Origin of the sequence: Marinobacter sp. R17 (assembly GCF_003789045.1) — a bacterium.
Lineage (GTDB): Bacteria > Pseudomonadota > Gammaproteobacteria > Pseudomonadales > Oleiphilaceae > Marinobacter_A > Marinobacter_A mangrovi.
Window position 1 is genome coordinate 1 of the sequence record NZ_RHGZ01000007.1, and the last position, 56,095, is coordinate 56,095.

General features: G+C 58.0%; 59 protein-coding genes, 5 tRNA genes and 1 rRNA gene (1 of these 65 cut by a window edge). 58 read left to right on the forward strand and 7 right to left on the reverse strand.

Features of this window, described 5'->3' with window-relative positions; genetic code table 11:
• The 54 genes from rrf to rplQ form a co-directional block, all read left to right on the forward strand.
• Positions 1-102 (forward strand): 5S ribosomal RNA (gene rrf / locus EB809_RS06840); the annotation flags it as partial.
• Between the two features lie 401 nt (positions 103-503).
• Complete coding sequence (locus EB809_RS06845; RefSeq protein WP_123634083.1) at positions 504-1,694, forward strand: DUF6160 family protein; 1,191 nt, start codon at positions 504-506, stop codon at positions 1,692-1,694.
• 25 nt (positions 1,695-1,719) lie between these two features.
• Positions 1,720-2,766 (forward strand): hypothetical protein, encoded by a 1,047-nt coding sequence (locus EB809_RS06850; protein ID WP_223807855.1) that lies wholly within the window; start codon positions 1,720-1,722, stop codon positions 2,764-2,766.
• Between the two features lie 2 nt (positions 2,767-2,768).
• On the forward strand, positions 2,769-3,332 hold the full coding sequence (locus EB809_RS06855) for a hypothetical protein (protein ID WP_190294849.1): 564 nt from the start codon (positions 2,769-2,771) through the stop codon (positions 3,330-3,332).
• Positions 3,333-3,343: 11 nt separating this feature from the next.
• Positions 3,344-5,740 (forward strand): DUF6160 family protein, encoded by a 2,397-nt coding sequence (locus tag EB809_RS06860; RefSeq protein WP_123634084.1) that lies wholly within the window; start codon positions 3,344-3,346, stop codon positions 5,738-5,740.
• Positions 5,741-5,838: 98 nt separating this feature from the next.
• Positions 5,839-6,807 carry a biotin--[acetyl-CoA-carboxylase] ligase gene (locus tag EB809_RS06865; RefSeq protein ID WP_123634085.1) on the forward strand — a complete coding sequence of 323 codons (969 nt, stop codon included), beginning with the start codon at positions 5,839-5,841 and terminating at the stop codon, positions 6,805-6,807.
• The gene (locus EB809_RS06870; RefSeq protein ID WP_123634086.1) at positions 6,804-7,535 is read left to right on the forward strand and encodes a type III pantothenate kinase; all 732 of its coding nucleotides are present in this window, start codon (positions 6,804-6,806) and stop codon (positions 7,533-7,535) included. Before EB809_RS06865 ends, EB809_RS06870 begins: the two co-directional genes overlap by 4 nt.
• The gene (locus EB809_RS06875; protein ID WP_123634087.1) at positions 7,532-8,263 is read left to right on the forward strand and encodes an SPOR domain-containing protein; all 732 of its coding nucleotides are present in this window, start codon (positions 7,532-7,534) and stop codon (positions 8,261-8,263) included. Before EB809_RS06870 ends, EB809_RS06875 begins: the two co-directional genes overlap by 4 nt.
• A gap of 31 nt (positions 8,264-8,294) precedes the next feature.
• Positions 8,295-8,370, forward strand: a tRNA-Thr gene (locus tag EB809_RS06880).
• Positions 8,371-8,408: 38 nt separating this feature from the next.
• Positions 8,409-8,492: transfer RNA gene (locus EB809_RS06885), tRNA-Tyr, on the forward strand.
• A gap of 11 nt (positions 8,493-8,503) precedes the next feature.
• A tRNA-Gly gene (locus EB809_RS06890) sits at positions 8,504-8,578 on the forward strand.
• Between the two features lie 22 nt (positions 8,579-8,600).
• A tRNA-Thr gene (locus tag EB809_RS06895) sits at positions 8,601-8,676 on the forward strand.
• Positions 8,677-8,729: 53 nt separating this feature from the next.
• Positions 8,730-9,926 (forward strand): elongation factor Tu, encoded by a 1,197-nt coding sequence (gene tuf / locus EB809_RS06900; RefSeq protein WP_123634088.1) that lies wholly within the window; start codon positions 8,730-8,732, stop codon positions 9,924-9,926.
• A 21-nt stretch (positions 9,927-9,947) separates the two neighbouring features.
• A tRNA-Trp gene (locus EB809_RS06905) sits at positions 9,948-10,023 on the forward strand.
• 33 nt (positions 10,024-10,056) lie between these two features.
• Positions 10,057-10,425, forward strand: coding sequence for a preprotein translocase subunit SecE (gene secE / locus EB809_RS06910; RefSeq protein WP_123634089.1), 369 nt, complete (start codon positions 10,057-10,059; stop codon positions 10,423-10,425).
• Between the two features lie 13 nt (positions 10,426-10,438).
• The gene (gene nusG / locus EB809_RS06915) at positions 10,439-10,972 is read left to right on the forward strand and encodes a transcription termination/antitermination protein NusG (RefSeq protein ID WP_123634090.1); all 534 of its coding nucleotides are present in this window, start codon (positions 10,439-10,441) and stop codon (positions 10,970-10,972) included.
• A 101-nt stretch (positions 10,973-11,073) separates the two neighbouring features.
• Positions 11,074-11,505: a 50S ribosomal protein L11 gene (gene rplK, locus EB809_RS06920; protein ID WP_123634091.1), complete on the forward strand. Its 432-nt coding sequence runs from the start codon at positions 11,074-11,076 to the stop codon at positions 11,503-11,505.
• A 1-nt stretch (position 11,506) separates the two neighbouring features.
• Positions 11,507-12,205: a 50S ribosomal protein L1 gene (gene rplA, locus EB809_RS06925; RefSeq protein WP_123634092.1), complete on the forward strand. Its 699-nt coding sequence runs from the start codon at positions 11,507-11,509 to the stop codon at positions 12,203-12,205.
• A 245-nt stretch (positions 12,206-12,450) separates the two neighbouring features.
• Complete coding sequence (rplJ, locus tag EB809_RS06930; protein WP_123634093.1) at positions 12,451-12,981, forward strand: 50S ribosomal protein L10; 531 nt, start codon at positions 12,451-12,453, stop codon at positions 12,979-12,981.
• A 39-nt stretch (positions 12,982-13,020) separates the two neighbouring features.
• Complete coding sequence (gene rplL, locus EB809_RS06935; protein WP_123634094.1) at positions 13,021-13,398, forward strand: 50S ribosomal protein L7/L12; 378 nt, start codon at positions 13,021-13,023, stop codon at positions 13,396-13,398.
• A 202-nt stretch (positions 13,399-13,600) separates the two neighbouring features.
• Positions 13,601-17,677: a DNA-directed RNA polymerase subunit beta gene (gene rpoB, locus EB809_RS06940; RefSeq protein ID WP_123634095.1), complete on the forward strand. Its 4,077-nt coding sequence runs from the start codon at positions 13,601-13,603 to the stop codon at positions 17,675-17,677.
• A gap of 78 nt (positions 17,678-17,755) precedes the next feature.
• On the forward strand, positions 17,756-21,970 hold the full coding sequence (rpoC, locus tag EB809_RS06945) for a DNA-directed RNA polymerase subunit beta' (RefSeq protein ID WP_123634096.1): 4,215 nt from the start codon (positions 17,756-17,758) through the stop codon (positions 21,968-21,970).
• Between the two features lie 139 nt (positions 21,971-22,109).
• Entirely contained in the window at positions 22,110-22,484 is a 375-nt protein-coding gene (gene rpsL / locus EB809_RS06950) for a 30S ribosomal protein S12 (protein ID WP_123634097.1), read from the forward strand.
• Between the two features lie 110 nt (positions 22,485-22,594).
• The gene (rpsG, locus tag EB809_RS06955) at positions 22,595-23,065 is read left to right on the forward strand and encodes a 30S ribosomal protein S7 (protein WP_111498316.1); all 471 of its coding nucleotides are present in this window, start codon (positions 22,595-22,597) and stop codon (positions 23,063-23,065) included.
• 18 nt (positions 23,066-23,083) lie between these two features.
• Entirely contained in the window at positions 23,084-25,189 is a 2,106-nt protein-coding gene (gene fusA / locus EB809_RS06960; RefSeq protein ID WP_123634098.1) for an elongation factor G, read from the forward strand.
• Positions 25,190-25,223: 34 nt separating this feature from the next.
• Complete coding sequence (gene tuf, locus EB809_RS06965; protein WP_123634088.1) at positions 25,224-26,420, forward strand: elongation factor Tu; 1,197 nt, start codon at positions 25,224-25,226, stop codon at positions 26,418-26,420.
• Between the two features lie 188 nt (positions 26,421-26,608).
• The gene (gene rpsJ / locus EB809_RS06970; RefSeq protein WP_004580743.1) at positions 26,609-26,920 is read left to right on the forward strand and encodes a 30S ribosomal protein S10; all 312 of its coding nucleotides are present in this window, start codon (positions 26,609-26,611) and stop codon (positions 26,918-26,920) included.
• Between the two features lie 76 nt (positions 26,921-26,996).
• Entirely contained in the window at positions 26,997-27,635 is a 639-nt protein-coding gene (rplC, locus tag EB809_RS06975; protein ID WP_123634099.1) for a 50S ribosomal protein L3, read from the forward strand.
• 11 nt (positions 27,636-27,646) lie between these two features.
• Positions 27,647-28,252 (forward strand): 50S ribosomal protein L4, encoded by a 606-nt coding sequence (rplD, locus tag EB809_RS06980; RefSeq protein WP_123634100.1) that lies wholly within the window; start codon positions 27,647-27,649, stop codon positions 28,250-28,252.
• Positions 28,249-28,542 carry a 50S ribosomal protein L23 gene (gene rplW / locus EB809_RS06985; RefSeq protein WP_111498311.1) on the forward strand — a complete coding sequence of 98 codons (294 nt, stop codon included), beginning with the start codon at positions 28,249-28,251 and terminating at the stop codon, positions 28,540-28,542. Before rplD ends, rplW begins: the two co-directional genes overlap by 4 nt.
• Positions 28,543-28,559: 17 nt before the next feature.
• On the forward strand, positions 28,560-29,387 hold the full coding sequence (gene rplB / locus EB809_RS06990) for a 50S ribosomal protein L2 (protein WP_123634101.1): 828 nt from the start codon (positions 28,560-28,562) through the stop codon (positions 29,385-29,387).
• 23 nt (positions 29,388-29,410) lie between these two features.
• Positions 29,411-29,686 (forward strand): 30S ribosomal protein S19, encoded by a 276-nt coding sequence (gene rpsS, locus EB809_RS06995; RefSeq protein WP_123634102.1) that lies wholly within the window; start codon positions 29,411-29,413, stop codon positions 29,684-29,686.
• Positions 29,687-29,702: 16 nt separating this feature from the next.
• Entirely contained in the window at positions 29,703-30,035 is a 333-nt protein-coding gene (gene rplV / locus EB809_RS07000; protein ID WP_123634103.1) for a 50S ribosomal protein L22, read from the forward strand.
• Between the two features lie 11 nt (positions 30,036-30,046).
• The gene (gene rpsC, locus EB809_RS07005) at positions 30,047-30,730 is read left to right on the forward strand and encodes a 30S ribosomal protein S3 (protein ID WP_123634104.1); all 684 of its coding nucleotides are present in this window, start codon (positions 30,047-30,049) and stop codon (positions 30,728-30,730) included.
• A 12-nt stretch (positions 30,731-30,742) separates the two neighbouring features.
• Positions 30,743-31,156 (forward strand): 50S ribosomal protein L16, encoded by a 414-nt coding sequence (gene rplP / locus EB809_RS07010; RefSeq protein ID WP_092025516.1) that lies wholly within the window; start codon positions 30,743-30,745, stop codon positions 31,154-31,156.
• A complete protein-coding gene (gene rpmC, locus EB809_RS07015; RefSeq protein WP_123634224.1) occupies positions 31,156-31,347 on the forward strand; it encodes a 50S ribosomal protein L29 in 192 nt (63 codons plus the stop codon). The genes rplP and rpmC overlap by 1 nt, the downstream gene beginning before the upstream one ends.
• A gap of 1 nt (position 31,348) precedes the next feature.
• Complete coding sequence (gene rpsQ, locus EB809_RS07020; protein ID WP_123634105.1) at positions 31,349-31,615, forward strand: 30S ribosomal protein S17; 267 nt, start codon at positions 31,349-31,351, stop codon at positions 31,613-31,615.
• 58 nt (positions 31,616-31,673) lie between these two features.
• Entirely contained in the window at positions 31,674-32,042 is a 369-nt protein-coding gene (gene rplN / locus EB809_RS07025; protein ID WP_123634106.1) for a 50S ribosomal protein L14, read from the forward strand.
• 16 nt (positions 32,043-32,058) lie between these two features.
• Complete coding sequence (rplX, locus tag EB809_RS07030) at positions 32,059-32,379, forward strand: 50S ribosomal protein L24 (protein WP_123634107.1); 321 nt, start codon at positions 32,059-32,061, stop codon at positions 32,377-32,379.
• Positions 32,380-32,394: 15 nt separating this feature from the next.
• Positions 32,395-32,934 (forward strand): 50S ribosomal protein L5, encoded by a 540-nt coding sequence (gene rplE / locus EB809_RS07035; RefSeq protein ID WP_123634108.1) that lies wholly within the window; start codon positions 32,395-32,397, stop codon positions 32,932-32,934.
• Positions 32,935-32,946: 12 nt separating this feature from the next.
• On the forward strand, positions 32,947-33,252 hold the full coding sequence (gene rpsN, locus EB809_RS07040) for a 30S ribosomal protein S14 (protein ID WP_123634109.1): 306 nt from the start codon (positions 32,947-32,949) through the stop codon (positions 33,250-33,252).
• 78 nt (positions 33,253-33,330) lie between these two features.
• Positions 33,331-33,723, forward strand: coding sequence for a 30S ribosomal protein S8 (gene rpsH, locus EB809_RS07045; RefSeq protein ID WP_123634110.1), 393 nt, complete (start codon positions 33,331-33,333; stop codon positions 33,721-33,723).
• Positions 33,724-33,732: 9 nt separating this feature from the next.
• Positions 33,733-34,266, forward strand: coding sequence for a 50S ribosomal protein L6 (rplF, locus tag EB809_RS07050; RefSeq protein ID WP_123634111.1), 534 nt, complete (start codon positions 33,733-33,735; stop codon positions 34,264-34,266).
• A gap of 9 nt (positions 34,267-34,275) precedes the next feature.
• Complete coding sequence (gene rplR, locus EB809_RS07055; protein WP_123634112.1) at positions 34,276-34,623, forward strand: 50S ribosomal protein L18; 348 nt, start codon at positions 34,276-34,278, stop codon at positions 34,621-34,623.
• Positions 34,624-34,635: 12 nt separating this feature from the next.
• Positions 34,636-35,136, forward strand: a complete 501-nt coding sequence (rpsE, locus tag EB809_RS07060; protein ID WP_123634113.1) for a 30S ribosomal protein S5 — start codon at positions 34,636-34,638, stop codon at positions 35,134-35,136.
• 4 nt (positions 35,137-35,140) lie between these two features.
• Positions 35,141-35,326, forward strand: coding sequence for a 50S ribosomal protein L30 (rpmD, locus tag EB809_RS07065; RefSeq protein ID WP_123634114.1), 186 nt, complete (start codon positions 35,141-35,143; stop codon positions 35,324-35,326).
• A gap of 1 nt (position 35,327) precedes the next feature.
• Positions 35,328-35,762, forward strand: a complete 435-nt coding sequence (gene rplO / locus EB809_RS07070) for a 50S ribosomal protein L15 (RefSeq protein WP_123634115.1) — start codon at positions 35,328-35,330, stop codon at positions 35,760-35,762.
• Positions 35,763-35,779: 17 nt separating this feature from the next.
• On the forward strand, positions 35,780-37,099 hold the full coding sequence (secY, locus tag EB809_RS07075; RefSeq protein WP_123634116.1) for a preprotein translocase subunit SecY: 1,320 nt from the start codon (positions 35,780-35,782) through the stop codon (positions 37,097-37,099).
• A 36-nt stretch (positions 37,100-37,135) separates the two neighbouring features.
• On the forward strand, positions 37,136-37,249 hold the full coding sequence (gene rpmJ / locus EB809_RS07080) for a 50S ribosomal protein L36 (protein WP_004580765.1): 114 nt from the start codon (positions 37,136-37,138) through the stop codon (positions 37,247-37,249).
• Between the two features lie 139 nt (positions 37,250-37,388).
• Positions 37,389-37,745 (forward strand): 30S ribosomal protein S13, encoded by a 357-nt coding sequence (rpsM, locus tag EB809_RS07085; RefSeq protein WP_123634117.1) that lies wholly within the window; start codon positions 37,389-37,391, stop codon positions 37,743-37,745.
• Positions 37,746-37,758: 13 nt separating this feature from the next.
• Positions 37,759-38,148 (forward strand): 30S ribosomal protein S11, encoded by a 390-nt coding sequence (gene rpsK / locus EB809_RS07090; protein WP_007153992.1) that lies wholly within the window; start codon positions 37,759-37,761, stop codon positions 38,146-38,148.
• A gap of 18 nt (positions 38,149-38,166) precedes the next feature.
• Positions 38,167-38,787 (forward strand): 30S ribosomal protein S4, encoded by a 621-nt coding sequence (rpsD, locus tag EB809_RS07095; protein ID WP_123634118.1) that lies wholly within the window; start codon positions 38,167-38,169, stop codon positions 38,785-38,787.
• Positions 38,788-38,823: 36 nt separating this feature from the next.
• Entirely contained in the window at positions 38,824-39,828 is a 1,005-nt protein-coding gene (locus EB809_RS07100; RefSeq protein ID WP_123634119.1) for a DNA-directed RNA polymerase subunit alpha, read from the forward strand.
• A gap of 37 nt (positions 39,829-39,865) precedes the next feature.
• Positions 39,866-40,261 (forward strand): 50S ribosomal protein L17, encoded by a 396-nt coding sequence (rplQ, locus tag EB809_RS07105; protein ID WP_123634120.1) that lies wholly within the window; start codon positions 39,866-39,868, stop codon positions 40,259-40,261.
• A gap of 96 nt (positions 40,262-40,357) precedes the next feature.
• On the opposite strand, the gene uvrA is transcribed toward rplQ, so the two are convergent.
• From uvrA to pomA, 3 genes are all read right to left on the reverse strand, one after another.
• On the reverse strand, positions 40,358-43,225 hold the full coding sequence (uvrA, locus tag EB809_RS07110; protein WP_123634121.1) for an excinuclease ABC subunit UvrA: 2,868 nt from the start codon (positions 43,223-43,225) through the stop codon (positions 40,358-40,360).
• Positions 43,226-43,349: 124 nt separating this feature from the next.
• The gene (locus tag EB809_RS07115) at positions 43,350-44,258 is read right to left on the reverse strand and encodes a flagellar motor protein MotB (RefSeq protein WP_123634122.1); all 909 of its coding nucleotides are present in this window, start codon (positions 44,256-44,258) and stop codon (positions 43,350-43,352) included.
• 13 nt (positions 44,259-44,271) lie between these two features.
• Positions 44,272-45,045 (reverse strand): flagellar motor protein PomA, encoded by a 774-nt coding sequence (pomA, locus tag EB809_RS07120; protein ID WP_123634123.1) that lies wholly within the window; start codon positions 45,043-45,045, stop codon positions 44,272-44,274.
• Positions 45,046-45,553: 508 nt separating this feature from the next.
• On the opposite strand from pomA, the gene EB809_RS07125 reads away from it, so the two are divergent.
• Positions 45,554-46,999 carry an MFS transporter gene (locus EB809_RS07125; RefSeq protein WP_123634124.1) on the forward strand — a complete coding sequence of 482 codons (1,446 nt, stop codon included), beginning with the start codon at positions 45,554-45,556 and terminating at the stop codon, positions 46,997-46,999.
• 68 nt (positions 47,000-47,067) lie between these two features.
• Positions 47,068-47,598, forward strand: coding sequence for a single-stranded DNA-binding protein (gene ssb, locus EB809_RS07130; RefSeq protein WP_123634125.1), 531 nt, complete (start codon positions 47,068-47,070; stop codon positions 47,596-47,598).
• A gap of 63 nt (positions 47,599-47,661) precedes the next feature.
• Here the strand turns inward: ssb and glnG are convergent, their stop codons facing one another.
• The 4 genes from glnG to glnA form a co-directional block, all read right to left on the reverse strand.
• A complete protein-coding gene (glnG, locus tag EB809_RS07135; RefSeq protein ID WP_123634126.1) occupies positions 47,662-49,095 on the reverse strand; it encodes a nitrogen regulation protein NR(I) in 1,434 nt (477 codons plus the stop codon).
• Entirely contained in the window at positions 49,092-50,162 is a 1,071-nt protein-coding gene (gene glnL / locus EB809_RS07140; protein ID WP_123634127.1) for a nitrogen regulation protein NR(II), read from the reverse strand. The genes glnG and glnL overlap by 4 nt, the downstream gene beginning before the upstream one ends.
• Before the next feature lie 418 nt (positions 50,163-50,580).
• Entirely contained in the window at positions 50,581-51,114 is a 534-nt protein-coding gene (locus EB809_RS07145) for a DUF4124 domain-containing protein (protein WP_123634128.1), read from the reverse strand.
• Positions 51,115-51,305: 191 nt separating this feature from the next.
• The gene (gene glnA, locus EB809_RS07150; RefSeq protein WP_123634129.1) at positions 51,306-52,709 is read right to left on the reverse strand and encodes a glutamate--ammonia ligase; all 1,404 of its coding nucleotides are present in this window, start codon (positions 52,707-52,709) and stop codon (positions 51,306-51,308) included.
• A 560-nt stretch (positions 52,710-53,269) separates the two neighbouring features.
• Between glnA and typA the strand changes: the two genes are divergently transcribed.
• The gene (gene typA / locus EB809_RS07155; RefSeq protein WP_123634225.1) at positions 53,270-55,081 is read left to right on the forward strand and encodes a translational GTPase TypA; all 1,812 of its coding nucleotides are present in this window, start codon (positions 53,270-53,272) and stop codon (positions 55,079-55,081) included.
• A gap of 105 nt (positions 55,082-55,186) precedes the next feature.
• Positions 55,187-56,095: the 5' portion of a prolyl aminopeptidase gene (pip, locus tag EB809_RS07160; RefSeq protein WP_123634130.1), read on the forward strand. It continues 63 nt past the right edge of the window; 909 of the gene's 972 nt are visible here — the first part of the coding sequence; it begins with the start codon at positions 55,187-55,189; the stop codon falls past the right edge of the window.

Sequence of the window (56,095 nt, forward strand, 5' to 3'; positions counted from 1 at the left end):
CGGTTCGGAACCACCTGATCCCATCCCGAACTCAGTAGTGAAACGAACCAGCGCCGATGGTAGTGTGGCATCTGCCCATGCGAGAGTAGGTCATCGTCAGGCTCCTAAATCCGAAACCCCAGCACGGCAACGTGTTGGGGTTTTTTATTGGCCATACAAAAGTGACCTGCGGCGCCGGCCTGAGGGCGGCCACTACCGGCCCCCTTACCAGGCCCCGCCGGGGTCTCGCACCTGCCGAACCAAAAACCGCCCCGGCTAGCAACGAATCTCGAAAGCACTCAACATCCGCCAGTCATCCCTCATCCAGCTCCCGAAAACCATTGTCAGACAATCCCCTGAAATTCCCATTCTATGACGCCGCGCACAGTGGCTCCTTCTAATTCCCACTACCATTGCTCAAGAACTAGTCAAAAAATAATAAGACGATTCAGAGACACTCATGCTTATCACACGATTTTTCCGGCGCCTGACAATAACAAGACGCCGAGGGATGAGATGTCAGTATGTACAAGCAGATCTGGGCCGTGCCGCTCCTTTTAATGAGTGCGGTTACGGTACATGCGGAGTTGAAGCCGATTAGCGATGAAGCCATGTCCGAGGTCACCGGTCAGGCCTTTATCTCTGTTGACCGGCAACAAAACCCGTCAGTCGACAACGACACGTCCTATACGCGAGTCAATCTTGGTATGGATATCGAAATCCAGACCAATGCCGATACGTTCGAGCTGGGGCGATACGAACGAGCAGGAGAAGTAGAAGGATCGTCAGACGTCCTGATCAATAATTTCTCGCTCGGCTACATCTATGATTCCTCCTACTACGAGCGGAACCCGGATGCCGCACGTGAGCTCAAGGATGATGGTAGTGCTTACCAGGATGGTGAAATCGTGCCTTTCAAGATTTCCAATCCCTACCTTGAGTTTGCCTACGATGAATCCAGCGAAGAGATCGTCGGCTTTCGGTTTGGTTTTGGTAAGTCACAGGGCATCTTGTCTGGCGCTATCCAGCAGCTGACCGGCAATATCAATATCGACATTCTGGATCGTGGCGAGGGTCTGAGTGCGGCCGACTCCAACGGCAACCTGTTTGATCAGATGGTGGGTTTCCTGACACCGGTCCTGGCGGGCAGCAGCCCTCTGAAGACAAAAGCCAAGCTGGTTCAGGGTGACCCGGATCGAGACAATTACGGTGCCCTGGATCCGATACGGTCTGAATACATCGGCGTCCCGAACGGGGAAAAGTTTGTCCTCGAGGACGTGAACTATCTGGTTGCCGGACTGATCGACATTATTTCGCCCACGCTGAGCTCCGAACTGTATACCGAGAACTGTTCGTTGTTTGGAGGGTGTGACGTGGTGGTGGTTGCCCAGCAATGTGAGGTGCTCGGCATCCAGGCCTGCTTCGATCTGGGAATCTACAACAGTATGCCGGTCGGCGAGATTGAGGAGGTCAACGGCGAGCGGACCATCACCGGTCCTTCCGATGGTGCCTTTATCTCGTTCCAGACTAAAGATCTCGAATATCTGGCGGATGTGGCCAAATCGGATCCTTCGCCGGAGGACTTTATCAAGGCGACGGCGGGCGCTTTTTTCAATATCCCGAATGGTGCCGTCACCGTAAACCTGGAAGAGGCGTTGTCGGGGATTGAAGGTCAGCGCCGGGAATACATAGACCGGGGTGTCGGGTTGTTCTAGTCCACCCGGCCATGGAGAGAATCGCTTGAACCGTAAATGGCTGATGACAAAACTCGCTGCACTGCTGGCTGTCTCGATGCCGGGGCTGGCCTGTGCAGAAATGCAGAGCCTGTCTGAAAGCGAGCTGTCCAAAGTGAACGGCGCCGGCATAGGTCTGGTTCTGGAAGATTTCAAGTTTGCTCATGGCACTGACGTCGAAAATGGTCAGATATTTCGTATCGGTGGCATCAAGAATTCCCAGGGCGAGGATGTGGAGATCGTCGTCAACAAGCTTTACATTTCCGGCGCTGGCAGCAACTACGGCGAGACCCTGACGCCGGTCAATCTGGGACGTCTGGTCAATCCTTATTCCATCGATGTGGTCGACGGCAACGATATCGGCGTGCAGGACAAGGCCGTTCTACAATTCGCCGCGCCGCATATGGTGGACGCCTCCCAGGGGTATGACTGCATGAGCGCGTCGGCAACGGCCGGGTCAGGGACTTGTGCCAGCCGCCCGGCGAGCGCGGACCTGCCGCAGGGCGAGCGCCCGGACATTGGCCTTCAGCTCAACCTCACCGTGGGCGACCAGGACACCGCCAATATCAATATTCACGCGCAAAGTGCGGTCATCGACGGCAGCTACATCCGCCTGTGGGGTGACAACGAGCGCAAGCAAATGGTGGGGCAGTTCAAGCTCAACTTCTACACACCGGAACTGTCGATCAACGCCTGCGATCAGGAGACGGCGGTGTGTGGCTCCCGCATCGTGATGCAGAACTTCGCCCTGGAGCTGGCGTTGGGCAATTCCCTTCAGCCCGTGTATTTCGACGTGGATGGCACCGGCAATTTCGTGTTGGAAGTGGCGGCTATCCAGCAGCCCGGTGCTGGCACCATTGGCAACGACGGTCTGCGGGACAGCAGTGATGCCGCGACCTGGGATTTCTACGAGGACTACTATACGAACCCGGATTACCGGAGCAACCTCACCATCGGCAATCTGTCGGTGGGGGACCGTGACTTCGGGTCTGGCCGCATCGAGGGGATGCTGATCCAGCACCTCAGGATTGAGACCAAGGACCTGGCCCAATGAGTATGTATCGAATGAACCGTCAGTCGCGTATGGCCTCATTGGCCCTGATGGGAGTGCTGATCAGTCTGGTTTCTCCGGCGCGTGCGGATCTGAATCGGCTCGATGACAGCACGTTGTCCGATATCTCCGGGCAGGGCGGGATCTACCTGTCTGGCGACATCAGCATTAATGAAGACGGTGGCCCGATCCAGAATACCTATTTTGGAAGCTGCTCAGACGCGAGTAAGCGTTGCGGCGCTCGACTGGCCTATCAGCTGAAAGAGGGCGGCGGCTGGATGGTCCTGGATGACATCCGCGGCAAGTTTTCATTCGAAGGCCTGACGCTGCGGGTGCGCAAGATCGACTCCGGCTTTGGCGGTGATGGCGCGCTGTTCAATCGGGATGTGTTGGAAATCGGTCTGCCCAATATCGTTCGCTATGATTCCGTGACCTTCAAGCTGGCGACCAGCAGTACGGCGCGCCCAACAGACCCGGGCTTTCAGCAGACCGACATCTTTTCAGTTGAGATGCAGGGGGACGTGGTCCTGGAAGGAAACCTGCTCGTCTTCCCCACTGGTAATCCGTGATGAGGGCCGTTATGACATCGTCCTCCAGCTTCTTGGTCAAAGGGCCGCTACTCGCCCTGCTGGTGCCGTTGAGCCCCTTGGTCCAGGCTGATCTGCAAAGCCTGGATGATTCCGACATGGCCGGAATCAGCGGGCAGTCAGGGATCACCATGGAGCTGGATCTGGCGGCCACCGCAAACAGCATTTCCTATTTCGATGACGGTAGCGGTATCCACCTGGACGGTTTCCGTATCGGTGCGGCCTCCGACCCCAATGCCCGGGCGCATCAGATCTACAAGATCGATATCCTTGCCGACGCCAGCCTGAACCTGGACTTTCTGGTCCAGGACCGTCGCATCGAATTCACGGATGTCCATCTGGACGACAACCCTTCCGCCAGTATGGGAGGCGTCTTCTTTGATCATGATCTTGATGGCAATCTGAGATTATCACCGGGCGGTGCACTCAGTAGCGCAGGCTATACCTATGATGTGAACTACCAGATGACCAACGGTCGTTTGGGTTATCGGACCAACGGCAATGAAGTGTTTCTCGACGGCATCAGCATGGACGTGAGCGCGCCGGGCATGACGCTGGATGTCGATAGATCAACGCTGGTGCTTGCTTCACCCTCGGTGACCGGTTCATACCGCGTCGATGCCATCCGCTACAGTAATAATTCTCTCAATCATGGTGTCAGCCGCGACGTCACCAGTGGTGAGCTCCTGCCCAGCTATGGTTCCCTCAGTGGCGACTTTGATCTGTCCAGCGAGACCCGTATAACGGCCGGCGGCCGATTTGGTGATGAAGGGATCCGGATTGACGGCAGCACGACTATCAACAGTGCCAACTTTATCTACAGTGACGATGGCAATTCGATCGCACTGCTGGGCATGACCGGCGCCAGCACCATTAATAACTTGCGCCTCGATGTCGCCCCGGATTGGCAGGGACGGCAATCCCTCGCGCTGACCGTCGACAGCATCAGCGGCAATCTGGATATCCAGCAGGTTCAGTTGGGTGGTAACGGTAAGAACCTGGGGCAGATCAACCTGGATTACCTGTTCGCAGACCAGACTATTAATGGCCAGGCTTACACTAACGCGGTGTATCTGCAGGGTGGAGGCAATGCCGACGCCGGCAACCAGGGGCTGAGACTGGCGGCGCAATGGAGTCTGGCCAACGCCAACATGGCGTACACCGAAGATGGCAACCGCGTGGTTTTCAGTGGGCTCCAGTCCTGGGGGCAGGGTGACCTCACCGTCGACGTGACCCGCAACGAGGTGCGGAACGGAACCCAGTTCTACGATGGTCTGCGGATTGGTTTTGAAAGCGTCAAGGGCGGTTATCGGATCAACGGCCTACGGGTTGGCGACGACGATGCGCCGCTGCAGGGGGGGACTGAACTGCTGCTCGCCCTGGGCGTGTTCCCGTCCTACGATTTCGAGATTGATGGCCAGATCACGCTGGGCGCCGGCGGGGCTTCGGGTGAAGGGCTGACCATTAACTCGGACATCCAGATCACCAACGGTCGTGCCGCGCTGGTCGCGGCCCCCTATGACGAAGGCAGCGGCGAAGTGTCTCAGAAGGGATTGTGGGCCACCGAACTGAACTACGACAGCCATGTGCGTGACATGACAGTGGATGTCACTGATGACGGTTTGGCCATCATCAAGGGCGAAGCCTGGGGCACCATGGACATCGGCAATCTGCGGGTTGGGGATAAGACCGACGGTGGCAGCTTTGGGCGCTTTGTGGTCCAGAATTACGAGAAAGGCAGCAGCATGACCATCAGCCCGGGCGGTGCTGGTAATGTCTGTGTGGGTGGCTCCGGAGCCGATGCCAGCAGCTGCGCGGCGTCGGGAGGAATGTGGGAGATGCGCGGTGATGAAGGCGTCACTGTCGGCCTGAAGCAGGTTTTCGCCCGCGCCGTGAGCGACACCAAGCGCAACGCGTTTATCTGGGAGACCCGCCGTCATCAGGGTGCCGATGGTCCTGAAAATGGAACCGGGACCCAACTGGTGCTCAATGATATCTACACCAGCGACGGCGAAGACCTGGATGGTGACGGTGTTGAAGATAACACCTTTGGCATTCAAACGGACCTGTCCGTGGATATCTATCGCACCAAGGTGGTTAAAAAGGGCGATGGTTCCGATGCGAATGGCGTGGTCGGCAATCGGGGTGACGAGAAAATCATGGATGATTCAACGGCAGCCGGCTATCGCTATGTTGCTTCGCCAACGGAGACGGAAAAGGCCGATCGCCCGCTCGGTTTTGCGGTACAGGCCCATTCCCGCTTCAAGGAACTCTCCGTCAACAATATCGACCTTGTACATCCCACCGGCGGTGCGGCAACCGCCATTTACGGTGTCAAACTGCAGAATATGGACATCAAGGCCAACCTCACCGCAACGCCCATCCAGTAAACTGGCGGGTGACGTTCGGTCGCCCGTTTTGTCTTTTTCGCCCAGCTGTTGTTTAATCCGGGCCATACCCAGTCTCCCGGCACGCGAGTTGTACTCCCATGAGAAAAGAGAAAGCACTGTTGTCGATCCTCTCTGACGGGGAGTGGCATTCAGGCGAGGATCTGGCCCAGACCCTGGGAGTCAGTCGGACGGCCGTCTGGAAGCAGCTCAATCGGCTGATGGACGACGGTGTCTCCGTTGAGCGGCTGCGTGGCAAGGGATACCGATTGACCGATACCATCGACCTGCTGGACGGTGACGTGATTGCCAGCCGTTTGGCGACAACCGTCCGGGACACCCTTCATCTCGACGTGTTTGATACGATCGATTCCACCAATGCTTACCTGATGCAGGGGCAGGAGCGGCCTGATAAAACGGTTCGTGCCTGTGTGGCCGACCGCCAGGAGCAGGGACGGGGGCGCCGCGGCCGGGCCTGGTCGAGTCCGCCGGGAGAGAACGTCTATTTGAGCCTGGCGTTGCGGCTGCAGGGTGGCTTTGCCGCGCTGGAAGGCTTGAGTCTGGTGGTCGGGGTTGCGGTCGTGCGAGCGCTGGACAAGTTAGGGCTGGGCCGGGCTCGCCTGAAGTGGCCGAACGACGTCCTGGTCGATGCCCGCAAACTGGCCGGTATCCTGATTGAGCTCCAGGGTGAGCTGGAAGGCGCCGCCCGGGTCATTATCGGTATTGGCATCAACGTCCATATGAGCGACAGCGAGCGGGTGGTGGATCAGCCCTGGATTTCCCTGGATCGTGCTGAACCCCGGGTAGCCTGGGTTCGCAACGAGGTGATTGCCGAGGTGATTAACGAAACCCTTTCCGTGCTTGATGTATTTGAACGGAATGGCTTTGATGCGTTACGGGATCAGTGGCAGTCGCTGGATGCGCTTTATGGGCAGGCGCTGCGGACAGAGCCGGATGGCGATGAAGGTATCGGCGCAGGTATCGATCACACCGGCGCCTATCGACTGGCTACCGGCGACGGCGAGAAGACACTGCGCGCCGGCGAAATCAGTATACGGCGCCAGGTATGACTCATCTGTTGATCGATGCCGGTAACACTCGACTCAAATGGCGAGCCACGCAGTCCGGCAGCGCTGCTGTCGAGGGCGTCGGCACGCTCGGGGATCGGGATCTCTTCACGGGGATCGGTCCCGGCGCGGTCGAGCGGGTTTCGGTATCGACCGTCATCTCGGAAAGTGCCCGCCAGACGCTTCAACAAGAGTTGCTGGCGCGATTTGGTGTGGCTCCGGATTTCTATTGGACTCATGCGGAGCAGTGCGGGGTGCGTTGTGCCTATGAGCGCCCGCAAACCATGGGTGCTGATCGCTGGCATGCGTTGATCGGTGCCTGGGCGCACTCGCGCAAGCCCTTGCTGGTCGTCGACGCGGGTAGTGCGCTGACGCTTGATCTGCTCGATGCCCATGGGTATCACCTCGGGGGCTATATTCTCCCGGGTCACCGGCTAATGCGGGAATCCCTCGAAGACAAAACCGCAAGGGTGTTTTTCGGCCAGTCTCTCTCCCTCGACACCGCCCCGGGGCAGAGTACGGATGCCTGCGTTCGCAACGGCTTAAGCTGGCTCTGGTCGTCAGTCATCGACCGGATTGAGGCTATGCGGGGCCCCTATCGCTTCGAAGACACCTTCGTCACGGGAGGCGACGGTGAGGATTTGATCCGGTTGGGGCTGAAGGGCCAGTGGCGGCCGTCCCTCGTGCTGGATGGACTCGAGATCGTGGCCGATTCCGAGGCCTCCGTATGAAGTGGGCGGTAACGTTGTTGGTCGTGCTCAATATAGTGCTGGGTATTGCGGCCATCAATTGGTCGCCGCCGGGCAAGCAGGCTCCGGCGGGTGGCGAGGGGCGACTTCCGCGGGTGGCAGACCTCAAGTTAAATGTTGCCCCGAAACCCCGCGAGTCTGAGCCTGCCTCTTCGGCGTCCCCGGAACGCCCCCTGGCCAACGAGCATAATGACCCGGCGCCGCCGCGCGGTTCCCAGAAACGGATCTGTGGCCGGATGACGGGATTCCAGTCGCGGGCGGCGGCTGAGCATCTCCTGCGATCCATCGGCGTCACGTTGCAAACGGTCGCTATCGAGAAAGTCGAAGACGAGCGTCCTCCTTATCACTGGGTCCTGATTCCGCCTTTCCCCTCACGCGAAGGCGCCCTGAAGCGGCTTGAAGAGTTGCAGCGTGCAGGTGTCGACAGCTTCCTGGTGACGGAAGGGGCCTACCGCAACGCCATCTCCCTCGGCCTGTTTGAGTCGCAAAAGCTTGCCGAGGACCTAAATGCTCGTTTCCAATCAAGAAATATTGAAACCGTACTGGTCAACACCGACCGGAATCAGATAAGCTACGCCCTCGTTTTTGCGGTCGCCTCAAAGGCTGATTTTGATCGGTTTTTGAACGACGCAAAGCGGGTGCCCGGTGATTTGCCGTCGGTTGAAAAAGCTGCCTGTGAAGGTGTTGCATCACCCGATAAAAATCCGTAGTATACCGGCCTCGCTGATGAGGCGAATGTGGGCTGGCGTAGCTCAGTTGGTAGAGCAGCTGACTTGTAATCAGCAGGTCGGGGGTTCGATTCCGTCCGCCAGCTCCACTTTTAAGTTTTCAGTCTGTGCGGGCAAGCACAGATCTGGAGGGGTTCCCGAGTGGCCAAAGGGATCAGACTGTAAATCTGACGCGAAAGCTTCGCAGGTTCGAATCCTGCCCCCTCCACCACTTAATTGCTCGCGGGCATCGTATAGTGGCTATTACCTCAGCCTTCCAAGCTGATGACGCGGGTTCGATTCCCGCTGCCCGCTCCAGATTTGGCAAGTTAAGTTGTGTGCTCATGTAGCTCAGTCGGTAGAGCACATCCTTGGTAAGGATGAGGTCACCGGTTCAATTCCGGTCATGAGCTCCATTATTTGTCCGGTCAACGTTGCTAGCGAAGAGTTGATTAGGGAGATTGGTCGAATGTCTAAAGAAAAATTTGAGCGTAATAAACCGCACGTGAACGTGGGCACGATTGGCCACGTTGACCATGGTAAAACCACGCTGACAGCCGCCCTGACTCGTGTGTGTCACGAGGTTTGGGGTACGGGTACTGCAAGTGCTTTCGACCAGATCGATAACGCACCGGAAGAGAAGGCGCGTGGTATCACCATCGCGACGTCTCACGTTGAGTACGATTCCCCGACGCGTCACTACGCACACGTTGACTGCCCGGGCCACGCCGACTACGTGAAGAACATGATCACGGGTGCGGCGCAGATGGACGGCGCGATCCTGGTTTGCTCCGCAGCTGACGGCCCGATGCCGCAGACGCGTGAGCACATCCTGCTGTCCCGCCAGGTCGGCGTTCCGTTCATCGTTGTGTTCCTGAACAAAGCGGACATGGTCGATGACGAAGAGCTGCTGGAACTGGTTGAGATGGAAGTGCGTGACCTGCTGAGCCAGTACGACTTCCCGGGCGACGACACGCCGATCATCACCGGTTCTGCACTGATGGCGCTGGAAGGCAAGGATGACAACGAAATGGGTACAACCGCTGTCAAGAAGCTGGTTGAAGCCCTGGACGAGTACATCCCTGAGCCGGAGCGTGCGATCGATCAGCCGTTCCTGATGCCGATCGAGGACGTCTTCTCCATCTCCGGTCGTGGTACCGTTGTGACCGGTCGTGTTGAGCGTGGCATCATCAAGGTGGGTGACGAAGTGGAAATCGTGGGCATTCGCGACACCACCAAGACCACCTGTACCGGTGTTGAGATGTTCCGTAAGCTGCTGGACGAAGGTCGCGCGGGTGAGAATGTGGGTGTTCTGCTGCGTGGTACCAAGCGTGACGACGTTGAGCGTGGTCAGGTCCTGGCGGTGCCGGGTTCCATTACCCCGCACACCAAGTTCGAGTCCGAAGTTTACGTGCTGAGCAAGGAAGAAGGTGGTCGTCATACGCCGTTCTTCAAGGGCTACCGTCCGCAGTTCTACTTCCGTACCACCGACGTAACGGGTGCGTGTGAGCTGCCGGAAGGTGTCGAGATGGTTATGCCGGGTGACAACGTCAAGCTGGTTGCCACTCTGATTGCCCCGATCGCCATGGAAGAAGGTCTGCGCTTCGCGATTCGCGAAGGTGGCCGTACCGTTGGCGCGGGTGTTGTAGCCAAGATTATTGAATAAGCACCAGGCAAGTTTCGGTGCAGGCCAGTAGCTCAATTGGCAGAGCAGCGGTCTCCAAAACCGCAGGTTGGGGGTTCGATTCCCTCCTGGCCTGCCATTTTCAATCCTTGGGATACAAAAGCTGATTCCTATGGAGTCTAAAGCACAGCAAGCAACTAGCCGCTTCGATGTACTGAAGTGGCTGGTTGTTTTTGCCTTAATTGCCGCCGGTGTTGTTGGCAACCTGTATTTTGGAGCGGAGTCGCTCCTGTATCGCGTTCTGGGTCTTGTGGCCTTGGCGCTGGTTGCTGCCTTCGTTGCGCTGCAGACTGAGCGTGGTCGTCGCTTTGCGATGCTTCTGAAAGAAGCGCGCGTCGAGATCCGTAAGGTCGTATGGCCGACACGCCCCGAGCTGGTGCAGACCACGTTTATCGTGGTGGCGTTTGTTCTGGTGGTCGCGCTCCTTTTGTGGATTATGGACTCGTTGATCAGTTGGCTGGTCTCCGGGGTAATTGGGTAACAGGAGAGAGGCAATGGCTAAGCGCTGGTACGTCGTGCACGCTTACTCAGGCTTTGAGAAGCACGTAATGCGCACTCTCCTTGAGCGTGTTGCCCTGAATGGCCTGGAAGAGAAATTTGGTGAGATCCTGGTTCCGACCGAGGAAGTGGTCGAAATGCGGGATGGCAAGAAACGCAAGAGTGAGCGTAAGTTTTACCCGGGCTACGTACTTGTCCAGATGGAAATGGATGATGAGACGTGGCATATGGTGAAAAATACGCCTCGCGTTCTTGGCTTTATCGGTGGCACCAAGGATAAACCCGCGCCAATTACCGAAAAAGAGGCCGAGGCGATCTTGCGGCGCGTCGAGAGTGGCGTCGATAAGCCGAAGCCGAAGACGCTGTTTGAGCCGGGCGAGATTGTGCGCGTCATTGAAGGGCCGTTTGCCGACTTCAATGGTGTTGTTGAAGAGGTTGACTACGACAAGAGTCGTGTTAAAGTCGCCGTCCTTATTTTTGGTCGCTCGACGCCGGTCGAGTTGGAGTTTGGTCAGGTCGAAAAAGACTAACTCGCAGAATTTAGCGGAAAGCTCGCGCACAACAGTGACGCGGGCTTTTTGTGTCTGAGAAAGGGGAGCCGAAAGGCGTTTGGACCCATTAGGAGTAAATCATGGCAAAGAAGATTGAAGCGTATATCAAGCTTCAGGTTGCTGCCGGTCAGGCCAACCCGAGTCCCCCCGTCGGCCCCGCGCTGGGTCAGCACGGTGTCAATATCATGGAGTTCTGTAAGGCGTTCAACGCACAGACCCAAGGTATCGAGCCGGGCCTGCCGACGCCGGTTGTTATTACTGTATACAGTGATCGCAGCTTTACCTTTATCACCAAGACTCCGCCGGCTTCTGTTCTGCTGAAGAAGGCTGCTGGTCTGAAGAGTGGCTCCGCTCGTCCGAACACCGACAAAGTCGGTACCGTGACCCGTGAGCAGCTCGAGGAAATTGCAAAGACCAAGGAGCCGGATCTGACGGCTGCCGACATGGACGCTGCGGTCCGCACCATTGCGGGTACTGCGCGTAGCATGGGTCTGAACGTGGAGGGCCTGTGATATGGCGAAGCTGAGCAAACGTCAAAAGCTGATTCGTGAAAAGGTCGAGTCCACGCGCGCTTATTCCGTGGATGACGCTGTATCCCTGCTGGTTGAGCTGGGCGGTTCCGTCAAGTTCAAGGAATCGATCGACGTGTCCATCAACCTGGGCGTTGATGCACGTAAATCCGACCAGGTGGTTCGTAGCTCGACGGTTCTACCGCACGGCACCGGCAAGTCGGTTCGTGTCGCTGTGTTCACCCAGGGTGCCAATGCCGAGAAGGCAACCGCGGCGGGTGCCGACATCGTGGGCATGGACGATCTGGCGGAAGAGGTCAAAAAAGGCAACATGGATTTCGACGTTGTCATCGCAACGCCGGACGCCATGCGCGTCGTCGGTCAGCTGGGTCAGATCCTGGGGCCGCGCGGCCTGATGCCGAACCCGAAAGTAGGCACCGTAACGCCTGACGTTGAGACTGCGGTCAAAAACGCCAAGGCCGGTCAGGTGCGCTACCGTACTGACAAGAACGGCATTATCCACGCTCCGCTGGGTAATGTTGAGTTCTCTGCTGCATCCATCAAGGAAAACCTTGAGGCGCTGCTGGCAGATCTGAAAAAGGCCAAGCCTTCATCGGCGAAGGGCGTGTACCTGAAGAAGGTCACACTGTCCTCCACCATGGGGCCGGGCCTGACTATCGATCAGAGCGCTCTGAATATCTGATCGGTAGACACTTTGTAGTCTAGGCGGAAGCCAAGGCTGTCAAAGACCGCAGGCCCCCGACCGCCGCGAGGTGGAAAGGGTTAAAGCAACGCCTGCGCAGACGGTGTGAAGACGTTCTCTGAACCCAAACACCGTATGGCGCCCTGAATGGCACCGGATTGAGAAGGCCTTTCTTCAACGTTCGGTGTCTCTAGGGGCTGAGATGGGTTTGCTGGCGTTTGCCAGCGAAATCAAGGAGAAAACCAGTGGCAATTCGACTCGAAGACAAGAAGGCGATCGTCGCTGAAGTCAACGAGACTGCCGGTGGTGCTCTGTCTGTGGTCCTGGCTGACTACCGTGGTATCACCTCTGGTGATATGACGGCCCTGCGTGCCAAGGCTCGTGCCGAGCAGGTTCGCCTGAAGGTTGTTCGTAACAACCTGGCGAAGCGTGCGATTGAAGGTACCGAGTTCGAGTGCATCCGGGAAGCTCTGGTTGGTCCGACCATTCTGGCATTCTCCATGGAAGATCCGGGTGCGGCCGCGCGGCTGCTGAAGGATTTTGCCAAAGAGAAAGAGGTGTTCGAGATTAAAGGTTTGGCCGTCGGCGGTGAGCTGATGGGCGCAGACCAGATCGATCGCCTGGCCAAGCTGCCGACGCGTCACGAAGCGCTGTCCATGCTGGCCGCCGTTACTCAGGCACCGATCACCAAACTGGCACGGACCCTCAACGAATTCCCGTCGAAGGTTACCCGTGCTGTTGCGGCAGTTCGCGACCAGAAGCAAGACGCTGCTTGATTCTGTTGAATACGATTTTTTTAACATTGGGAGAAAGTCATGGCTCTGTCTAACGAAGACATTTTGAATGCAATCGCCGAAATGAGCGTAATGGATGTTGTTGCGCTGGTTGAAGCGATGGAAGAGAAGTTCGGCGTTTCTGCCGCTGCTGCTGTTGCCGCTGCGCCGGCTGCTGCTGGTGGCGAAGCTGCCGCTGCTGAAGAGCAGACTGAATTTGACGTTGTTCTGACCGGTGCCGGTGAGAAGAAAGTTAACGTCATCAAGGCCGTTCGTGAACTGACAGGCCTGGGCCTGAAAGAAGCGAAAGAAATGGTCGACAGTGCTCCGTCCACCGTTAAGGAAGCTGCTTCCAAGGACGACGCTGAAGAAGCCAAGAAGAAGCTTGAGGAAGCAGGCGCTTCAGTTGAGCTCAAGTAAGGGCTGGCTGTTGACCGCATACGTGCCTTAGGCATGAAAATGGCTGGTGGCAAGAGCCACCGGCCTTTTTCTGTTGTATATGCTATAACCTACAGCCCGAGTCTTGTTCAAGACGGCGCAGTTAGCCGAGCAATTCGGCCCCGAAGCAGGTAAATGGTTGCTTCTTGATACCAGGTATCAGGTCTAAAGCTGGGGAATGCAGATGACTTACTCCTACACTGAGAAAAAGCGGATCCGCAAAGATTTTAGTAAATTGCCTTCCGTGATGGATGTCCCCTATTTGCTGTCTATTCAGCTCGATTCTTACAGGGACTTCCTTCAAATGGAAGCGGCTTCGGATGCGCGCCAGGAAACTGGTTTGCACGCCGCCTTCAAATCCGTATTCCCGATTGTCAGTTACTCGGGCAACGCGGCGCTCGAATACGTGAGCTACCGCATTGGCGAGCCGGTATTTGATGTCAAGGAATGTCAGCTGCGGGGCGTGACCTATGCTGCACCGCTGCGGGTGAAGGTTCGTCTTATTATTTACGACAAAGAGTCGTCCAATAAGGCGATCAAGGACATCAAGGAACAGGAAGTCTACATGGGCGAAATGCCCCTGATGACGGAGAACGGTACCTTTGTTGTTAACGGTACCGAGCGGGTAATCGTATCCCAGCTGCACCGTTCACCGGGTGTCTTCTTCGATCACGACAAGGGTAAGACCCATTCTTCCGGTAAGCTGTTGTACTCAGCCCGGGTGATTCCTTACCGTGGTTCCTGGCTGGACTTCGAGTTCGATCCCAAAGACAGCGTCTTTGTCCGTATCGACCGTCGTCGTAAACTGCCGGCCACGATTCTGTTGCGTGCCCTGAATTTCACCTCCGAGCAGATGCTGGAAATGTTCTTCGACACCAGCAAGTTCCGTCTGGGTGAAGAGTTCTGCATGCTGGAGCTGGTGCCGAGCCGCCTGCGTGGCGATATCGCGACGTTCGACATCAAGGATCCGGACGGCACGGTCATCGTCGAGGAAGGCCGCCGTGTCACCGCACGTCATATCCGTCAGCTGGAAAAGGCGGGTATCAGCGAGCTGGAAGTTCCGACTGAATATCTTTACGGCCGCGTCACCGCCCGTGACATGGTTGATGAATCCACCGGTGAGCTGATTCTGGAGTGTAACTCCGAGCTGACCGAGGAATCCGTAGAGAAGCTGCTCAAGGCCGGCATCAAGGAACTTGAGACGCTCTACACCAATGATCTGGACTGCGGTCCGTTCATGTCCGACACCCTGCGCAACGATCCGACCCGCAACCCGCTGGAAGCGCTGGTCGAGATCTATCGCATGATGCGCCCGGGTGAGCCGCCCACCAAAGAGTCGGCTGAAAACCTGTTCAACAACCTCTTCTTCTCGGAAGAGCGTTATGACCTGTCTGCGGTCGGCCGCATGAAGCTGAACCGTCGTCTGGGTCGCGAAGAATCCACGGGTCCGGGAACCCTGACGAACGACGACATCATCGACGTTCTGAAGACCCTGATTGCCATTCGTAACGGCCAGGGCAATGTCGATGACATCGATAACCTGGGGAACCGTCGTATCCGTTCCGTCGGTGAGATGGCCGAGAACCAGTTCCGTGTGGGGCTGGTCCGGGTCGAGCGCGCGGTACGCGAGCGTCTGAGCCTGGCTGAAAGCGAAGGCCTGATGCCGCAGGATCTGATTAACGCCAAGCCGGTCGCGGCTGCCGTTAAGGAGTTCTTCGGTTCCAGTCAGCTTTCCCAGTTCATGGACCAGAACAACCCGCTGTCCGAAGTCACGCACAAGCGTCGTGTTTCGGCTTTGGGGCCTGGTGGTCTGACCCGTGAACGTGCCGGCTTCGAAGTGCGGGACGTGCACCCGACCCACTACGGTCGTGTCTGCCCGATCGAAACTCCGGAAGGCCCGAACATCGGTCTGATCAACTCGCTGGCCACCTACGCCCGCACCAACTCCTACGGTTTCCTGGAGTCTCCGTACCGGAAGGTGGTCGATGGCGTGGTCACGGACGAGATCCAGTATCTGTCCGCGATCGAGGAGAGCAACTACGTTATCGCTCAGGCCAGTGCGGCAACCGATGAGAACGGCAAGCTGGTCGACGAGCTCGTGACCGTGCGCCACCAGAACGAATTCACTGTGACGCCGCCGGAAAATGTCCGCTTTATGGATGTGTCTCCGCGCCAGGTTGTGTCCGTGGCGGCATCGCTGATCCCGTTCCTGGAGCACGATGACGCGAACCGGGCCCTGATGGGGGCGAACATGCAGCGTCAGGCGGTGCCGACCCTGCGTGCGGACAAGCCGCTGGTGGGTACCGGTATCGAGCGCATCGTGGCGCAGGATTCCGGTGTCTGCGTAACCGCGCGTCGCGGTGGCCTGGTCGAAAGCGTCGATGCGGCCCGTATCGTTATCCGGGTCAACGACGACGAGACCGAAGCCGGTGATGCCGGTGTGGACATCTACAACCTGACCAAATACACGCGCTCCAACCAGAACACGTGTATCAACCAGCGCTCCATCGTCAAGCAGGGCGAAATGATTGCCCGCGGCGATGTCCTGGCCGACGGTCCGTCCGTCGATCTGGGTGAGCTGGCTCTGGGTCAGAACATGCGTATCGCGTTCATGCCCTGGAACGGCTACAACTTCGAGGACTCCATCCTGGTGTCCGAGAAAGTTGTTCAGGACGATCGCTTCACCACGATCCACATCCAGGAACTGACCTGTGTGGCCCGTGACACGAAGCTGGGCAGCGAGGAAATCACTGCGGATATCCCGAACGTCGGCGAGAGCGCTCTGTCCAAGCTGGACGAGTCCGGTATCGTCTACATCGGTGCTGAGGTGGGTGCCGGCGATATCCTGGTGGGCAAGGTGACGCCGAAAGGCGAAACCCAGCTGACACCAGAGGAAAAGCTGCTGCGTGCCATCTTCGGTGAGAAGGCGTCTGACGTGAAAGACACGTCCTCACGCGTGCCGACCGGCACACGCGGGACGGTCATTGACGTGCAGGTCTTCACACGCGACGGTATCGAGAAAGACCAGCGTGCCCTGTCCATCGAGAAAGATCAGCTGGACCAGTTCCGCAAGGATCTGAAAGACGAGTACCGCATTGTTGAAGGCGCAACCTACGAGCGTCTGACCAATGCACTCAAGGATCAGGAAGTAATCAGCGGTCCGGGTCTGAAGAAGGGTGCCAAGCTGGATCAGGCATTCCTGGCCGAGCTGCCGAAGGACGACTGGTTCAAGCTGCGCATGAAGGACGAGGCTCTGAACGAGCTGCTCGAGAAATCCGAGCAGGGTCTGGAAGATCGTCGCAAGGTGCACGAAGAGCGTTTTGAAGACAAGAAGCGCAAGCTGCAGCAGGGCGATGATCTGGCGCCGGGCGTTCTGAAGATCGTCAAGGTGTACCTGGCGATCAAGCGCCGGATTCAGCCGGGTGACAAGATGGCCGGCCGTCACGGTAACAAAGGTGTTATCTCCGCCGTTATGCCGGTGGAAGACATGCCGTATGACGAGCAGGGCAATCCGGTCGATGTGGTTCTGAACCCGCTGGGTGTTCCGTCGCGGATGAACGTCGGTCAGGTCCTGGAGACGCACCTGGGTGCGGCCGCCAAAGGGCTGGGCCACAAGATCAACGCCATGATCGAGCAGCAGAAGAAAGTGGCTGAGATTCGCGAACTGCTGGACGCGATCTACAACCACAGCGACAAGACCTTTGCGGTCCCGCTCGATTCTCTGTCTGACGACGAGATCATGGAGTTGGCGCGTAACCTGCGCGAAGGGGTTCCGATGGCGACTGCCGTCTTCGACGGTGCCAAGGAAGCTGAAGTGAAGCGCATGCTGGAGCTGGCCGATATGGACACCAGCGGCCAGGTCACGCTTTACGACGGCCGTACAGGTGATGAGTTTGATCGTCCGGTGACCGTGGGCTACATGTACATGCTGAAGCTCAACCACCTGATCGACGACAAGATGCACGCCCGTTCCACCGGTTCGTACAGCCTTGTAACCCAGCAGCCGCTGGGCGGTAAGGCGCAGTTCGGTGGTCAGCGCTTCGGTGAGATGGAAGTCTGGGCCCTTGAGGCCTACGGCGCAGCTTACACGCTGCAGGAAATGCTCACCGTCAAGTCTGACGACGTGAACGGTCGGACGAAGATGTACAAGAACATTGTCGATGGCGACCATCGTATGGAACCGGGTATGCCCGAATCCTTCAACGTTCTTGTCAAGGAAATCCGCTCGCTGGGTATCGACATCGAGCTGGAATCCGACTGAGCCGAATTGTTTTTTGGCAGCGTGAGCGGGCACGGTGACGTGCCCGCCCGAGATTAACGCCATCCGGAGCTGTTACTGATGAAAGATTTGCTGAATCTTCTCAAGAGCCAGAACCAGAAGCAGGAATTTGACGCCATCCGCATTGGTCTGGCGTCGCCTGACATGATTCGCTCGTGGTCCTTCGGCGAGGTCAAGAAGCCGGAGACCATCAACTACCGTACGTTCAAGCCTGAGCGTGACGGTCTTTTCTGCGCCAAGATCTTCGGTCCGATCAAGGATTACGAGTGTCTGTGCGGTAAATACAAGCGCCTGAAGCACCGCGGCGTTATCTGTGAGAAGTGCGGTGTTGAAGTCGCACTGGCCAACGTGCGCCGTGAGCGCATGGGCCACATCGAGCTGGCCAGCCCGGTCGCCCATATCTGGTTCCTCAAGTCGCTGCCGTCCCGCATCGGCCTGATGATGGATATGACGCTGCGCGACATCGAGCGCGTACTGTATTTTGAGTCCTTTATCGTGATCGATCCGGGCATGACCACGCTGGAGCGCGGTCAACTGCTGAACGACGAGCAGTACTACGAAGCCCTGGAAGAGTTCGGCGACGAATTCGACGCCCGCATGGGTGCCGAAGCGGTCAAGGCCCTGCTGGAAGACATCGACCTGCAGGCGGAAGTGGATCAGCTGCGTGAAGAAATTCCGCAGACCAATTCCGAAACCAAGATCAAGAAGCTGAGCAAGCGCCTGAAGCTGCTCGAAGCGTTCCTGTATTCCGGCAACCGTCCGGGCGACATGATCATGACCGTTCTGCCGGTCCTGCCGCCGGACCTGCGTCCGCTGGTGCCGCTGGATGGTGGCCGTTTCGCAACCTCCGATCTGAACGATCTGTATCGTCGCGTCATCAACCGGAACAACCGTCTCAAGCGCCTGCTGGAGCTCAACGCACCGGACATCATCGTGCGTAACGAGAAGCGGATGCTGCAGGAGGCGGTGGATGCGCTGCTGGACAACGGCCGTCGCGGCCGTGCCATTACCGGCACCAACAAGCGCCCGCTGAAGTCCCTGGCTGACATGATCAAGGGTAAGCAGGGCCGTTTCCGTCAGAACCTGCTGGGTAAGCGGGTCGACTACTCCGGTCGTTCCGTCATCGTGGTTGGTCCGTACCTGCGTCTGCATCAGTGCGGTCTGCCGAAGAAGATGGGCCTGGAACTGTTCAAGCCGTTTATCTTTGCGAAGCTCGAGCACCGTGGACTGGCGACCACCATCAAGGCCGCCAAGAAGATGGTCGAGCGCGAAGAAGCGGTCGTCTGGGACATCCTGGACGAGGTGATTCGCGAGCATCCGATCCTGCTGAACCGGGCGCCGACCCTGCACCGTCTGGGTATTCAGGCGTTCGAGCCGGTCCTGATCGAAGGCAAGGCCATCCAGCTGCACCCGCTGGTGTGTGCGGCCTACAACGCCGACTTCGACGGTGACCAGATGGCGGTCCACGTACCGCTGACCCTGGAAGCCCAGCTCGAAGCCCGTGCGCTGATGATGTCCACCAACAACGTGCTGTCGCCGGCCAACGGCGAGCCGATCATCGTGCCGTCGCAGGACGTTGTACTGGGTCTTTATTACATGACCCGTGAGCGTAAGACCGCTCTGGGCGAAGGCCGCACGTTTGCCGATACCAAAGAAGTGCATCGTGCTTACGGTGCCGGCAAGGTCGACCTGCAAGCCAAGATCAAGGTTCGGGTCAAGGAAGTGGTCCGCGACGAAGAGAGTGGTGAGCTGAACGAGAGCTACAACATCGTTGATACCACGGTCGGTCGTGCGCTGCTGTTTGACATCGTGCCGGACGGCATGCCGTTTGAAATCGTCAACAAGCCGATGGTCAAGAAGGCGATCTCCAACCTGATCAACGTGTGCTACCGCACCGTGGGTCTGAAGGAGTCTGTCATCTTCGCCGATCAGCTGATGTACACCGGTTTCCATTACGCGACGGTGTCCGGCACCTCGATTGGTGTAAACGACTTTGAAATTCCGCCCGAAAAGTACGAGATGATCAGTGCGGCCGAAGACGAGGTTCTGGAGATTGAATCCCAGTACGCCTCCGGTCTGCTGACGCAGGGCGAGAAGTACAACAAGGTCATCGATATCTGGTCCCGTGCCAACGACAAGGTGTCCAAGGCGATGATGGAGCGCCTCTCCAAAGAGGAGGTGTTCGACGCCGAAGGCAAGCAGGTCATGGGCGAAGACGGTGAGCCGGAGTATCAGGAATCCTTTAACTCGGTCTATATGATGGCAGACTCCGGTGCGCGGGGTTCCGCCGCCCAGATCCGCCAGTTGGCCGGTATGCGGGGCCTGATGGCCAAGCCGGATGGCTCCATCATCGAGACGCCGATCACCGCGAACTTCCGTGAAGGTCTGAACGTACTGCAGTACTTCATCTCGACCCACGGTGCTCGTAAGGGTCTGGCGGATACGGCTCTGAAAACCGCGAACTCCGGTTACCTGACCCGTCGTCTGGTCGACGTGTCTCAGGACCTGGTCGTGACCGAGAACGATTGCGGTACCGATGAAGGTCTGCTGATGACGCCGCACATCGAAGGTGGCGACGTGGTGGTACCGCTGGGCGATCGTGTCCTGGGTCGTGTGACGGCGCGTGACGTGTTCACGCCGACCGACAAGGAAAACGCGGTGGTTCCGGAAGGTACGCTGCTGGACGAGAAAACCATCGAGATGGTCGAGAAGGCCGGTGTCGATGAAATCTGGGTGCGTTCAGCCATCACCTGTGACACCAAGCACGGCGTGTGCTCGATGTGTTACGGCCGCGATCTGGCCCGTGGTCATCAGGTCAACGTGGGTGAGGCCGTCGGTGTTATCGCGGCCCAGTCCATCGGTGAGCCGGGTACCCAGCTCACCATGCGGACGTTCCACATCGGTGGTGCGGCCAGTCGGGCGTCTGCGGTGGACAACATCCAGGTCAAGCACGGTGGCACGGTCCGCCTGCACAACCTGAAGTCCATCGAGAAAGCTGACGGTACGCTGGTGGTTGTCTCCCGCTCCTCCGCTCTGGCGATTGCCGACGAGCAGGGTCGTGAGCGTGAGTGGTACAAGCTGCCTTACGGTGCGATGTTGTCCGTGAAGCAGGGTGATGTGGTCGAAGCCGGCGCCGTTGTGGCCAAGTGGGATCCGCATACGCACCCGATCATCGCGGAAGGCAATGGTACCGCCAAGTTCGTGGGTATGGACCAGGGCATCACCGTTCGCACGCAGACGGATGAAATGACCGGTCTGTCCACCGTTCAGGTGATCGACCCGAAAGAGCGTCCTGCCGCGGGTAAAGATATCCGTCCGATGGTCCAGGTCGTTGACGACAAGGGTGAGGAAATCGAGCTGCCCGGCGGTAGTCCGGCGCAGTATTTCCTGCCGGCCAATGCTCTGGTGACGTTGAGCAACGGTGGCAAGGTCGAAATCGGTGACGTGGTCGCCCGTATCCCGCAGGAAAGCTCGAAGACCCGGGACATCACCGGTGGTCTGCCGCGGGTTGCCGACCTGTTTGAGGCGCGTCGTCCGAAAGAGCCGTCTATCCTGGCGGAAATTTCCGGCACCGTGTCTTTCGGTAAGGAAACCAAAGGCAAGAAGCGTCTTGTGATTACGCCGAAAGACGGTGATCCGTATGAGGTGCTGATTCCGAAGTATCGCCAGCTCAACGTGTTCGAAGGCGAAACCGTTGAAAAGGGTGAGGTTATCGCGGATGGTCCGTCCAACCCGCACGATATCCTTCGCCTGCTGGGTGTGGTGGAGCTGGCCAAGTACATCACCAACGAGATCCAGGACGTTTACCGTCTGCAGGGTGTTGTGATCAACGACAAACACATCGAGGTGATTGTTCGCCAGATGCTGCGTAAGGTCGAGATCACGGATCCGGGCGATACCGGCTTCATCTCCGGTGATAACGTCGAGTATCACCTGGTGGTGGAAGCAAACGAGAAGATGGACGCCGAAGACAAAGAACCGGCCAAGTTCGAGCGTTTGCTGCTGGGTATCACCAAGGCCTCGCTGGCGACCGACTCCTTCATCTCTGCCGCATCGTTCCAGGAAACGACGCGCGTATTGACCGAAGGCGCCGTCACCGGCAAGCGGGATTACCTGCGTGGCCTGAAAGAGAACGTTGTTGTGGGCCGCCTGATTCCGGCAGGTACCGGTCTGGCTTACCACAATGAACGCCGTCGCAAGCGTGACACCGTCGACAGCCAGGGCGTAACGGCTGAAGACGTGGTCGAAGCGCTGAGTGCGGAGCTTAACCGCTAGTCCCGGAAACTACGGACCGGCGGTTGGTCAAAAAGGAAGCAGTCTTCTTGACTGACCAGGGACGCAGGCTTAAACTTGCGTCCCTTAATTTTGCCCCTCGGGGCGATATCAATGATCCAGTATTTTGGAGTTTGCTTACATGGCAACGATTAATCAGTTGGTACGTAAGCCTCGTAAACGCAAGATGGCGAAAAGCGACGTCCCGGCGCTTCAGAGCTGTCCGCAACGTCGGGGTGTATGTACTCGTGTATACACCACCACGCCGAAGAAGCCGAACTCAGCACTGCGTAAAGTGTGCCGTGTTCGTCTGACCAACGGTTACGAGGTGTCTTCCTACATTGGTGGTGAAGGCCACAACCTGCAGGAGCACAGTGTTGTGCTGATCCGCGGCGGTCGAGTAAAAGACTTGCCGGGTGTTCGCTATCACACTGTTCGCGGTACTTTGGATACCCAGGGTGTTCAGAACCGTAAGCAGGGCCGTTCCAAGTACGGTACTAAACGACCCAAGTCCTAATTTCCCTAAGCGGGTCTTTTATCGTTGCCAAACGACGATAAGAGTAAGGCTGAGTAGTCGAATGACTATCTCAGGGGTTCCTGAAGACCTTTTTTACAGAGGGCTTATCGATGCCTAGAAGAAGAGTTGCAGCAAAACGGGAAATCATCCCGGATCCTAAATTTGGCAGCCAGCGTCTGGCCAAATTCATCAACCACGTTATGGAAAGCGGCAAGAAAGCCGTAGCCGAGCGCATTGTTTACGGCGCGCTCGATATCGTGGCTGACAAGTCCAAAGAAGAGCCGATCGAGATGTTCGAAAAGGCTCTGGAGAACATCCAGCCGATGGTTGAGGTTAAGTCCCGTCGTGTTGGTGGTGCGACCTACCAGGTGCCGGTTGAGGTGCGTCCTTCTCGTCAGAACGCACTGGCTATGCGCTGGTTGGTTGAGTTCTCACGCAAGCGTGGTGAAAAGTCCATGGCCCAGCGTCTGGCCGGCGAAATTCTGGATGCTGCCGACAGCAAGGGTGCGGCAGTCAAGAAGCGCGAAGACGTTCATCGCATGGCCGAAGCCAACAAGGCTTTCTCTCACTTCCGTTTCTGATAAGCCGAGGTTTTTACTGTGGCACGCAAGACCCCAATTAAGCGCTATCGCAATATCGGGATTTGTGCGCACGTTGATGCGGGCAAAACCACGACCACCGAGCGCGTTCTGTTCTATACGGGTATCTCTCACAAGATTGGTGAGGTACACGACGGTGCGGCGACCATGGACTGGATGGAGCAGGAGCAGGAGCGTGGTATCACCATCACCTCTGCTGCCACCACCTGTTTCTGGAGTGGCATGGACCAGCAGTACGATGAGCACCGTATCAACATCATCGATACCCCGGGACACGTTGACTTTACCATCGAGGTAGAGCGTTCCCTGCGGGTTCTGGATGGTGCTGTTGTTGTTTTCTGTGGTTCTTCCGGTGTTGAGCCCCAGTCCGAAACAGTATGGCGCCAGGCCAACAAATACGAAGTGCCGCGCATGGTCTTCGTGAACAAGATGGACCGTGCCGGTGCTAACTTCCTGCGCGTCGTTGATCAGATCAAGAGCCGTCTGGGCGCCACGCCGGTGCCGATTCAGCTGCCGATCGGCGCTGAGGAAGACTTTGCAGGTGTTATCGACCTGATCCGTAACAAGGCCATCTACTGGAACGAAGATGACGCTGGCGCGACCTACGACCAGCGCGACGTGCCGGAAGATATGGCGGACGAAGTGGCGATGTACCGCGAGCAGATGGTTGAGGCCGCTGCCGAAGCCAACGAAGAGCTGATGGAGAAGTACCTCGAGGAAGGCGAGCTGTCGATCGAGGACATCAAAAAAGGCCTGCGTCTGCGTACCATCGCTAACGAAATCGTTGTCGCAACTTGTGGCTCTGCCTTCAAGAACAAGGGTGTCCAGGCGGTTCTGGACTCCGTTATCGAATTCCTGCCGGCGCCTGACGAAGTCAAGGCAATCCGTGGTGAAGTCGATGATGAAGGCACTGAAGAAACCCGTCCGGTTGATGACAATGCTCCGTTCGCGGCTCTGGCGTTCAAGATCGCCACCGACCCGTTCGTGGGCACGCTGACCTTCTTCCGCGTGTACTCCGGTAAGCTGGAATCCGGTCAGTCCGTCTACAACTCGGTCAAGCTCAAGAAAGAGCGTGTCGGCCGTATGGTCCAGATGCACTCCAAAGAGCGTCAGGAAATCAAAGAGGTTCTGGCGGGTGACATCGCAGCGGCTATCGGTCTGAAGAGCGTCACCACCGGTGATACTCTGTGTGACGAAAGCGCCAAGATCGTTCTTGAGCGCATGGAATTCCCGGAGCCGGTTATCTCCGTTGCGGTTGAGCCGAAATCCAAGGCTGACCAGGAGAAAATGGGCGTGGCTCTCGGCAAGCTGGCGCAGGAAGATCCGTCTTTCCGTGTCCGCACCGATGAAGAGTCCGGCCAGACCATCATCTCCGGTATGGGTGAGCTTCACCTGGATATCATCGTTGACCGTATGCGTCGCGAGTTCAAGGTGGAAGCGAACATCGGTAAGCCTCAGGTGGCTTATCGTGAGTGCATCCGTAAAGCGGTTGATGTCGAAGGCAAGTTCGTTCGTCAGTCCGGTGGTCGTGGTCAGTACGGTCACGTTCACGTGAAGTTCGAGCCGATTCCGCTGGATGACGAAGATGCTGAAAACTTCATCTTCGTGAATGAAATCGTGGGTGGTGTGGTTCCCAAGGAATACATCCCGGCGGTTTCCCAGGGCATCGAAGAGCAGATGCAGAACGGTATCCTGGCGGGCTACCCGCTGCTGGGTATCAAGGCGACGCTGCACGATGGTTCCTATCACGATGTTGACTCGAACGAGATGGCGTTCAAGATCGCTGGCTCCATGGCGCTGAAGAAAGCCGCCGAGCAGGCGAGTCCGGCGCTTCTCGAGCCGATGATGAAGGTCGAAGTCGTTACCCCGGAAGACTACATGGGTGACGTTGTAGGTGACCTGAACCGTCGTCGTGGTCTCGTTCAGGGTATGGAAGATAGCCCTGCGGGCAAAATCATCCGTGCCGAGGTTCCGTTGTCGGAGATGTTCGGTTACGCCACCGATCTGCGTTCTGCAACGCAAGGTCGTGCGTCCTACGCGATGGAGTTCGCTGGTTACTCAGAAGCTCCTTCGAACATTGCCGAAGCGATCATTAAAAAGGGTTGATACCCGGATCTAAGAAACAGGAAGAGGTGTAACCGTGTCTAAAGAAAAATTTGAGCGTAATAAACCGCACGTGAACGTGGGCACGATTGGCCACGTTGACCATGGTAAAACCACGCTGACAGCCGCCCTGACTCGTGTGTGTCACGAGGTTTGGGGTACGGGTACTGCAAGTGCTTTCGACCAGATCGATAACGCACCGGAAGAGAAGGCGCGTGGTATCACCATCGCGACGTCTCACGTTGAGTACGATTCCCCGACGCGTCACTACGCACACGTTGACTGCCCGGGCCACGCCGACTACGTGAAGAACATGATCACGGGTGCGGCGCAGATGGACGGCGCGATCCTGGTTTGCTCCGCAGCTGACGGCCCGATGCCGCAGACGCGTGAGCACATCCTGCTGTCCCGCCAGGTCGGCGTTCCGTTCATCGTTGTGTTCCTGAACAAAGCGGACATGGTCGATGACGAAGAGCTGCTGGAACTGGTTGAGATGGAAGTGCGTGACCTGCTGAGCCAGTACGACTTCCCGGGCGACGACACGCCGATCATCACCGGTTCTGCACTGATGGCGCTGGAAGGCAAGGATGACAACGAAATGGGTACAACCGCTGTCAAGAAGCTGGTTGAAGCCCTGGACGAGTACATCCCTGAGCCGGAGCGTGCGATCGATCAGCCGTTCCTGATGCCGATCGAGGACGTCTTCTCCATCTCCGGTCGTGGTACCGTTGTGACCGGTCGTGTTGAGCGTGGCATCATCAAGGTGGGTGACGAAGTGGAAATCGTGGGCATTCGCGACACCACCAAGACCACCTGTACCGGTGTTGAGATGTTCCGTAAGCTGCTGGACGAAGGTCGCGCGGGTGAGAATGTGGGTGTTCTGCTGCGTGGTACCAAGCGTGACGACGTTGAGCGTGGTCAGGTCCTGGCGGTGCCGGGTTCCATTACCCCGCACACCAAGTTCGAGTCCGAAGTTTACGTGCTGAGCAAGGAAGAAGGTGGTCGTCATACGCCGTTCTTCAAGGGCTACCGTCCGCAGTTCTACTTCCGTACCACCGACGTAACGGGTGCGTGTGAGCTGCCGGAAGGTGTCGAGATGGTTATGCCGGGTGACAACGTCAAGCTGGTTGCCACTCTGATTGCCCCGATCGCCATGGAAGAAGGTCTGCGCTTCGCGATCCGCGAGGGTGGCCGTACCGTTGGCGCGGGTGTTGTCGCCAAGATCATCGAGTAATCGATCGGTCTTCGGGAAAAGGGGCTGCTTTGTGCAGCCCCTTTTTCTATGAAGATAGGTAATTATCCGACTGTAGAGGGAGATGGTGTCGCACGCCTGCTTGACAGGGTTGTGCGTTCTGCATACAATGCGGCTCCTTTTTTTAAGGTCGGCTAACAGTAGCTGCTACGAGTGGAGTTTGGTGCAACATGCAAAGCCAAAAGATCAGAATTCGGTTGAAGGCGTTTGATTATCGCCTGATCGACCAGTCCACGCAGGAGATCGTCGATACCGCGAAGCGGACCGGCGCTCAGGTGCGTGGTCCGATTCCTCTGCCGACGCGCAAGGAAAAGTACACGGTATTGATCTCTCCGCACGTCAACAAAGACGCGCGCGATCAGTATGAAATTCGTACGCATAAGCGTCTGCTCGACATTGTTGAGCCGACGGAAAAGACAGTAGATGCATTGATGAAGCTTGATCTGGCTGCCGGTGTAGACGTTCAGATCAGCCTCGGCTAACGCGCAACGCGTTGGTTTGTGTAACTGTCGTAAGGCCATAGAGGGTGAGAGCCCCGTACACTTTAAGAGGTGAAACATGGCAATTGGTGTTGTCGGTCGTAAGGCCGGTATGACCCGTATTTTTACGGATGACGGGCGCGCAGTGCCCGTAACGGTGATTGAGGTTGAAGCCAACCGTATCACCCAACTCAAGACACTCGAGTCAGATGGCTACCGTGCAGTCCAGGTGACTGTTGGTAAGCGTCGCGCTTCCCGTGTAACCAAGAGTGAGTCCGGACATTTCGCCAAGGCGGGCGTAGAAGCTGGTCGTGGCGTATGGGAATTTCGTCTGGCAGATGGCGAAGGTGAAGACCTTCAGGCCGGCGGCGAAATCGTAGCTACTACCTTTGAAGCGGGTCAGTTCGTTGATGCAACGGCGACCTCCAAGGGTAAGGGCTTTGCCGGTACCGTCAAGCGCTGGAATTTCTCCATGCAGGACGCCACTCACGGTAACTCCCTGTCGCATCGGGCGCCTGGTTCAATTGGTCAGAACCAGACTCCGGGTAAAGTTTTCAAAGGCAAGAAGATGGCTGGCCAGATGGGCAATGAGCGGGTCACCGTTCAGAACCTGGAAGTGGTCCGCGTCGATGCTGAGCGCAACCTGCTGCTCGTCAAAGGTGCCGTTCCCGGCGCTACTGGCGGCGACGTTGTCATCAAGCCTGCAGTTAAAGCCTGAGGAGCGATGCGATGGAACTGAAAATTACTGGTAGCAGCGAAGGCGTTTCCGTATCTGACGCCGCATTCGCGAAAGATTTCAACGAGTCGCTGGTCCATCAGGTCGTGACGGCTTATATGGCCGGCGGTCGCCAGGGCACTCGTGCCCAGAAGACCCGCTCTGAAGTGAGTGGCGGTGGTAAGAAGCCATGGCGCCAGAAGGGTACCGGTCGCGCCCGTGCGGGTACGATTCGTAGCCCGATCTGGCGTAGCGGTGGTGTGACGTTTGCTGCCAAGCCGCAAGATCACTCCCAGAAAGTGAACCGCAAGATGTACCGTGCGGCACTGCGCTCTATTTTCTCTGAGCTGGTGCGTCAGGAGCGTCTGGTCGTGGTTGACGACGTGGTTGTTGACTCGCCCAAGACCAAGGCGTTCAGCGCCAAGCTCAAGGATCTGGGTGTGTCCAATGCGCTGATTCTGGCAGATACCGTCGAGCAGAACCTGCACCTGGCTTCGCGCAATATTCCGCACGTTGACGTGCGTGACGTTGCCGGTCTGGATCCGGTGAGCCTGGTTGCTCACGAGAACGTTGTGGTTACCGTGCCGGCTCTGAAGAAGATTGAGGAGATGCTGGGATGAATCAGGAACGTATTTATAAGGTCCTGCTGGGACCGCATGTTTCCGAGAAGGCCTCCTTGGTCGCCGAAAACAACCAGGTTGTATTTCGAGTCGCGGCTGACGCTACCAAGCCGGAGGTTAAACGCGCTGTTGAGCAACTGTTCAACGTCAAAGTCGAAGGTGTTCAGATCCTGAACCGCAAGGGTAAGTTGAAGCGCACGGTACGTGGCTTCGGTAAGCGCGATGATCTTCGCAAAGCTTACGTTCGTCTTGCGGAAGGTCAGGAAATCGACTTTGTGGATGTGGAATAAGGTAAAGGGGTCGTAAAATGCCGATCGTCAAAACCAAGCCAACATCGCCCGGCCGCCGTCACGTTGTAAAGACTTACAACCCTGACCTGCACAAAGGCAAGCCTTTCGAGCCGTTGGTTGAATCTCTGAGCCGCACCGGTGGTCGTAACCATTTCGGTCGGATCACCACGCGTCATGTCGGTGGTGGCCACAAGCGTCATTACCGTCTGATCGACTTTAAGCGGACCAAAGATGGTATCCCGGCCGTTGTAGAACGTCTGGAATACGATCCGAACCGCTCTGCGCACATTGCGCTGCTCAAGTACGCCGATGGCGAGCGTCGCTACATTATCGCTCCCAAGGGTGTCGTAGTAGGGCAGGAAGTGCGCTCTGGCATCGACGCGCCAATCAAGGTGGGTAGCACGCTGCCGCTCCGGAATATTCCGGTCGGTTCCGTCATCCACTGCGTCGAACTCAAGCCTGGAAAGGGTGCTCAGCTGGCTCGCAGTGCGGGCGCATCCGTACAGCTGGTTGCTCGTGAAGGCGCGTATGCAACGCTGCGTCTTCGTTCAGGTGAAATGCGTAAGGTGCTTGTTGAGTGTCGTGCAACGTTGGGCGAAGTGTCCAACAGCGAGCACACCCTCAAGCAGCTTGGTAAAGCGGGTGCATCACGTTGGCGCGGCAAACGCCCAACAGTACGTGGTGTTGCTATGAACCCAGTTGACCACCCGCATGGTGGTGGTGAAGGGCGTACCTCTGGCGGGCGTCACCCGGTTACTCCGTGGGGTGTTCCGACCAAAGGGCATAAGACTCGTAAGAACAAGCGTACTGACCGAATGATAGTACGTCGTCGTTCAGCCAAGTAAACGACTACATAGAGGTATTTGCTGTGCCACGTTCTTTGAAGAAAGGTCCTTTTATTGACCTGCATCTGTTGAAGAAGGTTGAGGCAGCTCTGGAATCCAACGACAAGCGACCGATCAAGACCTGGTCGCGCCGGTCGACGGTTTTCCCGGAGATGGTAGGCCTGACCATTGCAATCCATAACGGCAAGCAACACGTGCCGGTCCATGTCTCTGAAGACATGGTGGGTCACAAGCTGGGTGAGTTCGCTGCTACGCGTACTTACCGCGGTCATGCTGCCGACAAGAAAGCTAAACGCTGATTGAGGGTATAGAGAAATGGAAGTAGCGGCTAAGTACAAAGGCGCTCGCCTCTCTGCTCAGAAAGCGCGTCTTGTCGCAGATCAGGTCCGCGGCAAGGCAGTAGAGGAAGCCCTGAATATTCTGACTTTCAGCCCGAAAAAGGCGGCGGTAGTGATCAAGAAAGCCTTGGAATCTGCCATTGCCAACGCTGAGCATAACGAAGGTCTGGACGTTGACGAGTTGCGGGTAGCCACCATCATGGTGGACGAAGGCCCGACGCTCAAGCGAATCAAGGCTCGAGCTAAGGGGCGCGCTGATCGTATTTTCAAGCGCACCTGTCATATCACCGTCAAGGTCGCCGACAAGTAGGAGATGCTCAGATGGGTCATAAAGTAAATCCAACCGGTATTCGGCTGGGTGTGATTAAAGAGCACAACTCAGTCTGGTATGCCGAAAAAGGGGAATACGCGAAAAACCTCCTGAACGACATTCAGGTGCGTGAATTCCTGCAAAAGCGTCTGGTGAAGGCGTCTGTAAGCAAGATTGTGATCGAGCGCCCTGCTCAGAACGCCCGTATCACGATCCATACTGCCCGTCCCGGTATTGTTATCGGTAAGAAGGGTGAAGATGTTGACCGTCTGCGTCGCGAAGTCAGCGGCATGATGGGTGTGCCTGTGCACATCAACATCGAAGAGGTCCGTAAGCCGGATCTGGATGCCAAACTGGTTGCCCAGAACGTGGCTGGCCAGCTGGAGCGTCGTGTGATGTTCCGTCGCGCCATGAAGCGCGCGGTTCAGAACGCCATGCGCCAGGGCGCAAAAGGTATCAAGATCCAGGTCGGCGGCCGTCTGGGTGGCGCGGAAATCGCGCGTTCCGAATGGTATCGCGAAGGTCGGGTGCCTCTGCACACACTGCGTGCAGACATCGACTACGCAACCTACGAAGCGCAGACCACCTACGGCATCATCGGCGTCAAGGTATGGATCTTCAAGGGCGAGATTCTTGGCGGCATGGAACAAGTCCGTGCTGAGAAGGATGCCTCTCGCAAGAAAGGTTCTAAGTAAAGGGGCACTCGTATGCTGCAGCCAAAACGTACGAAATTTCGCAAGGTAATGAAAGGCCGTAACACCGGTCTCGCTCAGCGCGGTAACAAGGTGAGCTTCGGTGAGTACGGATTGAAAGCGACTAGCCGTGGCCGTATAACTGCGCGCCAGATCGAAGCGGCACGTCGGACAATGACCCGTCGTATCAAGCGGGGTGGTAAGATCTGGATCCGGGTTTTCCCGGACAAGCCGATCACCGGTAAGCCGCTGGAAGTACGGATGGGTAAAGGTAAGGGTTCTGTCGAGTACTGGGTTGCTGAAATCCAGCCGGGCAAAATGCTGTATGAAATGGAAGGTGTTGCTGAAGAAGTGGCGCGTGAAGCGTTCACTCTGGCCGCCGCCAAACTGCCTGTTTCGACAACCTTCGTTACGAGGACGGTGATGTGATGAAAGCAACAGAGCTGCGCGAAAAATCAGTCGAGGAGCTGAACAAAGAGCTGATCGACCTCCTTAAGGAGCAGTTCAACCTGCGCATGCGCAAGGCGACAGGTCAGCTGAATCAGTCTCACCTCCTCAGCAAGGTTAAGCGCGACGTTGCTCGCGTGAAAACAGTATTGAACGAAAAGGCAGGACAGTGACATGACTGAAGCTACTAATACTGCCAGAACCCTGAGCGGCAAGGTCGTGAGCAACAAGATGGACAAGTCCATCGTGGTTCTGGTGGAGCGCCAGGTGAAACACCCGCTGTACGGTAAGTACATCAAGCGCTCAACCAAGATTCACGCTCACGACGAAAGTAACCAGTGCAACATCGGCGACACCGTTCGGATCGAGGAAACTCGTCCGATCTCCAAGACCAAGAGCTGGGCTCTGGTTGATGTCGTCGAACGCGCTTCGAAGGTGTAACTCGCCCGGACGGTGAGTCTTGTCGTAACGGCAAAGTGGTTTCTGCTGGAGAACAACCATGATTCAGACTCAAACAATGCTTGAGGTCGCGGACAACAGTGGTGCCCGTCAGGTGATGTGCATCAAGGTCCTGGGCGGTTCACACCGGCGTTACGCCAGCGTGGGAGATATCATCAAGGTGACCGTTAAGGAAGCCATCCCCCGCGGGAAAGTGCGCAAAGGCCAGGTCCTCAAGGCTGTCGTAGTGCGTACCGCCAAGGGCGTTCGTCGCCCGGACGGTTCGTTGATTCGCTTCGACGGTAACGCGGCTGTACTTCTGAACAACCAGGACGCGCCGATCGGCACCCGGATCTTTGGACCGGTGACCCGTGAGCTGCGTAGCGAAAAGTTCATGAAGATTATTTCACTGGCACCCGAAGTACTGTAAGGACTAGAGGCCGGTTATGAAGAAGATCAAACGAGATGACGAAGTCATCGTCACCACGGGAAAAGATAAGGGTAAGCGCGGCAAGGTCCTGAAGGTCCAGGCCGACGGAAAGGTGATTGTTTCCGGGATCAACATGATCAAGAAGCACACCAAGCCCAACCCGATGCTCGGCACGCCGGGTGGCATCGTCGAGAAAGAAGCACCTATCCAGGCTTCCAACGTGGCTATTTTTAATCCGCAGACCGGCAAAGCCGATCGCGTCGGCTTCCAGAGCAAGGAAGACGGCGGCAAAATGCGGATTTTCAAGTCCACGAAAGAAGCTGTCGATAACCAGTAAGCGGTGGTGGTTACGATGCTTAACATGAAAGAGATGTACAAACAGGACGTGGTACCCGCGCTGCAACAGGCGTTCGAATACAAGAACCCGATGCAGGTGCCGCGTATTGAGAAAATCACCCTGAACATGGGTGTCGGTGAAGCGGTTGGCGACAAGAAGCTGATCGAGAATGCGCTTGCAGATCTCGAGCAGCTGTCTGGTCAGAAGCCGGTAGTCACCAAGGCGCGTAAATCCGTCGCGGGCTTCAAGATTCGTGAAGGTTGGCCGATCGGTTGTAAAGTCACGCTGCGCGGTGAGCGTATGTGGGACTTCTTCGATCGCCTGGTTCACATCGCGATTCCCCGTGTGCGTGACTTCCGTGGCCTGAATCCGAAGTCTTTTGACGGTCGCGGCAACTACAGCATGGGTGTGCGTGAGCAGATCATCTTCCCGGAAATCGAGTACGACAAGGTCGACAAGATTCGCGGGCTGGATATCACCATCACCACCAGTGCGGGTAGCGACGAAGAAGGCCGTGAACTGCTGAAAGCTTTCGGCTTTCCGTTCAAGAAATAAGGAACGAGCGTAATGGCTAAGGTATCGATGAAGAATCGCGAGCTGAAGCGCCAGAAGACTGTCGAGAAATACGCAGTCAAGCGCGCTGAGCTCAAGGCGATTATCAAGAACCCGAATACCAGCGACGAAGAACGCTGGGATGCGCAGATCAAACTGCAGAAGCTCCCGCGTAATGCCAGCCCGGCACGTCTTCGTAACCGTTGCCAGGTCACTGGTCGTCCGCACGGCGTTCTGCGCAAATTCCAGCTTTCTCGCATCAAGTTGCGTGAAGCCGGCATGCGTGGTGACGTACCGGGCCTGACCAAGTCGAGCTGGTAAAGGTAGGCACTTCGGTGCCTGTTGGTAAGCGGTGCGGCAAGCCGCTGCACAACTGAAAAGATCAGGAGCCTCATACCAATGAGTATGCAAGACACGCTTGCGGATATGATTACTCGCATCCGCAATGCTCAGATGGCATCCAAAGCTGATGTGACGATGCCGTCATCAAAAATGAAGGTCTCCGTAGCCCAGGTCCTGAAGGACGAAGGCTATGTCGAGGACTTCTCCGTTACAGCTGACGCCAAGCCGGAACTGACTGTGACCCTCCGTTATTTCGAGGGCAAGCCGGTTATCGAGTCTATCAAGCGAGTCAGCCGTCCGAGTCTGCGCCAGTACAAAGGCGCTGGGGAACTGCCGAAGGTAGCCGGTGGTCTGGGAATCGCCATCGTGTCAACGTCCAAGGGCGTTATGACCGATCGCGCCGCGCGTCAAGCCGGCGTTGGTGGCGAAGTCATCTGCACCGTATTTTAGGAGTTACACATGTCCAGGGTTGCCAATAATCCTGTCGTGCTGCCTTCCGGTGTTGAGGTTAAGCTGAGCGGACAGGATATCAACGTGAAGGGCTCCAAGGGAGCGCTTCAATTCACCATTCATGACGCGGTAGAAGTGAAGCAGGAAGAAAACGTCCTGCGTTTCGCTGCGCGTGATGGCGCAAAACAGTCTCGTGCCCTTGCCGGTACTACCCGTGCACTGGTTAACAACATGGTGACTGGCGTCAGCACCGGCTTTGAGCGCAAGCTGCAGCTGGTGGGCGTGGGTTATCGTGCCCAGGCACAAGGGAAAAAGCTCAATCTGACTCTGGGTTTCTCTCACCCGGTTGAGTACGAGCTGCCCGAAGGTATCACGGCTGAAACACCGTCGAATACGGAAGTCGTGATTCGGGGTATCGATAAGCAACAGGTTGGTCAGGTCGCAGCGGAAATCCGCGCCTACCGTCCGCCCGAGCCTTATAAAGGTAAGGGTGTGCGTTATGCGGATGAGCTGGTCAGACGTAAAGAGGCCAAGAAGAAATAAGGCGGGACTATGAGCGCGAATAACGAAAGATTGCGTCGCGCACGTAAAGTGCGTATGAAGATCCGTGAACTGGGCGCCAACCGTCTCTGCGTACATCGTACGCCGCGGCACATGTATGCCCAGGTCACGACTGCTGATGGTAGTAAGGTTCTGGCATCTGCCTCCACACTGGACAAGGAATTGCGCCAGGGTGCGACCGGCAACGTTGACGCTGCCAAGCAAGTCGGCAAGCTCATTGCAGAGCGTGCCAAGGCAGCCGGTATTGAGCAGGTTGCATTCGACCGTTCCGGCTATCGCTATCATGGTCGCATCCAGGCTTTGGCCGATGCGGCACGTGAAGCTGGCCTGCAATTCTAAGAGGTGGAGAAGATGAGCGTGAACGAACAGAAAGCGCCTGAGCTCCAGGAAAAGCTGGTTCAGGTCAACCGCGTCGCGAAGGTTGTGAAGGGCGGTCGTATTTTCGCCTTCACTGCGCTGACTGTGGTGGGTGATGGTAAAGGTCGTGTTGGCTTCGGTCGTGGCAAGGCGCGTGAAGTGCCGGTCGCTATCCAGAAAGCTATGGAAGCAGCACGTAAGAACATGGTTGATGTACCGCTGAAGGGCAACACCCTGCAGTACCCGGTCCAAGCGGCCCACGGTGGTTCCAAGGTGTACATGCAGCCGGCTTCAGAAGGTACCGGTATCATCGCCGGTGGTGCGATGCGTGCGGTACTGGAAGTGGCAGGTGTTCAGAACGTCCTGTCCAAGTGTTACGGCTCGACCAATCCGGTCAACGTGGTCCGTTCCACTATCAAGGGTCTCCAGGCCATGAAGTCGCCTGAAGACGTTGCAGCCAAGCGCGGCAAGACCGTGGAAGATATTCTGGGTTGAAGTCATGGCGAACAAGACAATGAAAGTCACTCTGACCCGCAGCCCGATCGGCTGTCAGCCCAAGCACAAAGAGTGCGTCAAGGGCCTGGGTCTGCGTAAGATCGGTCACACTGTCGAGGTTGAGGACACTGCGTCCACGCGCGGCATGGTGAACCGTATTAATTACCTGGTACGGGTTGAGGAGAACTAAGATGCGTTTGAACGAGCTTAGTCCTGAAGCCGGTTCTCGCCCGGACGGCAAGCGTGTCGGTCGCGGTATCGGTAGCGGCCTCGGTAAAACCGGCGGCCGCGGTCACAAGGGTCTGAAGTCCCGCTCCGGCGGCAGCGTAGCGCCTGGTTTCGAGGGTGGTCAGCAGCCGTTGGCCCGTCGTCTGCCGAAGTTCGGTTTCACCTCGCGTCAGCAGCGTTATGAGGCGGAGATCCGCCTGAATGAGCTGGCCAAGGTTGAAGGCGATGTCGCAGACCTGGATGCGCTGAAAAAGGCGGACATTATCCGTGAGGAAATCCGTGTAGCGAAGGTGATCCTCTCTGGCGAGCTGACCCGTCCGGTCACCGTCAAGGGTCTCAAGGTCACCAAAGGCGCGCGTGAAGCCATCACGGCTGCAGGCGGTAAAATCGAAGAATAAGGCGAGTCGGGGACATAATGGCCAAGACAGCATCAATGCCGGCGGGAGCCGGGAAGGGACTGGCGGAGCTGCGTTCGCGGCTCTGGTTCGTATTCCTGGCGCTACTGGTGTACCGCATCGGTGCCCACATTCCGGTACCGGGTATTAATCCTGATCGCTTGGCAGCACTGTTCGAACAGAACCAGGGCACGATCCTGGGTCTGTTCAACATGTTCTCCGGCGGTGCCCTTGAGCGGATGAGTATCTTCGCGCTGGGCATCATGCCTTACATCTCGGCCTCGATCATCATGCAGCTGATGACGGCTGTGAGCCCTCAACTCGAGCAGTTGAAGAAAGAGGGTGAAGCCGGACGCCGCAAGATCAGTCAGTACACGCGCTACGGCACGGTACTTCTGGCCCTGGTTCAGGGCCTTGGTATTTCTGTCGGACTGGCTTCTCAGGGAGTCACGTTCAATGACAGCTTCAGCTTCCACTTCGTGGCGGTTGTGTCGTTCGTGTGTGGTGCCGTTTTCATGATGTGGCTGGGTGAGCAGATCACTGAGCGGGGTATCGGCAACGGTATTTCCCTGCTGATCTTCTCCGGTATCGTCGCGGGTCTCCCCGGGGCGATCGGCCAGACCCTGGAACAGGCGCGCAGTGGTGAAATGAGTCTGCTGGTGGTTCTGGGTATAGCGATCCTCGCGGTTGCGGTCATTGGCTTCGTGGTATTCATGGAGCGCGGCCAGCGCCGGTTGACGATCAACTATGCCAAGCGCCAACAGGGACGCCGGGTGTTTGCCCAGCAATCCAGCCATTTGCCGCTGAAGGTCAACATGGCGGGTGTCATTCCGCCGATCTTCGCGTCCTCCATTCTGCTGTTCCCGGCCTCTCTGGGGCAGTGGTTTGGTCAGGGTGAAGGCATGGAGTGGTTGAGCAGCATTTCTCAGGCCCTGGCGCCGAGTCAGCCGCTCTATATCATCCTGTTCGCAGCAGCGGTCATGTTCTTCTGCTTCTTCTACACGGCGTTGATGTATAACCCGCGTGAAGTAGCGGACAACCTGAAGCGCTCCGGCGCTTTCATCCCGGGTATTCGTCCGGGTGAGCAGACGGCGAAGTACATCGATGGTGTGTTGACCCGGTTGACCCTGTTCGGTGCGCTGTACATTACGGCAGTGTCCCTGTTCCCGCAGTTCCTGATGGTGGCCGGTAACGTTCCGTTCTACCTGGGGGGAACGTCGCTGCTGATCGTGGTTGTGGTCGTGATGGATTTCATGGCACAGGTTCAGTCTCATCTGATGTCCCATCAGTATGAGTCGCTGATGAAAAAGTCCAATCTCAAGGGCTATGGTCGGGGCTGATTTCGGTCAGCCCCCCCGGTAACACTGGAGTCGACAATGAAAGTACGCGCTTCGGTAAAGAAAATTTGCCGTAACTGCAAAGTCATTCGTCGCAATGGCTCGGTCCGAGTCATTTGCACGGAGCCTCGTCACAAGCAGCGTCAAGGCTGATATCGAACCCGATATCAATCTGAATCGCGAGGGGGCGAAATGGTGGTGCTTGATCTTTCTCTGATCAAGCGCTATCATTTCGCGCCCTTTTTGTGGCGGAAAATTCACACAGCAAAGCTTTGAACGCGGAGTAATTTGGATGGCACGTATAGCCGGTGTCAATATACCCGACAACAAACATGCTGTTATCTCACTGACTTACATCTTTGGAGTCGGTAAGACAACAGCTCAGAAGCTTTGCGATGCAGCCGGCGTCAAGCCGGACGCCAAGGTCAAAGACCTGAGCGACGATGAAGTTGAATCACTTCGTACCGAAGTGGGCAAACTGAGCGTCGAAGGTGATCTGCGTCGTGAAGTTCAGATGAACATCAAGCGTTTGAAGGATCTGGGCTGCTTCCGTGGTCTGCGTCATCGTCACGGCCTTCCGGTCCGTGGCCAGCGCACGAAGACCAACGCTCGCACCCGCAAAGGTCCTCGCAAACCGATTCGTAAGTAATAGGTAGGCAAACATGGCAAAGCCAGGTACACGTACCCGTAAAAAGGTGAAAAAGACGGTTGTTGATGGCGTCGCGCACATCCACGCGTCCTTCAACAACACGATCGTGACCATCTCTGACCGTCAGGGCAATGTTTTGTCCTGGGCCACCTCCGGTGGTTCTGGTTTCCGTGGTTCACGCAAGAGCACACCTTTTGCTGCGCAGGTAGCAGCTGAAAGAGCCGGTAATGCGGCTGCTGAATACGGCCTTAAAAACCTGGATGTAGAGGTTAAGGGTCCTGGGCCCGGACGTGAATCCGCTGTACGCGCGCTGAATGCTTGCGGGTACAAGATTACCAACATCACTGATGTCACGCCGATTCCGCATAACGGCTGCCGTCCGCCCAAAAAGCGCCGCGTGTAAGACAGGAGACAGTGAAGTATGGCACGTTACATAGGTCCAAAATGTAAGCTGTCTCGTCGTGAAGGGACAGATCTTTTCCTGAAGAGCGGCGTCCGCGCACTGGATTCCAAGTGCAACATCGAAACGCCTCCGGGTATGCACGGTGCGCGCCGCGGTCGTCTGTCCGAGTACGGCGTGCAGCTCCGCGAAAAGCAAAAGGTTCGTCGTATCTACGGCGTCCTGGAAAAACAGTTCCGGAACTACTACAAGGAAGCCGCCCGCATCAAGGGTGCAACAGGTGAGAACCTGCTTCAGCTTCTGGAAGGTCGTCTGGACAATGTCGTATACCGCATGGGTTTTGGTTCGACCCGTGCTGAAGCCCGTCAGCTTGTGTCGCACAAGGCCATTCTGGTGAATGATAGCGTCGTGAACATTCCGTCCTATCAGGTCAAGCCGGGTGACGTGGTCAGCGTTCGCGAGAAAGCTAAAAACCAGCTGCGTGTTAAAGGCGCTCTGGATCTCGCGGGCAATCGCGCCCCTGTGAGCTGGGTAGAGGTCGACGCCAACAAGATGTCAGGCGTTTACAGTTCAGTGCCTGAGCGGACTGAACTGCCGGCCGACATCAACGAGAACCTCATCGTCGAGCTTTACTCCAAGTAAGGCCTGAGTTAGCAACGAGAGCAGATAGGGGCGTCTATGCAGCGTTCAGTACATGAGTTATTGACACCTCGTACCATCGACGTAAAAGAATTGGGCAAGACGCACGCCAAGGTCACGCTGGAGCCGCTTGAGCGCGGTTTCGGCCACACCCTGGGCAGTGCACTGCGCCGCATCCTCTTGTCGTCCATGCCGGGCTGCGCCATCACTGAGGCGCAGATCGACGGTGTGCTGCATGAGTACAGCGCAATTGAGGGTGTCCAGGAAGACGTTATCGGGATTCTGCTGAATCTCAAAGGCGTTGCCGTCAAGATGGGTAGCCGCGACGAAGCTGAGCTGTCAGTCAGCAAGAAGGGCCCTGGTGTTGTAACCGCAGCTGATATTCAGCTGGATCACGATATCGAGATTGCCAACCCGGAGCACGTGATCTGTCACCTGAGTGAAAAGGGTGAACTGAACATGCGCCTGAAAGTGGCACGTGGTCGTGGTTATGAAGCCGCTGATCAGCGCGGTCTTGAAGATGACGAGACCCGTGCGATCGGGCGCCTTCAGCTGGACGCTACTTACAGCCCCGTGCGTCGCGTTTCCTACGCCGTAGAGAACGCGCGTGTCGAGCAGCGCACTGACCTGGACAAGCTGGTTATTGATCTGGAGACCAACGGTACGATCGACCCTGAAGAGGCGATCCGTCGTGCCGCGACCATTCTCCAGCAGCAGCTGGCTGTCTTCGTCGACTTCGATCATGAGAAGGAGCCTGAGCGTGTTGAGGAAGAGGAAGAAGTTGATCCGATCCTCCTGCGTCCGGTCGATGATCTGGAGTTGACTGTGCGTTCAGCGAACTGCCTGAAAGCTGAAAACATTTACTACATCGGCGATCTTATTCAGCGCACCGAAGTGGAGCTGCTGAAGACGCCTAACCTGGGTAAAAAGTCGCTCACCGAAATCAAGGACGTACTGGCCTCTCGTGGCCTGTCCCTGGGTATGCGACTGGACAACTGGCCGCCGGCTAGCCTTCGTGGCGATGACCGGGTCCTGGGCGGTTGATCGCCGTATTGGTAGTTTAAGGTAAGGAATCAGAGCAATGCGTCATCGTAAGAGTGGTCGTAAGTTCAGCAGGACCAGCGCGCATCGCAAGGCCATGTTCCGTAACATGACCGCGTCGCTGGTTGAGCATGAGTTGATCAAAACCACTCTGCCCAAGGCGAAAGAACTTCGCCGCGTGGCAGAGCCGTTGATCACACTGTCAAAAAACGATTCAGTTGCAAACCGTCGTCTGGCGTTCTCACGCCTGCGTGACGATGCAGCTGTTGCCAAACTGTTCAATGAACTGGGTCCGCGTTACAGCGAGCGCCCGGGTGGATATCTGCGCATTCTGAAGTGCGGTTTCCGTGCCGGCGATAACGCGCCTATGGCTTTCGTTGAGCTGGTTGGTCGTCCGCTGGACGTCGAAGCAGAAGAGATGGGCGACGACGACTAAGGTCGATTGTTTTGCCCAAAAAAACCGGAGCCAAGGCTCCGGTTTTTTTATGCCCGAGAAAAGCCTCTGTCGAGGCTCCACTCCGGTTGGATTTCCTCAGTCGGTTTCAGCCGGTTCGCGTTTGGTCGTTCCCTGGGGGCTTGGCTTCTTCAGCATGGGTTTGAGGTAGCGGCCGGTGTGGGAGCGCGGATTGTCTGCGACCTCCTCCGGCGTGCCTTCGGCAATGATCTCACCACCCCCAATGCCGCCTTCGGGACCCAGATCGACGATCCAGTCCGCTGTCTTGATGACATCCAGGTTGTGTTCGATGACCACGATGGTGTTGCCGTGGCCCCGCAGGCGCTGCAGTACGTTCAGCAGCTGCTGGATGTCATAGAAGTGGAGGCCGGTAGTAGGCTCGTCCAGGATATACAGCGTCTTGCCGGTATCGCGCTTGGACAGTTCCCGCGCGAGCTTGACCCGCTGGGCTTCACCGCCGGACAGGGTGACGGCAGACTGGCCCAGGCGAACGTAGGCGAGACCCACGTCGATCAGGGTTTGCAGCTTGCGCGCCAGGAACGGGACCGCATCGAAAAAGTCCCGCGCTTCCTCGACGGTCATCTCCAGGACTTCGTGAATGTTCTTGCCCTTGTACTGGACCTCCAGTGTCTCCCGGTTGTAACGCTTACCCTTACAGATATCGCAGGGCACGTAGATGTCCGGCAGGAAGTGCATCTCCACTTTGATCACCCCATCGCCCTGGCACGCCTCGCAGCGTCCTCCTTTCACGTTGAAGGAGAAACGGCCCGGTTTGTAGCCCCGGGAGCGGGCTTCCTGGGTGCCGGCGAAGAGTTCCCGGATGGGCGTAAACAGGCCGGTGTACGTGGCCGGGTTGGATCGTGGCGTGCGGCCGATCGGGCTCTGGTCGATGTCGATAACCTTGTCCAGCTGGTCGAGCCCTTCCAGTTTCTCGTAGGGGCCGTGGGACAGCGTGGTGGCCTTGTTGAGCCGGCTGGCCGCGACCGGGTAGAGCGTGCCGTTGATCAGGGTCGACTTGCCCGAGCCTGAAACCCCGGTGATGCAGGTCATCACGCCCAGAGGAAGGGTCAGGTTAGCGGACTTGAGGTTGTTGCCGGTGGCACCCAACAGGCGCAACGACTGGCCGGATCCCTTTTCCCGGGTTTGCGGTACGGCAATCTCACGCGTTCCGCTCAGGTACTGCCCCGTCAGCGACGCCTGACTCGCGATAATGTCGTCCGGCGTGCCTTCGGCGATGATTTCGCCACCATGCACCCCGGCACCGGGGCCGATGTCGATCACGTGATCGGCGGCCCGGATGGCGTCTTCGTCGTGTTCGACCACGATAACCGTATTACCGAGATCCCGCAGGTGGGTCAGGGTGGCCAGCAGACGGTCGTTGTCCCGCTGATGCAGGCCAATCGAGGGCTCATCGAGAATGTACATGACGCCCACCAGGCCGGCACCAATCTGGCTGGCCAGTCGGATGCGTTGGGCCTCCCCACCGGACAGGGTGTCGGCGCTGCGTTCCAGGGTGAGGTATTCCAGGCCGACATTCACCAGGAACTGCAGGCGCTGGCGAATCTCTTTCATGATTTTTTCGGCAATCTCGCCGCGGCGTCCCGGTAGCGCCAGGTTTTCGAAATAGTTGTACGCCTGGCCCACCGGCAGATAGGTAATGTCCGGCAGGTTGTGCTCGTCGATGAACACATGACGGGCGCTACGGCGCAGGCGTGATCCGCCACAGTCCTTGCACGGTTGCTGGCTCAGGTGTTTGGCCAGCTCTTCGCGCATGCTCTGGGATTCCGTCTCCCGGTATCGACGCTCCAGGTTGGGCAACACCCCTTCGAACGGGTGGGCCTTTTCCATGATGTGGCCCCGGGAGTTGACGTACTTGAAGGTGATCTCTTCCTTGCCGGAGCCGTGCAGCACGACATTGCGGAAGTCCTCCGGCAGGTCGACGAACGCCGTGTCCATATCCACGCCGTAGTGTTCGGCCACGCTATTCAACAACTGGAAGTAGTAGACGGCCCGGCGGTCCCAGCCGCGGATGGCGCCTTCGGCGAGGGTGGCCTCCGGGTGTTGGACGATCTTGTCCGGATCGAAAAACTGTTTGACGCCCAGGCCATCGCAAGTTGGGCAGGCGCCGGCTGGATTGTTGAAGGAGAACAGTCGCGGCTCCAGCTCGCTGAGAGAGTAGCCGCATTGGGTGCAGGCATAGAGGGCAGAGAACGTTTGATCCTCACCCTCGCTGTCCATGGGCGCAACCAGGGCGATGCCACTGGCCAGCTCCAGGGCCGTTTCAAAACTTTCTGCCAGGCGTTGCTCCAGACCGGGCTTCACCTTGAAGCGGTCCACCACGACTTCGATGGTGTGCTTGCGCTTCTTGTCGAGATCGGGGAGGTCGTCAATGTCGTAGACGCGCCCGTCCACCCGGGCCCGGATAAAGCCCTGGGCGCGGACGTTGTCGAATACCTGCAGGTGCTCACCTTTGCGGTCCCGGATCACCGGCGCCAGGATCATCAGTCGGCTGCCTTCCTCCATAGCGAGGACCTGGTCCACCATCTGGCTGACGGTTTGCGCTTCCAGCGGTTGGCCGTGATCGGGGCAGCGAGGCTCGCCGGCCCGCGCGAACAACAGACGCAGGTAGTCGTAGATCTCGGTGATAGTGCCGACGGTGGAGCGCGGGTTGTGGGAGGTCGACTTCTGCTCGATCGAAATGGCCGGTGACAGGCCTTCGATATGGTCGACGTCCGGCTTTTCCATCATCGACAGAAATTGACGGGCGTAGGTCGACAGGGACTCCACGTAACGGCGCTGGCCTTCGGCATAGAGCGTGTCGAACGCCAGTGAGGATTTGCCGGAGCCCGACAGCCCGGTGATCACGATCAGCTTGTCCCGGGGGATATCGAGATCGAAATTTTTCAGGTTGTGGGTGCGTGCGCCTCTGATCTGGATGGAATCCATGACACTCCTCGGACAGGAAATGGGTACGGCTTGTCGCCCGGAAATTCACCAGTATACCGCGTCAAACCGGGTGCGACGACGTGTTTGAATGCGACGTGTCGGTGTGGGCCTGAGGATGGCGGATCTACCAGTTCAGGTTGTCTTCCGGTGTCGTCTCTGCCGGGGTTCCCCGGTCTTGCGAAGGCTCGGCCAGATCCTGAAGGCGCACCTGCGTTTCGGCGTGGGATTCCGACAGGTCGATGATAATCTCTACGCGCCGGTTGAGGGCGCGGTTCATCGGGCTGGAGTTGGGGACGCGGGGTCGGGTGTCTGCAAAGCCCTGGACAGTGACCCGGTTGGCCTCGATACCGCCGCCTTTGATCAGCACATTGGCCACGGCCGCGGCGCGATCGGCCGAGAGGTTCCAGTTGGAGTCGTAGCGCGTGCTGTGGATCGGCACATCGTCGGTATGACCTTCGATGGTCAGTTCGCCCGGCGTGCCTTTCAGAACGTCGGCCATGCGATACAACATGTCTTCAAAGGAGTAGGTGAGCTGGGCCGAGCCGGAGGGAAAGGAACCCTTTTCCTCAATCCGGATGACGATGCGCTCATTTTCCTTTTTCAGATCCAGGCGACCTTCCTGCAGCTCGTCGCGCAGGACTTTCTTAAGTTGCTGGAACTGGTTGTCCACGGCCTGTTCGCGGGCTTCGGCGATTTTTGCCTCAACCTCCGACTGGGTGGTGTTGGTTTCCAGCTCGGGCTGGTCCGTTGTGGTTTGCTGGCGAACTTCATTGAGCACGGTGGGCTCGGGTTTGCCCGCGGAAAAGTGATCGAAGACCGGTGTCGTACCCTTGGGGATTTCCATGGCAGGCACGTCGCGCTGAACGCCAAACGCCTTGGACAGCTCGTCGGCGATCTGTTTGAACTTGTTGGCGTCGATTTCAGAGAACGACAGCAACAGCACAAAAAAGCACATGAGCAGCGACATCAGATCGGCAAACGTCACGACCCAGGCCGGCACGCCAGGCTGTTCCTCTTCGGGCAACTCGTCCATCGCTCGTCAACTCCTAGGACGCGGTTTCCGCTTCGCCGCTTTGCTCGCGCTTGGCCGGCGGCAGGTAGCTGGACAGCATCTGCTCGATGACCCGCGGATTGCGACCCTCCTGAATAGCGATCACGGCGTCGGTGATCAGCGCTTGCATGCGGGCCTCTTCGGTCATGCGAAGCTCGAGCTTGTCCGCGATCGGACTGGCAACCATGGTGGCCAGAACGGCCCCGTAGAGCGTGGTCAGCAGGGCGACGGCCATGGCGGGGCCGATGGATTTCGGATCCTCCATATTGGAAAGCATCTGCACCAGGCCCACAATGGTACCGATCATGCCCATAGCCGGGCCGACGTCGGCCATTGCCCTGAACACTTTGGCGCCCATCCGGTTGCGGTCGAGAGTCAGCAGGCGTTCTTTCTGCATCAGTTTTTCGATGGTTTCGGCCGGCTGGCTTTCCAGCAGGTACTGAGTGCCCTGGCGCAGAAACGTAGAACTGACCTCTTTTTCCTCAAGCGCCAGGACACCCTGTTTGCGCGCGACATTGGCGATATCGACGACTTCGTTGATGAGGTCTTCGGTGTCCGGCAATTTGAAGGAGAAAGCGCGGCTGGCCGCCTTGAAGGCGCCCAGAAACTGCCCGAAGCTGAATTTGGCCATGACGACGCACAGACTGCCGACGATCACGATCAGTACCGACGGCATGTTGAGAAACACTTCGCTCGACGCGCCGAGGACGATGGCAGAGCCAATAACGAGCATGGCGCCGACGAGGCCAAAGAGGGTCGCGAAATCCACAGCTGTCCCTATGAAGTTGAGTGTCGAGTAACGATCCGGCGTCGCCCTTTATTGTGCTGCACGAGCGATGTCGCCGGTAGGCCCGTCATGACTGCGGCGACGAGCCTCGATTGCTGGCTATATTACGCGGAGTTGCCGGCGGACTGAACGTTTCCCGCGTGCAAATGTCGGGGAATTTTGTCAGAGACCGTCATCTAACGTAATCGACTGTTGTCGCGAGCGCCAATCTAGTGTCCCGTCTGGTTAATTCGCTGACCTACTGCGTACCGCTGACGTCTCTGGCCAAGGCGCCAGCCCGCCGGTGTGGTGGTTCCACATCAAGGGTTGGCAACGCAGGTCCAGAGGCGTCAGCGGTGCGCCCTTCGGGAGCGCCTGAGCGCTTTGATCGCGGTGTTGCGTCAGCTCGATTTGGAGCCCCAAACCTTCGCTGCCGCGCCTTGCTCTCAAAGCGTTCAGGCGCTCAGTAGATCAGCGAATTAACCAGACGGGACACCAGTAATTGATCTGAGTGGCCTGTTGCCTCCTTCACGGGAAGGGCGTTTGGTACAATTATGCAACAATTTCCATTTTTACCGTTCAGAGTGACCGTTGTTCCATGAATTCACTTGAGAAACGATCCATTGCCGCCCTGGCTTCCGTGTATGCGATGCGGATGCTGGGGCTGTTCATGGTCTTGCCGGTATTCATGCTGTTGGGCGAAAAGCTCGACGGCGCCACCCCGGCATTACTGGGCCTGGCCATCGGCGCCTACGGCTTGAGCCAGGCTCTGCTGCAAATTCCCTTCGGGATGCTGTCCGATCGCCTGGGGCGCAAGCGGCTGATCTTTTTCGGCCTGCTCCTGTTTGCGGCCGGCAGCTTCATCGCCGGCTCTTCCGAGAGTGTCTACGGTGTGATTGCCGGGCGCGCATTGCAAGGCGGCGGGGCGATTGCCAGTGTCCTGATGGCGCTGCTCAGCGACCTGACCCGTGAAGAGAACCGCACCAAGGCGATGGCCCTGGTGGGCATGTCCATCGGCATTGCCTTTTCTGCGTCCCTGTTTATCGGGCCGCTGCTGGGCTCGGTGGCGGGGCTGTCGGGAATTTTCTACGTCACCGGCGTGCTGGCGCTGGTGGGTATCGGCCTGGTGTATTGGGTGGTGCCGTCACCGGCATCCCAGTCCCAGCACCTGGACACCCAGCCGGCCCGCGAAAAGCTCAAGCAGGTCCTGACGGACGGTCGTCTATTGCGGCTTGATTTTGGCATTGCGGCCCTGCACCTAGTGCTGACGTCCGCGTTTCTCGTGATTCCCGTCCTGCTGCGGGACCAGGTCGGACTGGCGCCGACCCATCACTGGTGGGTCTACCTGTCCGTTATGGCGGTGGCGTTCTTTGCGATGGTGCCGTTTATCATCATCGGCGAGAAGAAACGCATGATGAAACAGGTGCTCTGCGGCGCTGTGGCCACGCTGACCGTTTCGTGCATGGCACTGGCTGAATTGCCGCACACGTTGTCGGTCATGTGGATCTGCCTGTTCTTCTTCTTCATGGCGTTCAACCTGCTCGAGGCGAGCCTGCCATCGCTGATCAGCAAGGAATCACCGGCAGCGGCCAAGGGCACAGCCATGGGGGCGTATTCCACCTCCCAATTTCTGGGCGCCTTTGTCGGTGGGGCGCTGGGCGGCACGCTGTTGCAGCACTTCGGCGTGAACGGTGTGTTCGGTCTGATGGTGTCGGTCCTGGTGATCTGGCTGGGGCTGGCCATCACCATGAAGAGGCCGAGCCATACCTCCAGTTTCGTGGTACAGTTGGTCGACATTGACGGGCGTGGCGTTTCCGCGGTGGACCATGCGCTGAGAGGCATTGCCGGCGTCGAGGATGTGGTGATCCTGGCCGATGCCGGCGCGGCCTACCTCAAGGTGGATAAAGAGCAGTTCGATGCCGCCGATCTGGGGCAGTTCACCTTCGTCAGGCCCTGACGCAAACACTGAATTCAGACGGCCAGCCATGGAGGGCTGGCCACGACAGAGATTATTGGGAGTCGAGCATGGCAAGAGGCGTAAACAAGGTCATCCTGATCGGTAATCTGGGCAACGATCCGGAAACCCGTTACACCCCCAACGGAAACGCGGTGACCAACCTGAACCTGGCAACCGACGAGAGCTACAAGGACCGCCAGACCGGTCAGATGGTGCCCAAGACCGAATGGCACCGTGTGGTCATGTTCGGCAAGATCGCTGAAGTGGCCGGTCAGTACCTGCGCAAAGGGTCCAAGGTCTATATCGAAGGCAAGCTGCAGACCCGCAAGTGGCAGGGGCAGGATGGCCAGGATCGCTACACCACGGAAGTGGTGGTGGACATCAACGGCCAGATGCAGATGCTGGACAGCCGCGGTGGCGGCGATAACCAGGGCATGGGGGCGCCGTCTCGGCCGCAGCAGCAACCGCAACAACAGCCGCCGCAGAACTATGGCAACCAGGGCGGACAGGCGTCCGGTGGATACAGCCAGCCGCCGCAGAATCAGGGCGGTAGCATGCCGGAACCTGTGGACGACTTCGACGACGATATCCCGTTCTAGGGGACGTCCTGCCAGAACTGAGAAGGCCCGCCATTGGCGGGCCTTCTTGCATTTCGGGGCGCGTTAGTCCTCGTCGTCATCGCCCTGCGAATCCGCCATGCCCAGTTCCTTGATCTTGCGGGTCAGGGTATTCCGGCCCCAGCCCAGCAGGATCGCGGCATCCCGGCGGCGCCCGCCGGTGTGTTTGAGTGCGGTTTCGATCATCACCTGTTCGAATTCCGGCACGGCCACATCCAGGATGCCCTGTTTGCCCCGTTTGAGCTCCTGCTCGGCCCAGGCGCGCAGACCTTCCTGCCAGGTCTGGCCGGTCGGTGGTGTATCGGCCTGGTCCAGCAATTCCGGCGGCAGGTCGCTGACGTGGATTTCCCGGCCGCTGGCCATCACGGTCAGCCAGCGACAGGTGTTTTCCAGCTGGCGGACGTTGCCGGGCCAGGGCAGGGTGGTCAGGTATTCCTCGGCTTCCGGGCGCAGCAGCTTGGGCTCGACGGACAGCTCCTGGGCCGCCCGTTTCAGGAAGTGGCGCATCAGGCGCGGGATGTCTTCACGCCGTTCCGCCAGTTTGGGCAGGTGCACCCGGATCACGTTCAGGCGGTGGAACAGATCTTCCCGGAAGGTGCCGGCCTGGACCAGCTTTTCCAGATTCTGGTGCGTCGCGGCGATGATGCGAACGTCCACCTTGATGGGAGTGGTGCCACCGACCCGATAGAACTCGCCGTCGGCGAGGACGCGCAACAGGCGGGTCTGGGTATCGGCCGGCATATCACCGATCTCGTCCAGGAACAGGGTGCCGCCGTTGGATTGTTCAAAGCGCCCCTGACGCGCTGCACCGGCACCGGTAAACGCGCCTTTCTCGTGGCCGAACAGTTCCGATTCGATCAGGTCCTTGGGGATGGCCGCCATGTTCAGGGCGATGAACGGGTGGTTGGCCCGCGGGCTGTGGTTGTGCAGTGCCTGAGCGACCAGCTCTTTACCCGTGCCGCTTTCCCCGTTGATCAGAACGGTGATGTTGGAGTGGGACAGGCGGCCAATGGCGCGAAACACTTCCTGCATGGCCGGCGCTTCACCGATGATTTCGGTATGCCGGGTGCCGGCGTCGGCCTGGGGTTCGGTACTGGCCCGACGTTCACGGCTGTGATCGACCGCCCGCTTGACCAGTTCCACCGCGTCATCCACATCGAAGGGCTTGGGCAGGTATTCGAACGCCCCCGTCTGGTAACTGGCGACGGCGCTTTCCAGATCGGAGTGGGCCGTCATGATGATGACGGGGATGTCCGGGTGATCCTGAACGATCTGCGAAAGCAGTGCGATGCCATCGATACCCGGCATGCGGATGTCGCTGATGATGGCATCGGGCTGCTCCCGGTCGAGTCGCATCATGATGCCCTCGCCGCTCTCGAACACACGCGGTTGCATGTTGGCCTGCGTCAGGGCCCGTTCCAGGACCCAGCGAATACTCCGATCATCGTCAATTATCCAGACGTTGGCCGATTGGCTCATGCTTTCAGCTCCAGAGGCAGGAAAATGATGAAATCGGTCCAGCCGGGCGAACTCTCGCATTCCACGAGGCCCTGATGTTGACCGATGATGCTTTGCGTAATCGAAAGACCGAGGCCTGTTCCGTTGGCCCGGCCGCTGATCATGGGGTAGAAGACGTTCTGCAACAGGTCCTGTGGAATGCCCGGCCCGTTATCAATGATGTCGACGCGGCACACCAGCCGGTAACGGCGATGGCCGATGGTGAACTGGCGCAGCGCCCGGGTGCGGAATGTGATGCAGAGCGTTTCGTCATTGGTGTGATCGGCCGCCGCCTCCATGGCGTTGCGAGCCACGTTGAGGAAGGCCTGGATCAGCTGTTCCTTGTCGCCGGGGAACTCGGGCAGGCTGGGGTCGTAGTCGCGTTCCAGTTTAACGCGGCCCTTACTCTCGGCTTCCAGCAGCGTTCTCACCCGTTCCAGCACTTCATGGATATTGGTTGAGCTGAACTGGGGCGCCTTGTTGGGGCCGAGCATGCGGTCTACGAGTCCTCGCAGTCGATCCGCCTCGTCGATGATGACCCGGGTGTATTCCTTCTGACTCTCGTCGGCCAGTTCCCGGTCGAGCAATTGCGCCGCGCCACGGATACCGCCCAATGGGTTCTTGATCTCGTGGGCCATGCCGCGCACCAGGATTCGGGTGGTTTCCTGCTGGGAGAGCATGTCTTCCTCCCGCGTGATACGCAGCAAGCGGTCGCGCGGCTGCAGTTCCAGCAGGAGCGTTTCGGTATCGGCACCAATTTGGGACACGGAATAGTCCACCGTAAACCGGGAGCCCGAAAGTAGGGTGAATTCGGCTTCCCGCTTGGTGAAGGGTTGCCCGGTTCGGGACGCATCATTCAGCGTCTCGAAGGCCTCGGCGGAGCCAATAAACAAGTCGCCCAGGCGCGTGCCGACAATGCGCGAGCCGCTGGCTTCCAGCAGGTACTCCGCAGCGGCATTGATGTACAGAATGGTCAGATCCATATCCAGCACCAATGTGGCGGTGGTCAGGTGATCCAGGATCTGCCGGTAGACGATATCTCTAGACATGATGTCCCTCTTGTTCCGATACCTTGTCTGCAAAAAGCGAACCAGATGCGAACGTGCGGACAGCGAGCTGCGCCTTTTTGGTTAGCCCGTCGCCATTGAAGATAGATTCTGTGCCGTATTTCGGTGCCCCGCCGGTGGTGTTTGAGCGACACGGCCTCGCACCCGGGCCGGGTCCCGGCGCTGAAAACGCCGGCAACAGGGGCTTCAGGCACTTGTTATGCCGGGCAATTCCTGCGACGACGCCGAGGCGGCGGACGATGCCCACCATGACGGCAGCCGTGAGGCCGTTAGCCGGTTGGCCAGGATGCTGTCAGCGTATCGCCCTGCTTTTGAACGAAGGGTAGGTGCTTTTTGGTGCTTTCGCACTATTTTGGTGCAGCCCTCCGAGCCTTGTGGCTCGGAGGGCGCTAGGGAGGGGTTAATTCTGGACCGAGGGCCGGTGGATAGTGAACGTAATGGTCTGGCCTTCCTGGACGATGCTGCCGTCCTTGTCGACGATCCGGACCGACGCATTGTGGGTGCCGCGAAACACGTTGCTGATGGGGAACTGGCCTGAAGCGTTCTGCCCAATCGGCTGGCCATCGAGTGATACTTCAAACAGATCGCCGGGGCGCAGGCCCGGTTGGCTGGAGACGGCAAACGTCATATCGCCACTGCCGCTGTGGAAGGCGCTGTCGTTTTCCGGGGAATTAAACGCAACGCGGCTGTAGCGGGCCGACGCCTTCTGTTTGCTGCCTTCTTCCTTTTTCTGGCGCTCTTCAAACGCCTTGACCTGTTCGGCCTTGGGCAGGGTCACCGTAGTCACAGGCTTGACGTCCACGGGTTCTCCGCCTGATGAGGCCTCGTCGGTGTAGGTCACGTTGCCGTGCTCATCCACGCTCTTATAGACCTGGGCCTGGGCGCCGGTTGCCGCCAGGGCCAGGAGGCCAAATACAACCACAAGTTTCTTCACGGGGATCTCCCTGTTTTCTCTTTTATTCCCGATTATTGGCAGGCGGAGCGCTGCAATGCAACCGCCTCGCGGTGTTCCTTACGGGATTCTAATGTAGCGGCCGGCGGCACGGCTGTTAAGCCGAATTTTGTGTCTTCCTGAAACGAAAAAAGCCCCGCCGGAGCGGGGCTTTGCTGCCTGAGCCGTAGCTCTTAGACAGAGTAGTACAGGTCGAACTCGACCGGGTGAGTCGTCATGTTCAGACGCTCGACTTCGGCACGCTTCAGTTCGATGTAGCCAGCGATCATGTCTTCAGTGAAGACGCCGCCGCGAGTCAGGAACTCGTGATCGTTTTCGAGAACGTCCAGTGCTTCCTGGAAGGTTTCGCACACGGTCGGGATATTCAGTGCTTCTTCCTTCGGCAGATCGTACAGATCCTTGTCCATGGCATCGCCCGGGTGGATCTTGTTCTGGATGCCGTCAAGGCCGGCCATCAGCATGGCGGCGAACGCCAGGTAAGGGTTGGCAGACGGATCCGGGAAGCGCACTTCGATACGACGCGCTTTCGGGCTGTTCACGTACGGGATACGGATGGAGGCGGAACGGTTACGGGCAGAGTAGGCCAGCATAACCGGTGCTTCGAAGCCCGGAACCAGGCGCTTGTAGCTGTTGGTGGACGCGTTCGCGAAGGCGTTGATGGTCTTGGCGTGCTTGATGATACCGCCGATGTAGTACAGGGCGATTTCGCTCAGGCCAGCGTAGCCGTCACCCGCGAAGACGTTCTTGCCGTCCTTGTTCAGGGACATGTGAACGTGCATGCCGGAACCGTTGTCGCCGACAACCGGCTTCGGCATAAAGGTCGCGGTCTTGCCGTAGGCGTGCGCTACGTTGTGCACGCAGTATTTCAGGATCTGGACTTCGTCCGCCTTGCGGGTCAGCGTGTTGGGGCCAACGCCGATTTCACACTGGCCGGCTGTGCCGACTTCGTGGTGGTGAACTTCGATTTCCAGGCCCATGGATTCCATGGCGGCACACATGGCGCCACGCAGGTCGTGCAGGCTGTCGACCGGCGGAACCGGGAAGTAACCGCCTTTAACACCCGGACGGTGGCCGATGTTGTTGCGCTCGAAATCTTCACCGGATACCCAGGCGGCTTCTTCGGAGTAGATTTCGTACATGGAACCCTGCATGTCGGTGTTCCACTTCACTGAATCGAATACGAAGAATTCCGGCTCCGGACCGAACAGGGCGCCGTCGGCAATGCCGGTGGACTTCAGGTACTCTTCGGCGCGACGGGCAACGGAACGCGGGTCGCGCTCGTAGCCCTGCATGGTTGAAGGCTCAACGATGTCGCAGGTGATGTTCAGGGTGGTTTCTTCGGTGAACGGGTCGATCACGCCAGTCGCGTCATCCGGCATGAGGATCATGTCGGACTCGTTGATGCCTTTCCAGCCGGCGATGGAAGAGCCATCAAACATCTTGCCGTCTGAGAAAAAATCTTCATCCACTTCAGAAGAAGGCAGGGTCACGTGCTGCTCTTTACCGCGACTGTCGGTAAACCGCAGGTCGATCCATTTCACTTCGTGCTCTTTGATCAGGTCAAGCGTCTTGGACATTACGCATACTCCGTCAGTTTATGTCTTTTATGGAGCCGGCTCGGCTGAACGATACCCGTCCAGCGTCCGATTCATTCGACAGGCGCATGGCAGCTTATCAAAACAGCTGCGCGCGTGCCTGCAAATTCGGCTGCAATCAGATAAGCAAAGCGCTTGCCAAGATCAAAGAATCGTTCGATGGTGGTGCAGAGTGGGCATTTAAGGGGCGGGAGGGACGGTGCGCTTGTGTGCAATGTCACACGCGTGGTGCACGATATGCTCTATTAAGGTGCGTTATTTAGAAAAATGAACCAAAACAGTGCGCACTATCATTCGAGTGTTTTTGCAAAACTACGGTTGTTCACTCTTTAACCGTAGTTGTGCCTTGCTGTTTTCGATATACTGCGCGCGCCCGAAGCCCGTCGTCATCCGTCGCGGGCTTCCATTTCCCAGGGTGAGCCTGCTGTGTCCGGAAACCATGGTCTGGCCCCCGACTAACATTTTTCAGATTTGAGATGGCATGCCGGACTGCGTTGTCCCTTCAATCGTCTCAGGTCAGTTGCATGCCTCAGGATTATCTTGTGATCGAAAAACGCCGAAATATCGCCATTATCGCCCACGTTGACCATGGCAAGACCACGCTGGTTGACAAGCTGCTCGAGCAGTCCGGAACCCTGGACCGCAAAGAAAGCGGCGCCGAGCGCATCATGGACTCCAATGACCAGGAGCGTGAGCGCGGTATCACCATTCTGGCCAAGAACACCGCGATCCGCTGGAACGAGTACCAGATCAACATCGTCGATACTCCGGGCCACGCCGATTTCGGGGGTGAGGTCGAGCGCGTCATGTCGATGGTGGACTCCGTGCTGCTGCTGGTCGACGCTGTCGATGGGCCGATGCCCCAGACCCGTTTCGTGACCCAGAAAGCCTTCGATCAAGGCCTCAAGCCGATCGTTGTAGTCAACAAGGTGGATCGTCCGGGTGCACGTCCGGATTGGGTGATCAACGAAGTGTTTGATCTGTTCGATCGCCTCGGTGCCACTGACGAGCAGCTGGATTTCCCGATTGTCTACGCGTCGGCACTGAACGGCATCGCCGGTCCGGAAGCGGATCAGCTGGCGGACGACATGACCCCGCTGTTCGAAGCGATCGCCGAGCACGTGCCGGCGCCGGATGTTGATGTCAGCAGCCCGTTCCAGATGCAGGTGTCGCAGCTGGACTATGACAGCTATGTCGGCGTTATCGGGATCGGTCGCATCACCCGCGGCAAGCTGCGTCCGGGTCAGCAGGTTACCGTTATCGATCGTCACGACAAGAAGCGCAACGCCAAGGTGCTAGAGGTCAAAGGCTTCCACGGCCTGCAACGGGTACCGGTCGAAGAGGCGAGTGCCGGCGACATCGTCTGTATCAGCGGCATCAGCGAGCTGTTTATTTCCGATACCCTGTGCGATCCGCAGAATGTGGAACGTCTGCCAGCGCTGACGGTCGACGAGCCGACCGTGAGCATGACCTTCCAGGTCAACGATTCCCCGTTCGCCGGTAAGGAAGGCAAGTTCGTCACCAGCCGCAACATCAAGGAGCGCCTGGATAAAGAACTGCTGCATAATGTGGCACTGCGTGTCGAGCCGGGCGAAACCGCTGAGAAGTTCAAGGTCTCCGGCCGGGGCGAACTGCACCTGTCGGTCCTGATCGAGAACATGCGCCGCGAAGGCTACGAGCTGGGCGTGTCCCGTCCGGAAGTCGTTCAGCGCGAAGTGGACGGCGAGCTGCAGGAGCCGTACGAGTTTGTGGTCATCGACGTCGAGGACCAGCACCAGGGCTCCATTATGGAAGTCATGGGCCTGCGTCGTGCCGAGCTGAAGAACATGGTGCCGGACGGTCGTGGCCGTACTCGCCTGGAATTCATCATGCCGGCACGCGGCCTGATCGGTTTCCGCAACCAGTTCCTGACGCTGACGTCCGGCACCGGGATTATCACCAACGTCTTTGAGCACTACGGACCGGTTAAAGGCGGCGACATCGAGCATCGCAACAACGGCGTGCTGGTGTCGATGGTCGACGGCAAGGTGCTGGGCTACGCCCTGATGACCCTGCAGGAGCGCGGTCGTCTGTTCGTGGATCCCGGCACCGAGGTCTACGAAGGCATGATCATCGGTATCCACAACCGCGATAACGACCTGGTGGTCAACCCGACGAAGGCGAAGCAGCTGACCAACATCCGGGCGTCCGGCTCGGACGAGAACGTGATGCTGACCCCGCCGATCCGGATGTCTCTGGAGCAGGCGCTGGAGTTCATCGATGACGATGAGCTGGTGGAAGTGACGCCGGAATCGGTCCGCATCCGCAAGAAGCTGCTTAAGGAAAACGAGCGCCGTCGGGCCCACAAGAAGTAAGTCCGCACGAACCACCCTCGCCGGCCATTCGGCGAGGGTGGTAATTCCCTGCCCAATCTCCTACATTCAGAAGTCTGCCCGATCCACCGACTTCCGGATGTCACCATGCTGACGCTCTATCCCGAAATAAAGCCCTACGCCGAGCACCGACTCAAGGTCGACCCGCCTCACGAACTCTATATAGAAGAAAGCGGCAATCCGGATGGTATTCCGGTCGTCGTGGTCCACGGAGGCCCGGGTGGTGGTTGTGAGGACTATTACCGGCGCTTTTTCGATGCCGAGCGGTTCCGGATCATCCTGTTCGATCAGCGTGGCGCCGGGCGCTCGACGCCCCTGGCGGAGCTGAACGGCAACGACACCCAGGCCCTGGTCGAGGATATGGAGCGTATCCGCCAATTCCTCGGCATCAAGCAGTGGGTGCTGTTTGGTGGCAGCTGGGGCTCGACCCTGAGTCTGGTCTATGCCGAGACGCATCCGGATCAGGTGCTCGGGCTGGTATTGCGCGGCATCTTCCTCTGTCGGCCGCAGGATATCCGCTGGTTCTATCAGGACGGCGCCGGACGGATATTCCCGGATTACTGGGAGGACTATCTCGCGGTAGTGCCCAAAGAGGAGCGTGGCGACATGGTTGGCGCTTATTACCGGCGCCTGACCAGCACCAACGAACTGGAACAGATGCAGGCGGCGAAAGCCTGGTCCGTCTGGGAAGGGCGTTGTGCCACGCTGCACCCCAATCCCCGGGTGGTGGAGCATTTTGGTCACCCCCACGTGGCGATCGCCCTGGCCCGGATCGAGTGCCATTATTTCATGAACAATGCGTTTCTGGAGCCGGACCAGATCGTTCGGGACGCCGGTCGCCTGCAGGGCATTCCGGGCCACATCGTCCACGGCCGATACGACATGGTGTGTCCGCTCGACAACGCTCACGCCTTGCGCGAGGTGTGGCCTGAAGCGGAGTTCTCGATTATCCGTGATGCGGGCCATTCGGCGTCAGAACCGGCCATCGTCGACGCC

Bases quoted from the DNA above. Each gene is read 5' to 3' on its own strand.
- EB809_RS06845 (WP_123634083.1), top strand. From the start codon at position 504: ATGTACAAGCAGATCTGGGCCGTGCCGCTCCTTTTAATGAGTGCGGTT.
- EB809_RS06855 (WP_190294849.1), top strand. From the start codon at position 2,769: ATGTATCGAATGAACCGTCAGTCGCGTATGGCCTCATTGGCCCTGATG.
- EB809_RS06860 (WP_123634084.1), top strand. From the start codon at position 3,344: ATGACATCGTCCTCCAGCTTCTTGGTCAAAGGGCCGCTACTCGCCCTG.
- EB809_RS06865 (WP_123634085.1), top strand. From the start codon at position 5,839: ATGAGAAAAGAGAAAGCACTGTTGTCGATCCTCTCTGACGGGGAGTGG.
- EB809_RS06870 (WP_123634086.1), top strand. From the start codon at position 6,804: ATGACTCATCTGTTGATCGATGCCGGTAACACTCGACTCAAATGGCGA.
- EB809_RS06875 (WP_123634087.1), top strand. From the start codon at position 7,532: ATGAAGTGGGCGGTAACGTTGTTGGTCGTGCTCAATATAGTGCTGGGT.
- tuf (WP_123634088.1), top strand. From the start codon at position 8,730: ATGTCTAAAGAAAAATTTGAGCGTAATAAACCGCACGTGAACGTGGGC.
- secE (WP_123634089.1), top strand. From the start codon at position 10,057: ATGGAGTCTAAAGCACAGCAAGCAACTAGCCGCTTCGATGTACTGAAG.
- nusG (WP_123634090.1), top strand. From the start codon at position 10,439: ATGGCTAAGCGCTGGTACGTCGTGCACGCTTACTCAGGCTTTGAGAAG.
- rplK (WP_123634091.1), top strand. From the start codon at position 11,074: ATGGCAAAGAAGATTGAAGCGTATATCAAGCTTCAGGTTGCTGCCGGT.
- rplA (WP_123634092.1), top strand. From the start codon at position 11,507: ATGGCGAAGCTGAGCAAACGTCAAAAGCTGATTCGTGAAAAGGTCGAG.
- rplL (WP_123634094.1), top strand. From the start codon at position 13,021: ATGGCTCTGTCTAACGAAGACATTTTGAATGCAATCGCCGAAATGAGC.
- rpoB (WP_123634095.1), top strand. From the start codon at position 13,601: ATGACTTACTCCTACACTGAGAAAAAGCGGATCCGCAAAGATTTTAGT.
- rpoC (WP_123634096.1), top strand. From the start codon at position 17,756: ATGAAAGATTTGCTGAATCTTCTCAAGAGCCAGAACCAGAAGCAGGAA.
- rpsL (WP_123634097.1), top strand. From the start codon at position 22,110: ATGGCAACGATTAATCAGTTGGTACGTAAGCCTCGTAAACGCAAGATG.
- rpsG (WP_111498316.1), top strand. From the start codon at position 22,595: ATGCCTAGAAGAAGAGTTGCAGCAAAACGGGAAATCATCCCGGATCCT.
- rpsJ (WP_004580743.1), top strand. From the start codon at position 26,609: ATGCAAAGCCAAAAGATCAGAATTCGGTTGAAGGCGTTTGATTATCGC.
- rplC (WP_123634099.1), top strand. From the start codon at position 26,997: ATGGCAATTGGTGTTGTCGGTCGTAAGGCCGGTATGACCCGTATTTTT.
- rplD (WP_123634100.1), top strand. From the start codon at position 27,647: ATGGAACTGAAAATTACTGGTAGCAGCGAAGGCGTTTCCGTATCTGAC.
- rplW (WP_111498311.1), top strand. From the start codon at position 28,249: ATGAATCAGGAACGTATTTATAAGGTCCTGCTGGGACCGCATGTTTCC.
- rplB (WP_123634101.1), top strand. From the start codon at position 28,560: ATGCCGATCGTCAAAACCAAGCCAACATCGCCCGGCCGCCGTCACGTT.
- rplV (WP_123634103.1), top strand. From the start codon at position 29,703: ATGGAAGTAGCGGCTAAGTACAAAGGCGCTCGCCTCTCTGCTCAGAAA.
- rpsC (WP_123634104.1), top strand. From the start codon at position 30,047: ATGGGTCATAAAGTAAATCCAACCGGTATTCGGCTGGGTGTGATTAAA.
- rplP (WP_092025516.1), top strand. From the start codon at position 30,743: ATGCTGCAGCCAAAACGTACGAAATTTCGCAAGGTAATGAAAGGCCGT.
- rpmC (WP_123634224.1), top strand. From the start codon at position 31,156: ATGAAAGCAACAGAGCTGCGCGAAAAATCAGTCGAGGAGCTGAACAAA.
- rpsQ (WP_123634105.1), top strand. From the start codon at position 31,349: ATGACTGAAGCTACTAATACTGCCAGAACCCTGAGCGGCAAGGTCGTG.
- rplN (WP_123634106.1), top strand. From the start codon at position 31,674: ATGATTCAGACTCAAACAATGCTTGAGGTCGCGGACAACAGTGGTGCC.
- rplX (WP_123634107.1), top strand. From the start codon at position 32,059: ATGAAGAAGATCAAACGAGATGACGAAGTCATCGTCACCACGGGAAAA.
- rplE (WP_123634108.1), top strand. From the start codon at position 32,395: ATGCTTAACATGAAAGAGATGTACAAACAGGACGTGGTACCCGCGCTG.
- rpsN (WP_123634109.1), top strand. From the start codon at position 32,947: ATGGCTAAGGTATCGATGAAGAATCGCGAGCTGAAGCGCCAGAAGACT.
- rpsH (WP_123634110.1), top strand. From the start codon at position 33,331: ATGAGTATGCAAGACACGCTTGCGGATATGATTACTCGCATCCGCAAT.
- rplF (WP_123634111.1), top strand. From the start codon at position 33,733: ATGTCCAGGGTTGCCAATAATCCTGTCGTGCTGCCTTCCGGTGTTGAG.
- rplR (WP_123634112.1), top strand. From the start codon at position 34,276: ATGAGCGCGAATAACGAAAGATTGCGTCGCGCACGTAAAGTGCGTATG.
- rpsE (WP_123634113.1), top strand. From the start codon at position 34,636: ATGAGCGTGAACGAACAGAAAGCGCCTGAGCTCCAGGAAAAGCTGGTT.
- rpmD (WP_123634114.1), top strand. From the start codon at position 35,141: ATGGCGAACAAGACAATGAAAGTCACTCTGACCCGCAGCCCGATCGGC.
- rplO (WP_123634115.1), top strand. From the start codon at position 35,328: ATGCGTTTGAACGAGCTTAGTCCTGAAGCCGGTTCTCGCCCGGACGGC.
- secY (WP_123634116.1), top strand. From the start codon at position 35,780: ATGGCCAAGACAGCATCAATGCCGGCGGGAGCCGGGAAGGGACTGGCG.
- rpmJ (WP_004580765.1), top strand. From the start codon at position 37,136: ATGAAAGTACGCGCTTCGGTAAAGAAAATTTGCCGTAACTGCAAAGTC.
- rpsM (WP_123634117.1), top strand. From the start codon at position 37,389: ATGGCACGTATAGCCGGTGTCAATATACCCGACAACAAACATGCTGTT.
- rpsK (WP_007153992.1), top strand. From the start codon at position 37,759: ATGGCAAAGCCAGGTACACGTACCCGTAAAAAGGTGAAAAAGACGGTT.
- rpsD (WP_123634118.1), top strand. From the start codon at position 38,167: ATGGCACGTTACATAGGTCCAAAATGTAAGCTGTCTCGTCGTGAAGGG.
- EB809_RS07100 (WP_123634119.1), top strand. From the start codon at position 38,824: ATGCAGCGTTCAGTACATGAGTTATTGACACCTCGTACCATCGACGTA.
- rplQ (WP_123634120.1), top strand. From the start codon at position 39,866: ATGCGTCATCGTAAGAGTGGTCGTAAGTTCAGCAGGACCAGCGCGCAT.
- uvrA (WP_123634121.1), bottom strand. From the start codon at position 43,225: ATGGATTCCATCCAGATCAGAGGCGCACGCACCCACAACCTGAAAAAT.
- EB809_RS07115 (WP_123634122.1), bottom strand. From the start codon at position 44,258: ATGGACGAGTTGCCCGAAGAGGAACAGCCTGGCGTGCCGGCCTGGGTC.
- ssb (WP_123634125.1), top strand. From the start codon at position 47,068: ATGGCAAGAGGCGTAAACAAGGTCATCCTGATCGGTAATCTGGGCAAC.
- glnG (WP_123634126.1), bottom strand. From the start codon at position 49,095: ATGAGCCAATCGGCCAACGTCTGGATAATTGACGATGATCGGAGTATT.
- glnL (WP_123634127.1), bottom strand. From the start codon at position 50,162: ATGTCTAGAGATATCGTCTACCGGCAGATCCTGGATCACCTGACCACC.
- glnA (WP_123634129.1), bottom strand. From the start codon at position 52,709: ATGTCCAAGACGCTTGACCTGATCAAAGAGCACGAAGTGAAATGGATC.